The following is a 57671-nucleotide window of genomic DNA, read 5'->3' as shown; positions in this document are numbered from 1 at the left end:
CGGGCAGGTCCGCGACCCTGCGGACGCCCAGCAGCACGCCCGGCATGAACGACTCGCGGTTCATCGAGTCGTGGCGGATGGTCAGCGTCTCCCCGTGGGTGCCGAAGACCACTTCCTGGTGGGCGATCATGCCGGTGATCCGCAGTGCGTGCACCCGCACCCCCTCGACCTGGGCGCCGCGGGCGCCGGGCAGTTCGGAAGTGGTGGCGTCGGGGGCGGCGGCCAGGCCCGCCTCGGCGCGTGCCGCGCCGATCAGTTCGGCGGTGCGGTAGGCGGTGCCGCTGGGGGCGTCGGCCTTGTTCGGGTGGTGCAGTTCGATGACCTCGGCCGACTCGAAGTAGGGGGCCGCCTTGGCCGCGAAGTGCATCATGAGCACGGCCGCGATGCCGAAGTTGGGGGCGACGAGCACGTTGACGCCCGGGCGCGCGTCGAGCAGGCGGCGCACCTCGGCCAGTTTGGCCTCGTCGAACCCGCTGGTGCCGACGACGGCGTGGATGCCGTGGTCGACGAGCCAGCGCAGGTTGTCCATCACCACGTCGGGGTGGGTGAAGTCGACGACCACGTCGGAGCCGAGCACCTTCTCGCGCTCGTCCGGACTGTCGATCCCGGCCACCAGTTCGGTGTCGGCCGCCGCTTCGACGGCCCTGACGACTTCTGACCCCATGCGCCCGAGGGCGCCGAACACTCCTACCTTGATCACGGGTCTCACCGTACCGGAAGCGGGTGCGTCCCGGCCCGTGCCGGGGCCGCGGGAGGCGGACGGGTCCCGGCCCTCCTCCCGCGGCGGTCCGGCCGGGGTCAGCCGAAGGAGCGCCCCTCCTCGTAGGGGCCGATGACGGCGAGGGCCTCGGGGCGGTTGAGCACGTCGGCGGCGACCTCGCTGACGTCGTCGGAGGTGACGGCGTCGAACAGGGCGAGGTCCTCGTCGAGGGAGAGGTGCCGACTCCGGCCGAGTTCGTGGCCGGTGAGGCGGCTCATGCGCGAGTTGGTGCCCTCGGTGCCCAGCACCCAGGAGCCGCGGATCTGGCCCTTGGCGCGGGCCAGTTCGTCCGCTGCGACGCCGTGGGAGGCGGCGCGGGCCAGCTCGGTGCGGCAGACGTCGAGCACCTCGTCGATCTTGTCGGGCAGGCAGCCCACGTACACCTGGAACAGGCCGGTGTCGGAGTAGCTGTAGGTGTAGCCGTGCACGGCGTAGGCCAGGCCGCGTTTCTCCCGCACCTCCTGGAACAGCCGGGAGGACATGCCGCCGCCGAGCACCGCGCTGAGCACCCGCAGCGCGTACCAGCGGGGGTCGGTGCGGTTGACGCCCTCGCGGCCCAGGATCAGGTGGGCCTGTTCGGTGTCCCGGCTGACCAGTGCCGTCCCCGGGCGGGTGGCGGGCGCGGTGTCGCCGATGCGGGGCGGGGCGGGGCGGGCGTCGCCGGCCGCGTCGAGCGCGGCGCGGAACGCCTCGGCGACCTGGCGCACCACCAGGTCGTGGTCGAGGTTGCCCGCGGCGGCGACGACGAGTTCGGAGGGCACGTAGGCGTTCCGGTACTGCTCGACGATCCGGTCGCGGGGCAGCGCGCGGATGGTGTCGTTGGTGCCCAGGATGGGGCGGCCCAGCGGCGAGTCCCCGAAGAAGTGCGCGGCGAACACGTCGTCCACCACGTCGGCGGGTTCGTCCTCGTACATGGCGATCTCTTCGAGGATCACCCCGCGCTCGGTCTCCACCTCGGCGGGGTCGAGCACCGAGTTGGCGACCATGTCGCTGATGACGTCGATGGCCAGCGGCAGGTCGCGGTCGAGGACCTTGGCGTAGTAGGTAGTCTGCTCCTTGGTGGTGTAGGCGTTGTAGTCGGCGCCCACGCCGTCGAGCAGCGCGGAGATGTCCAGGGCGCTGCGCCGTTCGGTGCCCTTGAACAGCAGGTGCTCCAGGAAGTGCGCGGAGCCCGCGTGGGCGGCGTCCTCGTCGCGGGACCCGGTGGTGGCCGAGATCCCGAAGGCCGCGGAGCGCACGCCCGGAATGGTTTCGGTGACCACCCGCAGGCCGCCCGGCAGCACGGTGCGGCGCACCAGGCCGGTGCCGTCTCCGGGGTGGAGCAGGGTGACGGTGGTGTCCGGTTCCTGCTCGGCCGCGATCGGAACTGTCGTCATGGGTCCTTCTTCAGCGAAAGCGGAAACGTGGGGTCGCCCCCGGGGTAAACGGAGGGCGGCCGTCCCCTCACGGTACGGCCGCCCGGTGGGTCCTCACCCCGCCCGGTGGTGGTCCGGGCGTCGGGTGCGGGTCGCTCAGGTGTTCTCGCTGGAACGGCTGGAGGAGCGGGTGCGGCGGCGACGGCGCGGCTTCTCCTCGCCGCTGTCGCCGCTGTCGGCCTTCTCCGCCCCGTTGCGGGGTTCCTCGCCGTTGCCGGCGGACGCGGCCTCGGCTTCGACGACCTCGACCGGGACCAGGGAGAGCTTGCCCCGGTCGTCGATCTCGCGGATCTCGACCTGGATCTTCTCGCCGATGCTGATCACGTCGTCGAGGTTCTCGATCCGCTGGCCGCCGTGCAGTTTGCGGATCTGCGAGATGTGCAGCAGGCCGTCCTTGCCGGGCAGCAGCGACACGAACGCGCCGAAGGCGGTGGTCTTGACGACCGTGCCGAGGTAGCGGTCGCCGACCTCGGGCATCGTCGGGTTGGCGATGCTGTTGATGGTGTCGCGGGCCGCCTCAGCGGAGGGCCCGTCGGTGGCGCCGATGTAGATGGTGCCGTCGTCCTCGATGGTGATCTCGGCGCCGGTCTCGTCCTGGATCGAGTTGATCATCTTGCCCTTGGGGCCGATGACCTCGCCGATCTTGTCGACAGGCACCTTGATGGTGAGGATGCGCGGCGCGTGCGGGCTCATCTCGGCGGGCCGGTTGATCGCCTCGGCCATGACGTCGAGGATGGCCAGGCGCGCCCCGCGGGCCTGCTGCAGGGCGGAGGCCAGCACCTCGGCGGGGATGCCGTCGAGCTTGGTGTCCAGCTGCAGCGCGGTGATGAGGTCGCGGGTTCCGGCGACCTTGAAGTCCATGTCGCCGTAGGCGTCCTCGGCGCCGAGGATGTCGGTGAGGGTGACGTACTCGCCGCCTTCGGCGATGAGGCCCATGGCGATGCCCGCGACCATGTCCTTGAGCGGCACGCCCGCCGCCATCAGCGACATGGTGGAGGCGCACACCGACCCCATGGAGGTGGAGCCGTTGGAGCCGAGGGCCTCCGAGACCTGGCGGATGGCGTAGGGGAACTCCTCGCGGGAGGGCAGCACCGGCAGGAGGGCGCGCTCGGCGAGCGCGCCGTGCCCGATCTCGCGGCGCTTGGGCGACCCGACCCGTCCGGTCTCCCCGGTGGAGTAGGGCGGGAAGTTGTAGTTGTGCATGTAGCGCTTGGTCCGCTCGGGGTTGAGCGTGTCGATGGTCTGCTCCATGCGCAGCATGTTCAGCGTGGTGATGCCCAGGATCTGGGTCTCACCGCGTTCGAACAGGGCCGAGCCGTGGACCCGGGGCACGACGTTGACCTCGGCGGTCAGGGAGCGGATGTCCTTGGCGCCGCGGCCGTCGATGCGGACCTTCTCCTTGATGATGCGTTCGCGCACCAGTTTCTTGGTGAGCGAGCGGAACGCCGCGGCGAGCTCCTTCTCCCGCCCTTCGAAGTCCTCGGCGAGCTTCTCCGCGGCCAGCGCCTTGACCCGGTCGAGTTCGGCCTCGCGCTCCTGCTTGTCGGCGATGGTGAGCGCCGCGGCCAGTTCGTCCCGGATCGCGCCCTCGACGGCCTCGTAGGCGTCGTCCTGGTAGTCGAGGAAGATCGGGTACTCGGCGGTCTCCTTGCCCGCGGCGTCGGCCACCGTCTGCTGGGCGCGGCACAGCACCTTGATGAACGGCTTGGCGGCTTCCAGGCCCTCGGCGACGGTCTGCTCGTTGGGGCCGATCGCGCCCTCGGCGACCAGTCTGAGGGTGTGCGGGGTGGACTCGGCCTCGACCATCATGATCGCGACGTCGCCGTCCTCCAGCACGCGGCCGGCCACGACCATGTCGAAGGTGGCGTCGGCCAGTTCGGCGTGGGTGGGGAACGCCACCCACTGGCCCTCGATGAGCGCCACGCGCACGCCGCCGATGGGACCGGAGAACGGGAGCCCGGCCAGCTGGGTGGACATCGAGGCGGCGTTGATGGCGATGACGTCGTAGAGGTGGTCGGGGTGCAGCGCCAGGACCGTCGCGACGATCTGGATCTCGTTGCGCAGCCCCTTCTGGAAGGACGGCCGCAGCGGCCGGTCGATGAGGCGGCAGGTGAGGATGGCGTCCTCGGAGGGACGGCCCTCCCTGCGGAAGAACGAGCCGGGGATGCGTCCCGCGGCGTACATGCGCTCCTCGACGTCGACGGTCAGCGGGAAGAAGTCGAGCGCTTCCTTGGGGCGTTTCGACGCGGTGGTCGCTGACAGGACCATGGTCTCGTCGTCGAGGTAGGCCGTGGCCGACCCGGCTGCCTGGCGGGCCAGCCGGCCGGTCTCGAAACGGATGGTACGGGTGCCGAAGCGGCCGTTGTCGATGACGGCCTCGGCGGAATACACGCCCTCCATGGGCGACCTCCTACACGGATAACGAAAGTCCCGCGTCCGTGCCCCGAAGAGAGTGTCCGTCTCGAAGTCGCATGACTCCGCGGTGCGGCGTGTCACGGCCACGACCGCACCGCGATGGCCCTGACGGCCGGCCATCGATCGAAGTCCCCCGACGCCCGTGGGTGCGGACGTGTCGGGGAACCACTACCGAGGACCGGCCTCGACACCGTGGCGAGGTCTCGCCTCGCCTTCCGGAGGATGCCACCGTGGCCTGAGACGGCTGAGGGTGGGGCGCGGGAATTACCTGCTGTTCAGTTGTCATCCGACACGTCGTGGCAGGGTACTACCCTGGCTCGGCGGCCGGTAACGAGTCCACCCTACTAAGAAAAAGGGAGCGGCGGCGGCCACTCCCCTTTTCGGTGGTCACCGGCTAGCGACGCAGACCGAGGCGCTCGATCAGCTGACGGTAGCGGTTGATGTCCTTCTTCGCGATGTACTGAAGAAGACGGCGCCGGCGGCCGACGAGCAGGAGCAGGCCACGACGGCTGTGGTGGTCGTGCTTGTGCTCCTTGAGGTGCTCGGTGAGCTGGGTGATGCGGTGCGTCAGCAGCGCGACCTGCACCTCGGGAGAGCCGGTGTCGCCCTCCTTGGTGCCGTACTCGGCGATGATCTTCTTCTTGGTGGCGGTGTCGATCGACACGGCGCTCCTTCTCACGTTCTCGGCGCGCGGACCTTGACCGGGTGCTTTCGAGAAGCGGTGGTCCGAAGGGACCGTCGAAAGCCGACAACCGTGCGCGCCCACAGTCGTCGGACGGGTGAGTGCGGTCGAACGTGCCGCGGGCCCGGACGGGCCGTGCAGCGGGCACGGTCGACGGTCGGCGCTGCGGCCGACTCTCGGGCAAGCTTACTACCGATGCGCGGTGCCCGTGCCCCGTGGCGGCCGGTTCAGCGGCCCAGCAGCAGTTCCCGGCAGCGGGCGACGTCGCGCGACATGGCCTCGATGAGCGCCTCGATCCCGTCGAAGCGCAGCATGGGGCGGATGTGGTGGGTGAACTCCACCGCCATGCGCAGGCCGTACAGCTCCAGGTCGTCGCGGTCCAGGGCGTAGGCCTCGACGGTGCGGGCGCTTCCCTCGAAGGTGGGGTTGGTGCCCACCGAGACGGCCGCCGCCCACCGGGTCTCCCCCTCGGCTCCGTCGAGCCGCAGCAGCCAGCCCGCGTAGACGCCGTCGGCGGGAATGGCGGTGTGCGGGGGGCAGTCCAGGTTCGCGGTGGGAAAGCCCAGCAGTTCGCGCCCCCGGGCCGCGCCGTGGACGACGACGCCCTCGACCCGGTGGGGGCGCCCCAGGGCGGCCTGCGCCCCGGCGACGTCCCCGGAGGCGACGAGGGAGCGCACCCGGGCGGAGGTGACGGGTTCGGCGTCGGCGGGGGTCTCCTCGACCGTGAAGTCGTGCTCCTTGCCGAGGGCGCGCAGCGTGTCCGCGTCGCCCGCGGGGACGGGGTCCCCGGGCCAGGCGGGGAGGACCGCCGCGGCGTGCAGTCCGTCGACCAGGACCCGGTCGACGAACTCCGCGGGGGGCAGGTCGGCGGGTCCCGGGGTCGGGGGCAGCACGCACACCGCGTCCGCGCCGTGCTCGGCCAGCAGTTCGGCCCTGCGGTCGACGCCGGTGAGCACCGCGGCGGGCTGTGCGTCTCCCGGTGCCGGGAGGGGGTCGAAGGTGACCGCGACCAGCGGCAGGCCCCGCCGGTCGGCGTGCTGCCGGGCCCGGTGCAGGAGCCGCTGGTGGCCGCGGTGGACGCCGTCGAAGGTGCCGAGGGCCACGACCGAGCTCCCCCAGTCGGCGGGCACCTCGTCCAGTCCGTGCCAGAGCCGCACGCTCACCGCTCTCCCATCAGGTGTGGTCGACCGAGCGGGGCGACGGGTCAGGAGCCGCCCCGCGTCATGCTACTCGTCGCGCTCCCCGCTCCGGGAGGCGGCTGCGCGGGCCCGCCTCAGCCTCCGGCGAAGACCACCACGGGTTTGCCGTAGCCGGGCCGGTCCTCGGCCAGGGCCAGCACGCTGCCGTCCGGGGCGAACAGGCCGACCGGGCCGGGGCGGCCGCTCGGGGAGATGCGGTTGCCGTGGGCCACCCGGCGGGCCTCCGCCTCGGTGAGGCGGCGGACCGGGAAGGCCGCGGCGACGGCCTCGGCCAGCGGCATCAGGGTGAACTCGGCGGCCAGTTCGTCCAGGGTGGCGGCCTGGTCCAGGGAGTAGGGGCCCACCCGGGTGCGGCGCAGCGCGGTGAGGTGCCCGCCCACGCCGAGGTCCGCGCCGAGGTCGCGGGCCAGGGAGCGGATGTAGGTGCCGCTGGAGCAGGTGACGCGGGCGTCGACGTCGACGAGCGCCCCGCCGGGGTCGTCGACGCGGCGGAAGCCGGTGACGGCGAACTCGTGCACCGTCACCTCGCGGGCCCGCAGTTCGACCGACTCCCCGGCGCGGGCTCTGCGGTAGGCGCGCTGCCCGTTCACCTTGATCGCGCTGACCTGCGGCGGCACCTGCTGGATCACGCCGGTGAGCGCCGCGGCCCCGGCCCGGACCGCGGCCTCGTCGACCCGGTCGGCGGGGCGGCGCTCCAGCGGCTCCCCCTCGGCGTCGTCGGTGGTGGTGGTCCACCCCAGGCGGATCGTCGCCTCGTAGACCTTCCGGGTGAGGGCGAGGTGCCCCAGCAGCCGGGTGGCCCTGCCGACGCCGAGCACCAGCACTCCGGTGGCCATCGGGTCGAGGGTGCCGGCGTGGCCGACCCGGCGGGTTCCCGCCAGGCGGCGTACCCGGGCGACCACGTCGTGGGAGGTCCAGTCGGCGGGCTTGTCGACGATGACGACGCCGTCGGTCATGGATCAGTCGTCCTCGTCCTCGTGGGCGCGCGGGGTCCGGTAGGGGTCGGCGTCCCCGGCCGGGGTGGCGTTGGCCGCGGCGCGGGCCACTTCGGCGTCGGCCATCTTGGCCTTGGCCAGCAGTTCCTCGATGTGCTGGGCGTTGGCCTGCACCTCGTCGGCGACGAAGGTGAGGGTGGGGGTGTGCCGCAGCCCGGTGCGGCGGCCGACCTCGGAGCGGATCAGCCCCTTGGCGCTCTCCAGGGCCGCCGCGGTCCCGGCCTTCTCCGTGTCGCTGCCGAACACCGTGTAGTAGACGGTGGCGTCGCGCAGGTCGTTGGTGAGCCGCGCGTCGGTGACGGTCACGAAGCCCAGGCGCGGGTCCTTGATGCGGCGTTCCAGCATCTCGGCCACGATCCGCTGGATGCGGTCGGCGAGCTTGCTCGCGCGTGCGGCGTCAACCATGGCTCTATTCCTCGTCGTTGAAGAGCCGCTGCCGGGCGGACAACAGCTCGACTTCGGGGCGTTCTGCGACCAGGCGTTCGCAGGAGTCCATCAGCGCCGTGCAGTGGGCCGCGGTGGCGGCGACCACCGCCACCCCGATCTCGCAGCGCCGGTACAGGTCGTGGCTGCCGGTCTCGGCCACCGAGACGCTGTGCCTGCGCTGGAGTTCGGCCACGATGGGCCGCACGACGGAACGCTTCTGCTTCAGGGAGCGGACGTCGCCCAGCAGCAGGTCCAGCGTCAAGGCTCCGACGAACACGCGCTCACCCCGTGGATGTCTGTGGTTGTGGCTGCCGTTCTGTTGCGGCTCGGCGGGCCGTGGAAACCGGGGTCCGGGGCCCCGGCGCGTGGTGCGCCGGGGCCCCGGACCGACCCGGCAGGGTCAGTCGCGCGGCTTCTCGCGCATCTCGAACGTCTCGATGACGTCGCCGACGCGGATGTCGCTGTAGCCGATTCCGACACCGCACTCGAAGCCCTCGCGGACCTCGGTGACGTCGTCCTTGAACCGGCGCAGCGACTCGACGGTGAGGTTGTCGGAGACGACCACCCCGTCGCGGATGAGCCGTGCCTTCGCGTTGCGCTTGATCAGGCCGTCGCGGACGATCACACCGGCGACGTTGCCGATCCGCGGCACCTTGAAGACCTCGCGGATCTCCGCGGTACCGAGCTGGACCTCCTCGTACTCGGGCTTGAGCATGCCCTTGAGGGCCGCCTCCACCTCTTCGATGGCCTGGTAGATGACCGAGTAGTAGCGGATGTCCACGCCCATGCGGTCGGCCAGCTCGCTGTTCTTGCCCTCGGGCCGAACGTTGAAGCCGATGATGATCGCGCCGGACGAGGCGGCCAGGTTGATGTCGTTCTGCGTGATCGCGCCGACCCCGCGGCCGATCACGCGGATCGCGACCTCGTCGCCGCCCGCATCGATCTTGAGGAGGGACTCCTCCAGCGCCTCGACGGAACCCGACATGTCGCCCTTGATGATGAGGAGCAGCTCTTCGCGCTGTCCCTCCTCCAGGGTCTTCTGCCAGTTGTCGAGGGTGACGCGGCGGCTGGCCCTGGCCTGCTGCGCGAACCGCTCCCGCGCCTCGCGCTGCTGCGCGATCTGGCGGGCCACCCGGTCGTCCTTGACGACCAGGAAGTTGTCGCCCGCGCTGGGCACGTTGGTCAGTCCGAGCACCTGCACCGGACGGGACGGCTCGGCCTCCTTGACCTGCTTGCCGTTCTCGTCGAGCATCGCGCGGACGCGCCCGTAGGCGTCGCCGCAGACGATCGAGTCGCCGACGCGCAGCGTTCCGCGCTGCACCAGCACGGTGGCCATGGAGCCGCGGCCCCGGTCCAGGTAGGCCTCGATGGCCAGGCCCTGGGCCGGCATGTCGGGGTTGGCCTTCAGGTCCAGCTCGGCGTCCGAGGTCAGGATGATGGCTTCGAGGAGTCCGTCGATGTTGATGTTCTGCTTGGCGGAGATGTCCACGAACTGGACGTCGCCGCCGTACTCCTCGGCCACCAGGCCGTACTCGGTGAGCTGGGCCCGCACCTTCTGCGGATCGGCGGTGTCGAGGTCGATCTTGTTGACCGCCACCACGATCGGCACGCCGGCCGCCTTGGCGTGGTCGATGGCCTCGGCCGTCTGCGGTTTGACGCCGTCATCGGCCGCGACCACCAGCACCGCGATGTCGGTGGCCTGCGCACCGCGGGCCCGCATGGCGGTGAACGCCTCGTGACCCGGGGTGTCGATGAAGGTGATCTTGCGTTCCTCACCGTCCACCGTGGTGGTGACCTGGTAGGCGCCGATGTGCTGGGTGATGCCGCCCGCCTCGCCGCTGGCCACGTTGGTGTTGCGGATCGCGTCGAGCAGTCGGGTCTTACCGTGGTCGACGTGACCCATGACGGTCACCACGGGCGCGCGCGGCTTGAGGTCCTCCTCGCTTCCGGCGTCCTCGCCGAACTCGATGGAGAAGGACTCCAGCAGCTCGCGGTCCTCGTCCTCGGGGCTGACGACCTCGACCGTGTAGTTGAGCTCCTCGCCCAGCAGCTGCAGGGTCTCGTCCGGCAGCGACTGGGTGGCCGTGACCATCTCGCCCAGCTGCAGCATGACGACCTGCACCAGCGACGCCGGGTTGACGTCGATGCGCTCGCCGAAGTCGGCCAGCGACGCGCCCCGGGACAGGCGGATCACCTTGCCGTTGCCGCTGGGGATCTTGACGCCGCCGAACGACGGCGCCTGCATGTCGTTGAACTCTTGCCGCCGCTGCTTCTTGGACTTGCGGGCACGGCCCGGACGACCGCCGGGACGGCCGAAGGCTCCGGCCGTTCCGCCGCGGCCGCGACCGCCGCCGCCGGGACGGCCGCCGAAGCCGCCGGGACGCGGACCGCCGCCGCCGGGCGCGCCGCCACCGCGGGGTCCGGCTCCGACCGGTCCACCGCGGCCGGGACGGCCGCCACCGCCGCGGCCGGCGGTGCCGGGGCGGCCACCGCCGCCACCGGGCGGGGTGGGCCGGGACGCCGGCATGTTCATCGGGCTGGGCCGCGGACCGGGACGGGGACCGGGACGCGGTCCTCCGGCGCCGGGGCCGGGACGGGGACCGCCCGCACCGGGACCCGGACGCGGCGCCTGCGGGCGCGGGGCCTGCGGGCGGGGCGCCTGGGGACGCGGCGGTCCTCCGGCGTTGGGGCCGGGACGGGGACCACCCGCACCCGGGCCCGGACGCGGGCCGGGACGGGGGACGCCGGCGCTTCCGGCGCCGCCCTGCGGTGCTCCGGGGCGGGGGCCGGGCTTGGCGCCCATGCCGCTGGGGTTCGAGCTGAACGGGTTGTTGCCCGGACGCGGTCCCGGACGGGGACCGGGACGCGGTCCTCCGGCGCCGGGGCCGGGACGGGCGGGACGCTCCGGACGGTCGGCGCGCTGTCCGGCGCCGGGCTGGGCGGTCTTGCCCGCTCCTGCTCCGGGACGGGGGCCGGGACGCGGTCCCGGCTTGGGCGCGGCCGGACGCGGCGTCTCACCCTCGGGAGACGGCGCGCGGAAACCTCCGGGGGCGTTGACGGCGGGACGCGGTCCCGGCTTGGGGCCGGGCTTGGGAACCGCCGGACGTGCTGTGTCGCCGCCGGCCGACGGGGCCGGGGCCTTGGACGGCTCGGGACGCGGACGGGGCTTGGGGCTGCTCTTCGCCCCGGTGCCCTTCGCTCCGCCGGAGCCGTTGTTGTCGTTGAAAGCCTCTTTGAGTCGGCGTACCACCGGCGCCTCGATCGTTGAGGACGCCGAACGTACGAATTCGCCCATCTCCTGAAGTTTGGCAAGGACAGCCTTGCTCTCCACACCAAACTCTTTAGCGAGCTCGTATACCCGGACCTTCGCCACTGCTCTCCTCTATCTCGGTCCGGGACATGAGCGTGTGCCGGACCGTCGCTAGCTTGACGTACTCATCGCTGCGTACTCATCGAGCGCTCATCGCAATCTCGACCCGCTTCCGACTCGTCTGCTACACAACAATGGGTGGGTGACGCCGGTTCTTCCCGGCATGACAAGACCCGCCGCGCACCCGGTCAGTACAACCGAGCTGACGGCGTGATCATTCCAACCCTAATCCAGAACCTCGGCCAACTCGAAATCAGACCGCGGCGAAGCACTCGGCGGCGGCTGAGGTGTCGAGGGCGCGTCGGACGCGGAACGCCCGCGGCCAGACACGACGCCGCTGCGCGGCCTCCCAGCACCGTCGGTCGGGGTGGAGGTAGGCCCCCCGCCCCGGCAGCCGTCTGGCGCGGTCGCACACGACCGCGTCCCCGTCCAGCGCCAACCGTACGAGATCGGACTGGGCTGCTTTCGACCTGCAGCCCACGCACGTGCGTACGGGGGCCGCTGAGCCGACCCCCATTCTACCGCGTGGCCCCATCAGCCCGCGGAGTCGGCGGGACCGTCCGACTGCCCGTTGACCTCGGTGTCCGAGCGGATGTCGATCCGCCACCCGGTGAGGCGGGCGGCCAGCCGCGCGTTCTGCCCCTCCTTGCCGATCGCCAGCGACTGCTGGTAGTCGGGCACGGTGACCCGGGCGACGCGCGCCGCGGCGTCGACGATCTCGACGTGGGTGACCTTGGCGGGCGACAGCGCGTTGCCGACGAACCTGGCCGGGTCGTCGGAGTAGTCGACGATGTCGATCTTCTCTCCGCGCAGTTCGTTCATGACGTTGCGGACCCGGCTGCCGAGCGGCCCGATGCACGCGCCCTTGGCGTTGACGCCGGGCTTGTTGGACTTGACGGCCATCTTGGTGCGGTGGCCCGCCTCCCGCGCGATCGCCGCGATCTCGACCGTGCCGTCGGCGATCTCGGGGACCTCCAGCTGGAAGAGCTTGCGGACCAGGTTGGGGTGGGTGCGCGACAGCGTCACCGAGGGGCCGCGGTGCCCCTTGCGGACCTGCACGACGTAGGCGCGCAGCCGTTCTCCGTGGTTGTAGGTCTCGGTCGGCACCTGCTCCTGGGGCGGCAGGATCGCCTCGATCCTGCCGAGGTCGACCAGCACGTTGCGCGGGTCCTTGCCCTGCTGGATGATGCCGGAGACGATCTCGGACTCGCGTCCGGCGAACTCCCCCAGAGTGACCTCGTCCTCGGCGTCCCGCAGCCGCTGCAGGATGACCTGCTTGGCGGTCGAGGCGGCGATGCGTCCGAAGCCGGAGGGCGTGGCGTCGTACTCGCGTACGAGCTGCCCCTCCTCGTCGCGCTCCTCGACCCACACCGTGACGTGTCCCGTGGCGCGGTCCAACTCCACTCTGGCGTTGGTGTCGGGCCCCTCCTGGCGGCGGTACGCGATCAGCAGCGCGTCCTCGATCGCCTTGACGACGAGGTCCACCGAGATGTCCTTCTCGCGTTCCAGGCTGCGCAGGACACTCATGTCGATATCCACGGGGCTCCCCCTCTAGTCCGCCGCGTCGTCGTGGCGGAATTCCACCTGGACCTTGCCTCGTCCCAGGTCGGAGAAGGCGTACACCTGGCTTCGGCCGTCAACGTCGAAGGTGACGCCCGTCTCGTCGGCGGCGACCACACGTCCTCTCACCTGACCACCGGCGACGAGCGGCGCGTGCACCAGGCGTCCCCGGGCGCGCCTCCAGTGCCGTGGTTCGGTCAGCGGCCGGTCCACGCCAGGCGAGGTCACCTCCAGTACGTACGGAGACTGCCCCATGACATCGGCCTCGTCAAGCGCGGTGGAGATCTTCTGGCTGACCTCGCCGATCCTTTCGAGGTCGACGCCGTCGTCGGAGTCCACCACCACCCGGACCAGGCGGCGCCTGCCCACCGGAGTGATCTCCAGTCCCTCCAGGTCGAGCCCGGCCTCGGCCAGGACGGGGGTGAACAGCTGCGCGAGACGCTCGTGGCGGGTCTGCGCGCCCATCGTGATCCTCCTCGACGATTCCCGTCCCGGTCGCGGCGGTCGCGGGGCGGTCCAGCTGTGTGCTCGGTCGCCGCTCGCCCCGGAAAGGCGGCGGCTTCAGTCCAAGGGTATCCACAGTCGGCGGTTTCCCCGCATCGTCGGCCGGTCGGAGGCCGGGCGGCCGCTCTCGCGGGGGTCGGCCGCCCCCGGACCGGAGCGGTGGGCGCAAGGCTCCGCCGGGGCGGTCGCGGCGTGCGAAGATAGGGCGGGTCCGGTTCTCCCCTTCGTCGTCTCTTTCAGGAGGTACCGTTGCGCCACCAGGCTCCCTCCCGCCGCACGGTCCTGGCGGGCGGCGTACTGGCGGCGGCCGTGTTCGGGGTGAGCGGCTGCCGGGGCTCCGACTGGTACCCCAGCGAGGTCACCCCCGACGAGTACCTGCTGCGGTCGGCGATCGCGGAGAAGGAACGGCTGGTGGCCCGCTACACGGCGACGCTCGACAGCGGGACCGCCGAGGACCCCGTGCTCTACGAGGAGCTGCGCGGCCACCACAAGCGCCACCTGGCGGTGCTGCGGGAGCGGCTGCCCGAACGGGACGGGGCGGAGCCGGAGGTGTCCGCGAGTCCCGGGGCGCCTCCCCCGGCGGCCGTCGACCGGGCCGGGCTGCGCGTCGCGGAGGAGACCGCCGCGGCGAACCGGCTCCGCCAGCTCGGCGAGGCCACCGACCCCGCGCTGGCCCAGCTCCTCGCCAGCGTCGGCGCCTGCGAGGCGGGACACGTCCACCTACTGTCGGAGGCACAGTCGTGACCGGTACACCCGATCCCACCACCGCCGAGGAGGCGGACGCCGCGACGGCGGCACTGCGCGACGCGCTGCTGGCCGAGCACGCGGCGGTGCACGGATACGGCTTCGCCGCCGCCCGCATCGGCGCGGAACTGCGCGACCTGTGCCTGTCCCACCTGGAGGAGCACCGTGCCTGGCGGGACACGCTGCACGACGCGCTGGTGGCGCGGGAGGCGGTTCCCCCCGGCGGAGAGGACGCCTACCAGCTGCCCGCGGACACCGCGGGCGAGGCGCTGCGGGACTTCGCCGCCGGCCTGGAGGAGACCACCGCCCAGGCGTACCTGGAGCTGGCCGCCGCCCCGGACAGCGGCCTGCGCGACCTCGCGGGCCGCGCGCTGCGGGAGACGACCCTGCGCGTCCTGGCGCTGGGCGGTCGGCTGAGCGTCTTCCCGGGCTTCCCCGGCGGGGAGCTGTAGGGCCCGGGTCGACACGGCCGGGGCGCCCCGCGCGGGACGCCCCGGAGAGGGTCGGCGCGCTCAGCCCGCCACGATGCCGACGACCGTGTCGACCACGCTGTCCAGGGCCACCTCGGAGCGTTCCCCGGTGGCGCGGTCGCGCAGTTCCACCACGCCCTCGGCCAGGCCCCGGCCGACGATGACCCCCGTGGGGATGCCGAGCAGCTCCGCGTCGGTGAACTTCACTCCCGGGGAGACGCCCTTGCGGTCGTCCACCAGCACCCGCACGCCCCGGTCCGCCAGCTCCCGGCCGATCCGCAGCGCGACCTCGATCTGCTCCCCCTTGCCGGTGCCGACCACGTGCACGTCGGCGGGGGCGATCTGCCGCGGCCAGATGATGCCCCGCTCGTCGTGCGACTGCTCGACGACGGCGGCGACCACGCGGGAGACGCCGATGCCGTAGGAGCCCATGGTGACCCGCCGGGGCTTGCCGTCGGGGCCGAGCGCGTCCAGGGAGAACGCGTCGGTGTACTTGCGGCCGAGCTGGAAGACGTGCCCGATCTCGATGCCGCGCGCGGTGTAGAGGGTGCCGCTGCCGTCGGGCGCCGGGTCGCCGTTGCGGACCTCGGCGGCCTCGATGGTGCCGTCGGGGGTGAAGTCGCGTCCGCACACCAGGTCGACGACGTGGTGGTCGGCCCGGTCGGCGCCGGTGACCCAGGCGGTGCCCTCGACGACGCGGGGGTCGACCAGGTAGCGCACCTTGTTGGCCTGCAGCGCGCCGGGGCCGATGTAGCCCTTCACCAGGAAGGGGTTGGCCGCGAAGTCCTCCTCCTCCAGCAGCGCCACCTCGGCCGGGGCCAGGGACGCCTCCAGGCGCTTGAGGTCGACCTCGCGGTCGCCGGGCACGCCGATGCCGAGGAGCTCCCACTCCTTCTCCCCGGGAGCGCGGGTCTTGACCAGGACGTTCTTGAGGGTGTCGGCGGCGGTGAAGGTCCGGCCGAGCCCCGCGTTGTTGAGGAAGTCCACCAGCGACTCGATGGTGGGGGTGCCGGGGGTGTGGTGCACCCGCGCCTCGGGCAGCCCCTCGACGGGCCGCGCGGGGGGCGCGGGGGTGACCACGGCCTCCACGTTGGCGGCGTAGTCGGAGCCGGTGCTGCGCACGAACGTGTCCTCGCCGCTGGGGGCGACCGCCAGGAACTCCTCGGATGCCGAGCCGCCCATCGCGCCGGAGGTGGCCTCGACGATCACGTAGTCCAGGCCGAGCCGGTCGAAGATGCGGATGTAGGCCTCGCGGTGCGCCTCGTAGGAGCGCCGCAGCCCCTCGTCGTCGAGGTCGAAGGAGTAGGAGTCCTTCATGTGGAACTCGCGGCCCCGCAGGATTCCGGCGCGGGGCCGGGCCTCGTCGCGGAACTTCTCCTGGATCTGGTAGAGGATGACCGGGAAGTCCTTGTAGGAGGAGTACTCGCCCTTGACCAGCAGGGTGAACAGCTCCTCGTGGGTGGGGCCGAGCAGGTAGTCGGCGCCCCTGCGGTCCTTCAGCCGGAACAGGGTGTCGCCGTACTCGGTCCAGCGGCCGGTGGCCTCGTAGTACTCGCGGGGCAGCAGCGCGGGCAGCAGCACCTCCTGGGCGCCGATGCGGTTCATCTCCTCGCGGACCACGGCCGCGACGTTCTCCAGCACGATCTTGCCCAGGGGCAGCCAGGAGTAGACGCCGGGCGCGGTGCGGCGCACGAACCCGCCGCGCACCAGGAGCTTGTGGCTCGGCACCTCGGCGTCCGCCGGGTCCTCACGCAGGGTGCGCAGGAACAGGTTCGACATCCGCAGTAGCACGACCACCACTCCTCGGTGAGATCGCGGAGGCACTCCGCTCGGGTCTTCTTGGTCTGGGCGGGTCGGCGGCCTCGCCCGGAGGGGTTTCCAGGCTAGCGGTACCGGGCGGGCTCCGAGGACACGGCGGCGCGCCGGTCCGCTCCCCTGCCCGCTCCGGTGTGCCGTCCGGCTCCGCGGTGCGCCTACCGTGGGACCGGCACGGTCAACCACGGACGACGGAGGGCGGGGGCGCATGGGCGGGCGCGGCGCGGAGGCGACCGGGCGGGCGGAAGTGGAGCTGCTGCGGGACGCCGACCGTTCCGACTCGTGGGTGCTGCTGGTGGACGGCACCCCGCAGTCGCACGTGGACCTCGCCGACCCCACCCACCTCGACTTCGAGTACGTGCGCCGGCTGGGGCACGTGGTGGACCTGGTGGCGCCGGAGCGCGCGCCCATCGACGCCTTCCACCTGGGCGCGGGGGCGCTCACGCTGGCCCGCTACGTGGCCGCCACCCGTCCCGGGTCGCGGCAGCGGGCCGTGGACATCGACGCGGACCTGGTCGCGCTGGTCCGGCGGGAGCTGCCCTGGGACCGGCGGGCGGACCTGCGGGTGGCGACGGGGGACGCCCGCGCCTGGCTGGCGGCGCGCCGCCCGGCCAGCGCCGACCTCGTGGTGTGCGACGTGTTCGCGGGGGCGCGCACCCCCGCGCACCTGACGTCGGTGGAGTTCGTCGCGGAGGCGGCCCGGGTGGTGCGGCCCGGCGGCGTGTACGCGGCGAACGTGGGGGACGGGCGGGGGCTGCGGTACGCCCGCGCCCAGGTCGCCACCGCGGCCCGGGTCTTCCGCCACCTGGCGCTGGTCGCGGAGCCCTCGGTGCTGCGGGGGCGGCGGTTCGGCAACCTGGTCCTGGTGGCGGGGCAGCGGAAGCTGCCGGTGGAGGAGCTGGCCCGGCGGGCGCACCGCGACCCGGACATGGCGCGGGTGCTGTCGGGGGCGGAGCTGGACCGGTTCGCCGCGGGCGCGGCCGTCGTGCACGACGCGACGGCCCAGGACTCCCCCGCGCCGCCGGAGGGCGTCTTCTGAGCCGGCGGATCAGGCGGGCAGTTCCCGTTCGACGAGGGCGTTGAACTCCGGGGACTGCTTGACCTGCACCCCGCCGCCCTCGGCCGGACGGGTGGACATGCCCCTGACCTGTCCGCCGCGCCACCACAGCATCTGGTCGGTGACCGGGCCGTTCTCGGTGAGCCGCTGGAAGACGTCGTAGAGGAACGGGATCACCGGCAGGGAGCGGCGGCTGTGCAGCACCGCGTAGACCATGACGTTGGGGTCGGGCAGCATCACCAGGGCGCCGTAGGGCGCGGGCTGGCGCATGACGTCGGGCAGCCGCATCACGTGCGCGGAGCCGGCCCAGTCGACGCCCTGCACGACCTGCACGTCGGTGTCGGTGCCGGAGTGCACCGTGTACTGCTGGTACTGGTCGTAGGCCATGTTGCCCAGGGCGGTGAACCACAGGTCCTGCTTGCTGCGCCCCCACGCCTGGGTGTGGCGCTTGTCGAGGATCGCGCTGGAGTAGTTGCCGGGGTCGGTGCGGTAGACGAGCAGCGCGGTCAGGTGGGGGTTGATGGAGTAGGCCAGTTTGTCGGTGCCCAGCGGGGTGGGGTCCCCGGTGAGCAGCACGCGCAGCCACGGGGCGACCACGTCGAAGGGGACGCGCAGCAGTTCGTCGTGCAGATTGTCCTGGGGTCCGGAGTAGCGTCCGGGGTGCGGAAAGTGCATGGGGCTCGTGTGGGTTCCTCGTGGTCCTGCCCGCCGGTTGCGGGCTACGGCTGTCTCGTACGGTATCGCTGCCGACCGACAGTCGCGCACCGTGGCCGCCTGTCGCCGGGTCCGCCCGCTGGGCTAGATTCCTCCCATGCCGGGAACAGCGGACGTCTGCCGCGGCGTCCGCCGGTCCCGCCTCCCGTCCCCGTCCGCGTGGAGTCCCGCCGTGTCCGTCCCCCTCCCCTCCCGTTCCGCGCCGCCCGGGTGGTCGGGTCCGCTGCTGCTCGCGCTCGCGGGGGTGCTGTGGGGCACCGGCGGCTTCGCCGGTTCGGTCCTGCAGGAGCTGACCGGCGTCCACCCCCTGGCGACGGCCTGCTACCGGCTGCTGGTGGGCGGTCTGCTGGCCACCGGGGCGCTCGGGGTCGGCGGGCGGCTGCGGCGGCTGCCGCGCACCCCGGCCGCGGCGCGCCGCGTCGTGGCCGCGGGAGCGCTGCTGGCGGCGTTCCAGTCCTGCTACTTCGCGGCGATCTCGGCCGCCTCGGTGAGCCTGGCCACGCTCATCGCCATCGGCAGCGTCCCGGTGTTCGTCACCTGCGCCTCGGCGGTGCTGGAGCGGCGGCTGCCCCGGCCCGCGCTGCTGGCCGCGGTCGGCTGCGGGGTGCTCGGACTGGTGCTGCTGGCCGGGGCCCCGGACGTGGACGCCCCGCCCGGCCAGGTCGTGCTCGGCGTGGGGTGCGCCCTGGGAGCGGGGGTCTCCTTCGCCGCGCTGACCCTGGTCAACCGGCGCCCGGTGCCCGGACTGGACCCGTTGGGCGTCACCGCCCTGGGGTGCCTCCTCGGCGGTGCGCTGCTGGTGCCGGTCGCCGCGGTCGCCGGGATGGTCTTCGTGCCGACGCCCGCCGCGGCGGGGGCGCTGCTGTACCTCGGTCTGGCGCCCACCGCCCTGGCCTACCTGGCCTACTTCGGCGGCCTGCGGCGCACCCCGGCCACGGCCGCGGCGCTCGCCGTGGTCCTGGAGCCGCTGACCGCGACCCTGCTGTCGGCGGTGTGGCTGGGCGAGGTCCTCTCCCCGACGGGGACGGTGGGCGCGGCGCTGCTGTTCGGCGCGATCCTGCTGGAGTACGTCCGCCCCCCGCGGGGGTGGGCCCGGCCGCGGCTACTCCGCGGGGAGTAGTCCGGTCCGCGACGGGCCTCCGTGGCGCCGATGCGCGGCCGGCCCGCGGGTGCGTACCGTCGGAGGATGATGGAACGGTTGGGTCGGATCACGCAGACGGACCTGGCGGTCACCGTGGTGGTGGCCGGGATCGCCTTCGCGTCCACCGTCTTCTCCTTGGAGGACACCCCGGAGGGCCTGGCCTCGCTGCGGGAGCTGCTGCCGTGGGGGCTGCCGCTCATGGTGCTGGCGGTGGCGCCGCTGCTGTGGCTGAGCGCGTTCCCGGTCCCCGTGGCCGTGGTGTCGGTGCTGGCCACCACGGTCTACTATCCGCTCGGCTATCCCGACAACCTCATCGTCGTGGCGGGCGCGGCGGCGCTGTTCACCCTGGTCTCGCTGGGCTACCGCCGTACCGGCTGGCTGCTCGGGCTCACCCAGTACCTCATCATCCACGTCTTCGAGACGCTGCACTTCGGCGAGCCCCGGCTGGGGTACGCGCTGGGCATGTTCGCCTGGGTGCTCGTGGTGCTCGTCGGCGGCGAGGCGATGCGCAAGCGCCGCGAGTACCTGGACATGGTGCGCAGGCACGCGGAGGAGGCCGAACGCACGCGGGAGGAGGAGGCGCGCCGCCGCGCCTCGGAGGAGCGCCTGAAGCTGGCCCGCGAGGTGCACGACGTGATCGCGCACCACATCTCCCTGATCAACGTGCAGGCGGGCAGCGCCCTCTACCTGATCGACTCCCAGCCGGAGCGCGCCGCCGCGGCGCTCGCCGCGATCAAGCAGGCCAGCGGGGAGACCCTGCGGGAGCTGCGGGCGATCCTGGGCGTGCTGCGCGTGGTGGACGAGGAGGCGCCCCGCTCCCCCGCGTCGGGTCTGGACCGGTTGGACGAACTGCTGGCCGGGGTGCGGGCCTCGGGGATCGAGGTGCGCTCCGAGGTCGCCGGCGAGCCGCGGCGGCTGGGGGCGGGGGCGGAGGCGGCGGCCTACCGGATCGTGCAGGAGTCGCTGACGAACGTGGTGCGGCACTCCGGAGCGGGTACGGTCACCGTGTCCGTCGAATACGCCCCCGACGGGGTGTCCGTCCGGGTGTCCGACGACGGCCGGGGCGCCGTCGACGGGTTCGTCGCCGGCAACGGCATCACCGGGATGCGGGACCGCGCCGAGGCGCTGGGCGGTGAGCTGACCGCCGCTGCCGACCCCGGCGGCGGGTTCACGGTACGGGCCTGGCTGCCGGACTGACCGGCGGCTCCATCGGTGTTCGACCCTGTGGGGAGAGATGATCCGGGTACTTCTCGCCGACGACCAGGCGCTGGTCCGGGCCGGTTTCGGGGCACTGCTCAACAGCGCTCCCGACATCGACGTGGTCGCCGAGGCCGCGGACGGGGCCGAGGCGGTCCGGATGGCTGTCGCCCACCGTCCCGACGTGGCGCTGCTGGACGTCCGCATGCCGGGGGTGGACGGGCTGGCGGCGGCCGAGCGCATCCTCGCCCACCCCGCCCTGCGGTCGACGCGGGTGGTCATCCTGACCACCTTCGACCTCGACGAGTACATCTTCGAGGCGCTGCGGCTGGGCGCGAGCGGCTTCCTGGTCAAGGACACCGAGCCGGAGGACCTGCTGAACGGGGTGCGGGTGGTGGCCCGGGGCGAGGCGCTGCTGTCGCCGACCGTCACCCGCCGCATCATCGCCGAGTACGCGGGGCGTCCGCGCCGCCCCGACCCGGTGCGGCGGCTGGGCGAGCTGACCGACCGGGAGCGCGAGGTGGTGGCCCTGGTCGGGGAGGGGCTGTCCAACGAGGAGATCGCCGCGCGGCTGGTGCTGAGTCCGGCGACGGTCAAGACCCACGTCAGCCGGGCGATGGTGAAGCTGCGGGTGCGCGACCGGGCGCAGCTGGTGGTGCTCGCCTACGAGACGGGCCTGGTCACTCCGGGGTGGCTGCGCTGAGCGGTGTGCCGCGGGCGGCGCCGCACCGCCCCGGTCCGGACGGGCCGCCCCCTAGGGGAGGAACCGGGGTTCTCCCGTAGTCCCGGAAGAGTGGTCGCCCGGGCCGCCGGCACCTCCGGCGGCGTAGCGGAACTGCCTTCCCCGGGCCGATGTGCCCGACCCCTCGGCCGGGGAGCATCGTCGTGTCCCCCGACGACGACCCGGTCGAGGAGTCCGACTTCCCATGTTCGACGATCCGCTGCTGTGGGCGCGGTTGCAGTTCGCGTTGACCGCGGGCACCCACTACACGTTTGTCGCCTTCACCCTGGGCCTGGCCGCGCTGATCCTGGCCGCCCAGTTCAGCGCGGTGCTGCGCCGGGACAGGGCGCGTCTGGCCGCGGTGCGGTTCTGGGGCGGCCTCTATGTCGTCAACTACGGCATGGGGGTGCTGTCGGGCCTGGTGATGGAGGTGCAGCTGGCGTTGAACTGGAACGGGCTGAACGACGTGTTCGGCCACGTGTTCAGCGCTCCGCTGGCGGTGGAGACGGTGGCCGCGTTCTTCACCGAGTCCACGTTCCTGGGGCTGTGGATCTTCGGGTGGGACCGCATGAACCGGTGGCTGCACCTGGCCTGTTTCGGAGTGGTGACGCTGACCGCCTACCTGTCGGCGTTCTGGGTGCTGGTCTCCAACGGCTTCCTGAAGAACCCGGTGGGCTTCGAGATGCGGGACGGCGTGGCGGTGCTCACCGACCCCGCGGCCCTGGTCACCAACCCGTCGGCGCTGCTGGCCTTCGGCCACGTGGCCGTCAGCGCGCTGCTGGTGGGCGGTCTGGTGATGGCCGGGGTCAGCGCCTACCACCTGCGTCGCGGCAACGATCCGGACGGCATGTTCCGGCGCGGGGTCCGGCGGGGGGTCCTGGTGGCCTCGCTCGCGCTGTTCCCGACGGCGGCGGTGGGCGGAGCCCAGTACCCGCTGCTGGTCGATGCACCGCCGACCAGCGGCACGACGCTGGACGCGGCCGAGATCGAACGGATCGAGGCGGCCGCGTCCGGGGTGGTGCACGGGCTCGCCGGGACCGGCAACGCCGTGATGACCCTGTGCTGGACGGTGTTCCTCTTCGTCCTTGCCCTGGCGCTGCTGGCCTGGCCGCTGCGCGGGCTGGACCGCTGGCGGTGGCTGCAGTGGCTGCTGCCGGTCCTGCCCGTGCTGTCGCTGCTGGCGGGGGTGGGCGGCTGGGTCTACCGGGAGTTGGGCCGCCAGCCGTGGGCGGTGCGGCACCACATGACCACCGCCGAGGCGGTGACGGAGCTGTCCCCGGGCCTGGCCCTGCTCTCCTTCGTGCTGTTCACCGGGGCGTTCGCGGTGCTGGCGGGGATCACCGGGTGGCTCCTCGTCCGGTTCGCCCGCCGCGGCCCCGAGGGCGGTCCGCTCGCCCCGGCGCCCGCCCCGGACGACACGGTCGCCGCCCCCGTCCACCGCTACTAGCCGTCGTCTCCTGGAGGACTGTCGTGGAATCCGTTGCCGTGCTCCTTCCCGCCGGTCTGCTGGCGGGCTACTTCGTCCTGGCCGGCTGCGACGTCGGCCTGGGCATGCTGGCGCCGTACGTGGCGCGCACCCCGCAGGAGCGCCGCCGGGTCGTCCGTGCCGCCGCCCCCTACTTCCTGGGCAGCGAGGTGTGGCTGGTGGCCGCCGTCGGCGTGGTGGCGGGCCTGTTCCCGGAACTGGAGGGCGAGGTGGTGGCCGGGCAGTGGCCGCTGTTCGTCGCTCTGCTGGCGGGGTGGCTGTGGCGCGACGCCGGGCTGTGGCTGCGCGGCCGGGTGGCCGCCGCGGCGTGGCACGCGGTCTGGGACGCGGCCATCGTGGTGGGCAGTTGGCTGGTCGCGCTGTCGTGGGGGCTGGTGCTGGCCGCGCTGCTGGGCGGCGGGGTGCTGCCGCCGCTGTTCACGCCGGTGTGCGTGGTGGCGGTCGCGGTGCTGTTCCTGCTGCGGGGGGCGGCTTTCGGTGCGGAGCGCCTGGTGCCCGTGGACGGCTCCGCCGGTTCGGAGTCGGCCGACGCGGCGGCCCGCGCCACTCGGACGCTGGCGCGGACGGGGCTGGTCGTGCTGCCGGTCGCGGTGGTCGCGGCCTGGGCCGACGGCGGGGTGGACGCCGGTGCGTCCGCGTTGGCCGTGGCAGCGGCGGTGGCGGCCGCACTGGCGGTGACCGCGGGAGTGTCGGGGCCGCGCTGGTCGCGGTTGACGTCGGCGGTGGCGCTGGCGGCGCTGCCGGCGGTGGTCGCGGCCGGGGCGGGGCTGCCCGTGGCCGTGTCCGATCCGCGTTCCCTGACGCTGGTGGTCGCCGCGACGGCTCCGATGGTGCCGGTCATGGCGGTGGGACAGGTGTGGTTGTACCGGTTGGTGCGCCGTCCGGCCGCCGCCCCCGGGTTCTTCGCCTGAGCGGCGGGACTGACCGCTGTTCCCGTTGTCCAAACCTGTTTGACGGTGATTTGCCGAAACCGGCCATTCTGGTTGACCGACGCGGCCTCCGGGAAGTTCGGTTACCGAAAGCGACGTCCCGGTGCCGCGGTGCCGCGGCCGGATGTGGAGGAGGGACCATGCTTCACGACGGAACCGAACTGAAAGGCGGATGCAGCTGCGGCTCCAACTGCGGGTGCGGCTGCCAGAACGGCAGCTCCTGCTCCTGCGGCGGCAGCTGCTGACCGTCGTCCCCCGGAACCGGCGGAGCCTTCTCCGCCCCGTGACGCGGGCCGTCCCATCCCCCCCCGGGACGGCCCGTTCTCCGTGCCGCGGGCCCGCTCCCCGCAACTTTTCGGGCCTGATCCACCGAATCGACAAAGATCTTCCTGACCATCACCTCTGCGGGCTTCAGCGGGCCACTGCACGGATTCCGGCGGCAGCGCCGCACGATAATGGGTCCATGCCTGCCCATCTCGGATTGATCGCCGCTGTCCGTGATCGGCTGCGCGACGCCGCGGACCCGGTCCGTGCGGCCTCCATGCGGCGGCGTGTCCGATCCGAGCTGCCCTTCCACGGTGTGTCGGCCGCGGTCCGGCGGAGGCTGTTCGCCGAGGTCTTCGCCACCTGCCCGCTGGAGGACTTCGAGACCTGGGAGGACACCGTCCACACGCTGTGGCGGGTGGCCTCGCACCGTGAGGAGCGGTACGCGGCGGTGGAGTTGGCCGACGACCCGCGGTACGCCGGATACCGGGTGCCCGGGGCCGTCCCGCTGTACGAGGGGCTGATCACGGCCGGCGCGTGGTGGGACTACGTGGACCCGCTCGCGGTGCGGGGGATCGGCCCGCTGCTGCGGGCCCATCCGCGGGAGCTGCGGCCCCGCATCGGCGACTGGTCGCTGTCGGGCGACCGGTGGCTGCGCCGCGCCGCGGTCCTGTGCCAGTTGCGGGCGGGCGAGGAGACCGACCGCGCCCTGCTCTTCGACTCCGTCGACGCGAACCTGGGGCATCCCGACCCCTTCGTGCACCGGGCCGCCGGCCGGGCGCTGCGCGAGTACGCCAGGACCGATCCCGACAGTGTGGCGGCGTTCGCCGCACAGCACCGGGAGCGCGCGGCCCGCCCGGCGCTCCGCGAGGTCCTGCGCCGCCTCGGCTGACGCGGCGCCGTCCCCGCGTCCTCCGGGCGGCGCTCACCCCGTCCCGATGCCGAGCACGGCGAGTTCGGCGGGGGTCCGGGTGGTCAGGAACCAGTCGCGGAACCGCGGGTGCGGCACGAGGCGGGACGCGGCCGCCAGGGTCCGCTCGCCGACGAGGTGGCAGCGGTAGCCGTGCGGTTCCAGCAGCGCCCGCAGCCGGTCGGTGTCGGCGTCGGGCAGGACCTCGCAGAGGATGTCGGGGCGGTGGGCGGCCAGGAACTTCTGACCGTGTTCGAAGACCGCGCTCTCGGTTCCCTCCACGTCGACCTTGAGCACCGCGCGTCCCCCCGGCGGGACCTGGTCGGCGAAGGTGTCCAGGGCGACGACCTCGACCGGGACGCCGTCGGGAAAGCCGAGCCGGCTGGAGTAGAAGCAGGGCAGCGCCGAGTCCGCCGCCCGCGCGGGCATCATGACGGTGACCGCGGGGTCGCCGACCCCGGTGTGGTGGAGGGTGACCCGGTGCAGGACGCGGTTGCGCACGCAGTTGTCCACCAGCGCCTGGTACACCTCGGGCACGATCTCGAAGGCGTGGGCCCGCAGCGTGGGGTTGACCGCGGTGCCGACCAGGGTGAACAGCCCGGTGTAGGCGCCGATGTCGAACAGGGTGGCGGCGTGGCGGGCCACGGCGGCGAAGACCCGCACCGCGAGGTCGTCGGCGGGTTGGGGGCGTCGGCCGCCGCCCCAGTACAGCTCCTTGGCGATGACGCAGCGGGCGGGGTCCCGCATCACGTATTCGACGCCGTCGACCCGGCCGGTGACCTCGCGGAGCGCGGCGGGCGCGGGAAGGCGTCCGGTGGCGCGCACCCCGGGGGCGAGGACCCGCACGGCGGTGCGCATCGCCAGATGGGGAAGCCGCCACCCCAACACCCGCTTGACGTGCTTCTTCGTCCCGTACCAGCGGTGTCGGCGGCCGGCGGCGCTGCGTCGGTAGTCGGCCGTCGAGGGGTGTGTTCGCGCCATCTCACCTTCCTGGCCTCTGTCTCGGTTCGGCTTGCGCGCCTGTCTCCCCGCCCGTCGGCTCGCGTCCGGGGCGGCCTCTCCAGAGGGGCGGTGCTCCCTTCCGGACCAACGAAACACTACCCCAGGCAACAGAACAATCACTCTGTGCACGCGACTGTGGGGTCGGGTGTGCCGCCCCGTCGGCCGGGAGGGACCCTCCGGCGGGGCGGGCGTCCGCCCGGGTCAGACGGTGAACTGCACCGCGGCGCGGTCCGCCAGCATCGGTTTGATGACCGCCAGTGCCGCCTGGTGGTCGGGGTGGTTCTGGTAGGCCAGGAAGCCGCTCTCCCCCTCGACGTCGGCGACCACGGCGAAGTCGTGGTTGCCCGCCCCGAGGCCCAGGTCCGCGCCGAAGGAGTAGCTCTTCAGCTCCGGGATCGCCCCGGGCAGCTTGCCCAGCAGCTCCTCCACGTGCTCGACCTGTTCGGGGGTGACGCCCTCGTTCCAGCGGAACAGTGCGATGTGCCGAATTCCCATGGGGAGAAACCTAGTGCAACCGGTACGGGCCCCGCGGCCCCGGTCAGCCGATGCGGGTGGCGACCAGGTAGGCGTCCGGGGTCTCCGGGGCCACGATGTCGTCGACCCGCCACACCTGCTCGCCCACCGTGAACGTCTCCCCCACCCGCACCTCCAGCAGGCCCTGCCACTCGGTGGGGCCGCCGAGTCTGGCCGCGGGTCTCCCCTCGCCGTCGACCCAGAAGCCGCCTCCTCCGACGGGTCCTCCGGCGAAACGGTCGTTGCGTCCGTAGGTGATCTTCTCCTGCGCACCGACTTCGTGGGCCACGGTGGGCTCCCCTCCCGGTTGTGAAAAGTCTGCGACGCGCGTCGGATCCGCGCGGCCGCCCGCACCCGGGGCGGCCCTCCGCGACCCTATCCCGCTTCTCAGACTTCTCACAGAATTCGGACGGTCTTCCACCGTTTCGACCGCCGTGTCGGGACAACGGCGGGGCCCGGGAGCGCACGCTCCCGGGCCCGCGCGGGACACGGCCTGGACGGCCCGCGGCCTCAGTCCCGGCCGACCAGGTTCTTCACCCGGCCGACGATGTTCTCGAAGTCGGTGCTGAAGGGCTGGTCCTGGACCATGTAGGTCCAGGTGGTGGAGGGCCGCTTGACACCGGCCGCGGCCACGTCGAGGCGGCCGTCCGCGACCTTCAGGTCCGCGAACATCTCCGCGGCGCGGGCGCGCGCCTCGTCGAGGAAGCCCTTGAACGCGGGGACCGCGTCGCGGTTGAACTCGTCCAGGGGGTCCCGGCGGCCCAGGAAGCGCAGGTGGATGCCCTCGCGCAGGTCCGCCAGGAACGCGTTGTGGTCGGTCCAGCCCCGGTCCAGGTGGTAGAGGGTGACCAGGCGGGCCGCCCGGGCGACCTCCTCCTCGCCGACCTGCTCGACCAGCTCCTCGTAGGTGGCGGGGCAGTCCACGGCGAGCTGCCGGCTGCCCAGGTCGTCGTGGAGCACCGCGCGGCGGTGGTCCAGCACCACACCGCGCTGGACGTCGATGAGCTTGTTGTACCGCCAGGTGTTGCGGTGCAGTTCCAGCAGCTGCCCCTCGGCGACACGCTGGGCGTGGTCGACGGTCTGCCGCCACGCCGGGTCGGTGATCGCGCCGTCGGCGGAGGAGACCCGGTAGCCGCGCGCCTCGGGCACGTTGTTGGCGATCAGGTCGTCCTCGACGCTGACGTAGAAGACCGAGCCGCCGGGGTCGCCCTGGCGTCCGGCGCGGCCGCGCAGCTGGTCGTCCAGGCGGCTGCTGGGGTAGCGGCCGTAGCCGATGACGTAGAGGCCCCCGGTCTCCACCACCCGGTCCCGGTCGCTCATGTCGCTGCCGCCCAGGCGGATGTCGGTGCCGCGTCCGGCCATCTGGGTGGACACGGTGATCCTGCCGTAGGTGCCGGCCTCGGCGATGACCGCGGCCTCGTCGGCGTCGTTCTTGGCGTTGAGGACGACGCACTCCAGCCCGGCCCGCTCCAGGCGCTTGGCGAGCCGTTCGGACTCGGCGACGTCCTGGGTGCCGATGAGGATGGGACGGCCCGTGGCGTGCACCTCCGCCACCTTCTCGACGACGGCGTCCTCCTTCTCCTCGGCCGTGGCGTAGAGGCGGTCCTCCTCGTCGATCCGGATGTTGGGCTTGTTGGGCGGGATGACCGCGACTTCCAGCTCGTAGAACTCGCGCAGCTGCTCGGCGACGGCCATCGCGGTGCCGGTCATGCCGCAGCGGACGGGGTAGCGCAGCACCAGCGACTGCACGGTGATGGAGTCCAGCACCTCACCGGTCTCGCTGGCGGCCAGGTGCTCCTTGGCCTCCACGGCGGCCTGCAGGCCGTCCGGCCAGCGCTGCAGCAGCGCGATACGGCCGCGCGACTCGTTGATCAGCCGCACCTTGCCGTCCCGCACCACGTAGTGCACGTCGCGCTGGAGCAGCGCGTGCGCGTGCAGCGCCAGGTTGACGCGGGACAGCAGCGTGGTGTCCTCTTCGGAGTACAGGTCGACGCCGCCCAGGGCCTTCTCCACCGCGTCGATCCCGGCGTCGGTGAGGTGGACGTTGCGGCCGTCGTCGTCGATCCGGTAGTCGATGCCGGGACGCAGCTTGCGCACCAGTTCGGCCATCGCGGCGTCGGACTCGGCCGGCTCGGCGGCCCCCGCGAGCACCAGCGGGACCCGCGCCTCGTCGACGAGCACGGAGTCGGCCTCGTCGATGATCGCCACGTTCGGTTCGGGCACCACCAGGTCGGCCGTGTCGGTGGCGAGCCGGTCGCGCAGCACGTCGAAGCCGAGTTCGCTGACGGACGCGTAGGTGATGTCGGCGGCGTAGGCGGCACGCCGCTCCTCGGTGGTGGACTCCTGGCCGATCCAGCCGACCTCGACGCCGAGCAGCGTGTACAGCGGCCGCATCCACTCGGCGTCGCGCCGGGCCAGGTAGTCGTTGACACTGAGCACGTGCACCCGCTGTCCGCGCAGCGCGAACCCGGCGGCGGCCAGCGCACCGGTCAGGGTCTTGCCCTCACCGGTGGCCATCTCCGCGACGTGCCCGTCGAGCAGCGCCATGACACCGACCAGCTGTGCGTCGAAGGGGCGCTCCTGCAGGGTGCGGCGGGCGGCCTCGCGGCCCAGCGCGCACAACTCGGCGAGGTCGGCGCGGTCGTAGGGGAGTTCGGCGTTGCCGAGTTCAGCCGCGGCCTCGGTCAGCTCGGCGTCGCTCAGCTCGCGCAGCGCCTCCTCGCGCTCCTCGATCGTCTTCAGCAGCTTGGTATAGGGCTGGAGTGACACCGAGCCGGGCTTGCCCAGCAGGCGTCGCACACTCTCTGCCATTCGTCCGAACACCACAGCAGGGTAACGCTGTTCGCGCCGTTTGGGTTCCCCGGATGAGAGCTGAATCACCCGGTTTCGGCGGTTCTCTTCCGCCGGAATCCGAACCCTCCACTCTGACCTGCTGTGATGCCCCGGTCACCCGGTGCGCACCCCGTGGGGCCTCCGCCGCCCGGGGGCCGCCCCTCCGGCTTGGGCGCCGGCCCCGGGTCAGTGCACGAGCTGGCGGCCCCGGCTCTGCCGCCGCTCCACCACCATCGCGTGCTTGACCAGACTGACCAGGGTCTCCAGCACGGCCTCGCGCTTGCGCGCGTCGGTGGTCACGATCGGCACGTCGGGCGGCAGGGCGAGCGCCTCGCGCAGCTCCTGGTCGGTGTAGCGGTAGTAGTCCTCGTCGCTTTCGAAGGCGTTCACCGCGATGACGAACGGCAGCGGCTGCTGCTGCTCGAAGTACTCGATGGCGGGGAAGCAGTCCTCCAGCCGGCGGGGGTCCACCAGGATGACGGCGCCCAGCGCTCCGCGCGCCAGGTCGTCCCACATGAACCAGAAGCGCTGCTGGCCGGGGGTGCCGAACAGGTAGAGCACCAGGTCGGTGGGGAGCGAGATCCGCCCGAAGTCCAGGGCCACCGTGGTGCTGCGCTTGTCCGGGGTCTTGGACAGGTCGTCCACCCCGATGCTGGCGTTGGTGATCGCCGCCTCGGTGCGCACCGGGGGGATCTCGGAGATCGCGCCGATGAACGTGGTCTTTCCGACGCCGAAGCCCCCGGCGACGATGATCTTGGTGGTGAGTTTCGGGGAATCGTTCACGTGTTCGTTACCTCGGGACGCTGAGGGAGCGCGTGCGCGGCCCCGCTCCGGAAGGTCCGCTGCGGGCGGCCGAGAACGGCCGGCGGACATGATCATCAAAGGCGAACCTAGCACCGTCTCGGTTCGGCGGAGGCGCTCTCCACCGATTCCGCCCCCGGTGGGACGGGCCACACACCGGTCGCGGCGCCCGCGTGCGAGTGGTCGAAGCGCGATTGTCAACAGCGGGAGCGGCCTGATCCGGTCGCCCGGAGGACTGGGAGTCGACCGCTTCGGGCGTCTACCGTGAACGGGACGGCGCCACCCGTCGGCCTCCGCTCCGCGGCCCTGGCACACGAAGCCGCGGCGGGGGGCGGAGTGGCCCGCACCGGACCCGCGGAACGTGGCCGTCCGCGGCGTTCGCCGGCCACCGGCCCGCGCTCCCGTCCTCGCGGGCCGGTGGCGGTACCCCGGAGAGTTCTCAGCGAAAACACAGAATTCTCCAAAGGGGAACCGCGCGACAAAAAGGATTAACATTTATTTTTCCCGCATTACCGGACCATTGTCCCGAAACAATAAAAAGCCCCCGGAACGGCTGTCCGGGGGCTCGGAAGACAGGGGTGGCAACATCGTGCGGTTTTGGAGGGAAACCTCACGAGGGGGGACAGTCGCCACCTCTCGCCATCTCCAGAACCAAGTTTAGGCATTCCCCTGTTCGAGGGTCAAGAAAAAGGAAAAACTCCCTCCGGGCCGGGAGATTTTTCCGGATCATCCCCGTCCATCGTCCGTTCCGCTCCCCTGTACACGTTCTTCCTCTTGTTTTTCACGGGCGCGGGACCGGCCCGGCCCCGCACGGCTCCGGGCCCCTCCGGCTCCTCCCCGGCCCGGTCCGTGCCCCGTGCGGGGCGGGGCCGGCCGCCCCGCACGGGGCACGGGATTTGGGTCACTGCCCTGCCCAGGGCCTACGATTGGGCCGTACACCGAACGGTCCCCGGCTAAGGAGCCCACCGCGCCCATGTCCGAGCAGCGCATCATCCGACCCACGCCCATCAGCGGATTCCCCGAGTGGACACCCCGCGTCCGGTCCGTGGAGCTGCGCTGGCTGGACCATATCCGCCGCGGGTTCGAGCGCTACGGGTTCTCCTCCGTGGAGACCCCGTCGGTGGAGGCGCTCGACGTGCTGATGTCCAAGGGCGAGACCTCCCAGGAGGTCTACACCCTGCACCGGCTCCAGGCCGACGCCGACGACGACAGCGACGCCCGCCTGGGACTGCACTTCGACCTGACCGTGCCCTTCGCCCGCTACGTGGCGCAGCACTTCAACGACCTGGTCTTCCCGTTCAAGCGCTACCAGATCCAGCGCGTGTGGCGCGGCGAGCGCCCCCAGGAGGGGCGGTTCCGCGAGTTCACCCAGTGCGACATCGACGTCATCAACGTCGACCGGATCCCCGTGCACTTCGACGCCGAACTGCCGCGCATCGTGCACGAGGTGCTCGCCGGGCTGGACCTTCCCGCCTGGACGCTGCACATCAACAACCGCAAGGTGCTCCAGGGCTTCTACGAGGGCCTGGGCGTCACCGACCCGCTCGCGGTGATCCGCGCGGTGGACAAGCTGCACAAGATCGGCGCGGACGCGGTGCGCGACCTCCTCGTCGGCCAGGTCGGCCTCAGCCCGGACCAGGCCGCGGCCTGCCTGGAACTGGCGCAGATCCGCGGCGACGACGCCTCGGTGGTCGACGAGGTCGCCAAACTGGGCGTCGCCGGCGAGACGCTCTCCAGCGGCCTGGACGAGCTGGGCGGGGTGCTGGACGAGCTGTCGGACCTGCCGCCGGGCAGCGTCGTGGCGGACCTGTCCATCGCCCGCGGCCTGGACTACTACACCGGTACCGTCTACGAGGCCGTGTTCGACGACGACCCCGGCTACGGGAGCATCTGCGCGGGAGGGCGCTACGAGAACCTCGCCGGACAGTTCATCCGCCGCTCCCTGCCGGGAGTGGGCCTCTCCATCGGCCTGACCCGGATCTTCGCCAAGCTGGTGGCCGAGGGCCGGATCACCGGCGGCCGGTTCTGCCCGACCGACGTGCTCGTGGTCCTCCCCGGCGACGAACGGCGCGCCGCCGCCCTGGCGGTCGCGGCGCAGCTGCGCGAGCGCGGGTTCAACACCGAGGTCTACCACCAGGCCGCCAAGATCGGTAAGCAGATCCAGTACGCCTCCAAGAAGGACATCCCCTTCGTGTGGTTCCCGCCCTTCGAGGAGGGCCGACCGCACGAGGTCAAGAACCTGGCCACCGGGGAGCAGGTCGAAGCCGACCCCGCTTCCTGGAACGGTTAGGTCCGGGCGGGCGTGGCGCGGTCGCGGCCCGGTCCGGCGCCACGCTTCCGGTAGCGGCCGCGTCCGGCGCCGTGACCTCCCGTTTCCTCCCCATTGTCCGAATTTGTGGACCATTCGTCGGAGAAACGGGGACGAAAGGGACGAGACCATGCCAACGCCACGACAGCACCTGCCCACCCCCCGCAGTCCGCTCATCGGCCGGGAGCGCGACGCCGCCGACCTGGGCCGCCTGCTCCGCACCGTGCGGATGGTCACCCTCACCGGCGCGGGCGGCATCGGCAAGACGCGCCTGGCGCTGCGGGTCGCCGAACGCGAACACGGCCGGTTCGCCGACGGCACGCTCTTCGTCGACCTGAGCGCGGCCACCACCGGCGACCACGTGCTGTACTCGATGGCCGGGCTGCTGGGCATCGAGGCGGGGCGCGGCCAACCGCTGCGGGAGGCGGTGCTGCTCGCCCTGCGCTCCTGCGACCTGCTGCTGGTCCTGGACACCTGCGAGCGCATCGTGGCCCCGCTGTCCGAGCTGTGCCGGACCCTGCTGAGCACCTGCCCCCGCCTGCACCTGCTCGCGACCAGCCGGGAACCGCTGCGCATCCCGGGGGAGAACGTCTGGCGGGTGCCTCCGCTGGACCTCCCCCCGGCCCCGCGGGAGCTCCCGGCGGACGCCTCCTGGCCCGCGGCCGCGTCCGGTCGGCTGAGCGTGCAGGAGGCGATGCGCCACGCCGCGGTCCGCCTGTTCGCGGCGCGGGCCCGCCAGGCGCGTCCGGAGTTCACGCTCACCTCCGACACCATCGACACCGTGGTGCGGATCTGCCGGATCCTGGACGGCGTCCCCCTCGCCATCGAACTGGCCGCGGCCCGGGTGCGCGTGCTGTCGGTCGAACAGATCCTGCGGCGTCTGGACGACCGCTTCACCCTGCTCAACAGCACCGACCAGCGGCTGCCCGAACGGCAGCGCACCATGCGGGCCGTGGTGGAGTGGAGCCACGCCCTGCTCACCGACGCGGAGAAGGCCCTGCTGCGGCGCCTGTCGATCTTCGCGAACTGGTCGTTGGACATGGCCGAGGACCTCTTCACCGCCGACTTCGGCGCGGAACTGCTGCAACTGCACGGCTCCCTGCTGGACAAGTCGCTGATCGTGCTGGAGGAGGAGGTGGAGGGCGTCGCCCACTACCGGATCCTCGACACCATCCGCGTCTACGCCGCCGAGGAGCTGCACGCCTCGGGAGAGGCGGAGGTCTACCACCGGCGGACCCTGGAGTACGGGGTGCACTGGACGGAGGCGTTCGCGGCGGCCATGTCCTCGGCCCTGCCGTGGCAGGAGCGGCTGCAGCTGCTGAAGCGGGTGGAGCGCAGCCTGGACAACATGCGCTCCTTCCTGCGCTGGGCCGCCGCCCACGGACTGGCGGAGCCGGGGCTGCGGATCTGCGTGCTGCTGCGGTCCTACTGGCTGGCGTTCGACCGGTGCGCGGAGGGGGCCGCCTTCCTGGCCGACCTGCTGGCGGTCGCCCCCGACGACCTCTCCCCGCGGCTGCGGGCCCGCGCCCTGGTGCTGCACGGCGAACTGACCCTGGACCTGGACGGCGAACAGGCCGTGCTGGAGCGGCTCACCGCGGGCCTGCGGCTGGCCGAGTCCGTCGGCGACGACGCGACCCGGGCCGACGCGCTGGCCGTCCTGGCCGCCGTCGCGCTGCGCAGACGGGAGTTCTCCGTGGGCGCCGCCCGCGCGGCCGAGGCCCTGGACCTCGCGCGGCGTCTCGGCAACCGTCTGGTGGAGACCTACGCCCTGGAGCTGCGCGGCCGCCTGGCCGACGCCGTCGGGGACCGCGACGACGCCCGGCGGTGGCTGTCGGAGGCGCTGGCGCTGGGCGAGGCGACGGGCTGCGGCTGGAACTCGGCCCGCTGCCACGAGGCGCTGAGCGCCCTCGCTCTGCGGGAGGGGGCCCACGACACGGCCGAGCGGCACCTGGACCGCGCGCTCTCGCTGTTCCTGGAACTGGGCTCCGCGCTGGGCACCGCCCGCTGCCTGGCCACGCTCGGGCGCCTGGCGGCGCGGCGCGGCAACCTGCTCAAGGCCTGGGAGCACCTGAGCGGCGCCGTCCACCACAGCGGGTTCTCGGGGCGGCGGCTGGCGCTGGCCCGCGCGCTGGAGGACCTGGCCCGGTTCGCGGCCGCGGAGGGGATGACCGACCGGGTGGTGCTGCTGGGCGCGCAGGCCGAGGCGCTGCGCCACCGGGCGAACGCGCCCTCGTCCGGGAACCGGAGGCTGCGCGAGTACGTCAACCAGCGGTTGGGCGACGCCTCCGCGGCCGCGGAGTGGACCCGGGCCCGCACCCTCTCCCTGGAGGAGGCGCTGTCCGCCGCGCTGGCCCCGCCTCCGCTGGACGACGCGCGCTCGCTGACCCCGCGGGAACGCCAGATCGCCGAACTGGCGGGGGCGGGGCTGTCCAACCGCCAGATCGCCGACCGCCTGGTGATCAGCCAGGCGACGGTGGCGCGGCACATCGCCAACGTCTTCGCCAAGCTGGGCATCTCCGCCCGCGCCGAACTGCCGGCCCGGCTCGCGGCGGCCGACGGGCCGGCCCGGCCGCCGGCCGCGTCCTCCTGTCCCCGGTGACCCGATTGCCGCATTTCCGACACAACCCTTTCGAACAGCACAAACATTCGTTCTGGTTGCGCTGGACGGAAACAGCTACTAAACAGAACGTGATGTTCTTCCGACCACGTTTTCCTCTGTTCCCCCCGACGCGTGCTCTCCCCGGGTAGGACGCCGCGTTCCCGACCGTCTGACCCCCCGGAGTCCATGGCAGCGAATACGGCACAGGCACAGCAGAACCTGCCTCTGGAACTCAACAGGTTCGTCGGTCGCGAAGGCGACCTCGACGCCATTTCCCGTCTTCTGCGCTCCCACCGGCTCGTCACGCTGTGCGGGATGGGGGGCATCGGCAAGACCCGGCTGGCGCTGCGCGCCGCGGCGAAGGCCACGGAGCGCTTCCCCGACGGGGTGTGGCTGTGCGAGATGTCCGAGGCCACCACCCGCGAGGAGGTCGTCGCGCGGATCGCGGCCGCCCTGGGCGCCCGGGGCGACAGCGAGCGCTCCCCCGACCAGGCGCTGGACGACGTGCTGCGCTCCCGCCACCTGCTGCTGGTCCTGGACAACTGCGAGCACGTGGTCGCCGACGTCTCGGCCGTGGTCGAACGGTTCCTCACGCGCTGCCCCCGGGTCTCCTTCCTGGTCACCAGCCGCGAACCGCTGCGGGCCCCGGGGGAGAGCGTGTGGCGGGTCCTGCCGCTGACCGTGCCCGGGCCGGGGCCGGCCGATCCGCTCGGCGCCGAGTCGGTCCAGCTGTTCGTGGACCGCGCCCGCGCCAACGCGCACGACTTCGCGGTGACTCCGGAACGTCTGGACAGCATCGCGGAGATCTGCCGCCGCCTCGACGGAATCCCGCTGGGGATCGAACTGGCCGCCGCCCGGGTGCGGCTGCTGTCGGTCGCCCAGATCGCCGAACGCCTCAGCGACCGGTTCGCGGTGCTGACCTACGGCGACCGGAGCGCGCCGGCCCGCCAGCGGACGCTGCGCGCGGTCATCGACTGGAGCCACGACATGCTGGACGATCGGGAGCAGACCCTGCTGCGGCGGCTGTCGGTGTTCTCCGACTGGGACCTGGAACTGGCCGAACTGGTGTGCGCCGACGAGGCGCTGCCCGCCCGCTCGCTGCTCGACCTGCTCGTCTCGCTGGTGGACCGTTCGCTGGTCACCGTGGTGGGCGAGGTCCAGGGCCGGATGCGGTACCGGATGCTGGACACGATCCGGCACTACGCCTCGGCCAGGCTGGCGGCGAGCGGGGAGGAGGAGCGGCTGCGGCTGCGGCACCGGGAGCAGATGCTGGCGCTGGCCGAGGAGTTGGCGCACAACGCCGTGGCCGGCCACGGCGTCTGCTGGTCCCGGCGGTTCTCCTCCTTCCAGCGGGTCTGCGCCGAACGCGACAACATGTGGGCCGCGCTCAACTGGTCGGCCGAACGCGGCGACGCCGTCGAGGGGCTGCGGCTGTGCGTGGCGCTGCGTCCCTACTGGATGGTCAACGGCCTGCTGTCCGAGGGGGCGCAGTGGACCGACCGCTTCCTGGCCCTGGACTGCGCGGACGAGGCGCTGCGGGGGCGGGCGATGGTGCGCCGGGCCGAACTGGCCTGGGACCGCAACGACCAGGTGCACGCCGTGCGCGTCGGTGAGGAGGGGCTGCGGCTGTGCCAGGAGGCCGGGGACCACGCCTCGGTGGCGCTGGCCCTGAACATCCTGGCGATGAGCGACATCCGGGCGGGGAGGCTGGACCGTGCCGGGCAGCGGCTCGCCGAGTCGGTCGCGTTGACGCGTGCGACGGACGATCCGTGGAACGAGGGCATCGCCCGCAGCACCCAGGGGGCGCTGGCCGCCCGGCAGGGGCGGCTGGCGGAGGCCGGGGCCCGCTACGAGGAGGCGCTGACGCTGCTGCGCGTCATCGACCACCGGTGGGGGGTGGGCCTCACCCTCATCGGCCAGGGGAGGGTGGCCGAGGCCAGCGGGGACCTGTCCGGCGCCGAGCGGTGCTTCCGGGAGGCCCTGGAGATCCAGCGGGCCATCGGCGGCGCCCCGGAGCTGGCGCGCTGCCTCGCCGGGGTGGGCCGGGTCCTGGCCCGGCGGGGGAAGGTCGCCGAGGCCTACGGCTGTCTGCGCGAGAGTCTGACGCTGTGCCACCACACCGGGCAGCGGCTGGGCACGGCCCGGGGGCTGCTCGCCGTCGCCACGGTCGCCGCGGCGCAGGGGCACGCGGAGGAGGCCACCCTGCTGGCCGGAGCGGCGGACCGGATCCGGGAGGCCTCCGGGCACTCCGCGTCGGGGGATCCGTGGCCGCTGCGGGACGGGAGCTTCGACCGGTGGTGGCAAGAGGGCCGCCGCACGGACGTCGACGAGGCGGTCCGGCGGGCGCTGCGGCTGGCGGAGACGGGTGCGGCGCCGACCGGTTCCGCGCCGGTCGACGCGGACGCGGCGGTGCTGACGCCGCGGGAGCGCGAGGTGGCCCAGCTGGTCGGCCGGGGAATGAGCAACCGGTCGATCGCGGAGCAGCTGTTCATCAGCCCGGCGACGGTGGCCCGGCACGTGGCCAACATCAACACCAAGCTGGGCTTCCACTCCCGCAACCAGATCGCCGCATGGATCAACCGGTGACGGTCGCCGCCCCGGGTCCCCGGGGCCTGCGGAAGCGGTGCTCTTTTGCGGAGCGACGGTCGAAGGTATTCTGTGCCCCATCTCCCTTCTGCCCTCTGAGCTGCGGAAAAGTCGTCTACATACCCGTGGTGCAGAGAATCTACATATGCATATGCACGCGATAATGCATGTGCAGAAGGGCTTGGTGGGGGTAATCTCACTTCTGTGCGGTCGTCGCCCGCAGAGCACCGCGGTCCGCCCGCACGGCGTCTTGGGCGCACCGTCCCGGCGTCCCCGGTCGTCCGGTCCCACCGCGTGGCACTCCGCGCAGGCCACGGCACGTGGTGGGAGACGACCGCGGTCCCGCCGGGGGCGTACCGCCGCGGGCCGCTTGTGAGGGGAAGCGTCTCGCGGCACCGACCGCGGGACCCCGGGTTCGCCACGTGGAGGGGGCGTGGCGAACCCGGGGCGCGACCGCCGGGGAGGACGACTGGGGAGGACTGGGGAGGCATGAGGGTCGAACGGCTGCCGAGCGCCGTCGACGGACCCGTCGCGCACCTGCCGCGCGGCACGGCTCCGTACGGCTCGCTGACCGGCGGCCTGCTGGACCGGCTGCGGCGCTTCGGGGACTTCGGCTCGGTCGCCGACCACCAGGGGGAGCGCATGAGCGGCGCCGAGTTCGCCGCCGTCGTCCAGTACGCCGCCGCCGGACTGAGCCGGCGCGGGCTGCACCCCAACGACGTGGTGGCGGTCCTCGCCCCGGTCTCCACCGCCCGGCTCGTCTCCGTCTACACCGCGATGGCGGTGGGCTGCGTCGCGCTCCCGCTGGAGCTGTCCTCGGACGTCGACACCCTGATCAGGGTGCTGGTCGACACCGACGCCCGGATGATCCTGACCACCGGCGCTCTGGCGCCCCTGGCGGTGGAGCTGGCCGACCGGTCCCGGGTGCGCCAGGTCGTCTCCTTCGGCGAGGCCCCCGCGACCACCCCCTTCACCGAACTGCTGCGCCCGGCGCCGCGGTGCGGCGGCTACGATCCCGCGCACTGCCTGTTCGACAGCGGCCTGATGGACTACACGGCCGTCTCCGGTGCCCCGCCGCGCACCGTCCGCCGCCCCCACCGGGAACTCGTCGCGCACTTCCGCCGTCTCGACGCCGCGCTGCGGCTCTCCCGCGACGACACCGTCGTCCTGGAAAGCGGAATGACCGAGTTCGACCGGTGCGTGCTGGCCTCGGTGGCGTTGTGGCACGGCGCCTCGGTGCTCTCCCCGGCGGACGAGAGCACGGCGGTCACCGGCGCGGCCCTGCGGGCGGTCCGGGCCGCGGTCCGCGGTGCGCCGCCGTCCCGGATCGGCTTCCGCTCCGCATGACACGGCCGGGGCCGCGTTGGGCTGGCCGCGGCCCCGGCCGTGTCCCCGCACTCAGGGCAGGTCGATCTCGAACCAGGCGACGTGGGTGGCCTCGGTCCAGTACTCGCCGCTGCGGGAGGAGCAGTCCTCGACGATGAGCTTGCCGCGGCCGTACTCGTTCTGGTCCTCCCGGCGGATCACGTCGCTCGCCGCGGGGTCCTTGCGCCCCTGGTCGGCCACTGCCACGCGCACGCTTCCGGCGCCGACCCGGATGAACAGGGTCATCACCCCGCCGACCTGACCGGAGCGGGAGTGCAGCAGGGCGTTGGTGGCCAGTTCGCTGACGGCGAGTTCGGCGTCGTCGCGGACGGTCTCGGCGCATCCGGCCCGCCCCAGGAACTCGCGGACCCGGGAGCGGATGGAGCGGACCGCGGTGAGGTTGCCGACGCAGCTCCACACGGTGTGGTCGGTGGCCGAACCGGTGAACTCGGCGGGGTCGACCACGGGTGTACCGCAGGCGTCAGCGGTGTCGAAGGTGCGCACCCCCTGCGAATCGGTCGTCCCCATGTCACTCCCATCGCTCTTCGGTGGGACCGCCAGGATCGCACGCCCACGGAACCGTCACGGCGGAACTCAACAACAGGACAGCACACCAACGGTTTCTCGGATACGGCAGCCCCGCAAAACACGGTCACGTGTCCCGCAGAGACAGCACAAAGGATTCCACGCCGGGGGCACAGCTACCCCTCCTGAGCTGCAACGTTCCGGCAACAGCGGCAATGGCTCCCCCATCCGAGACCGTTCCTTGTCCAAGACGCGATCCAACCGTGATCAGACGGCCGCCGGGCCGGCGGTGCGGAATGATAATCGTTGTCAGCAGCATTTCCATCGCCCGCGGCGACCAGCCGGTCGCCCAGGGTCACACCGGAGAGAGAACAGCCATGAAGATCGCGTTCGTCGGCAAGGGCGGCAGCGGCAAGACCACCCTGTCCGCCCTGTTCGCCCGCTACCTCGCCCACTGCGGCGCCCCCGTGGTGGCCATCGACGCCGACATCAACCAGCACCTCGGCCCCGCCCTGGGGGCCTCGGCCGCCGACCTCGCCGCCCTGCCCGCCCTCGGCGGCCACCTCACCGAGATCAAGGACCTGCTGCGCGGCTCCAACCCGCGCATCCCCTCGGCCGAGCAGATGGTCAAGACCACCCCGCCCGGGCGGGGCTCGCGGCTGCTCGACCTCTCCGCGGACAACCCGGTGCACCGGCGCTTCGGCCTCGGGGTCGACGGGGTGCTGCTCATGCTCACCGGACCGTTCAGCGAGGACGACCTGGGGGTGGCCTGCTACCACTCCAAGGTGGGCGCGGTCGAGATGTACCTGAACCACCTGGTGGACGGCCCCGGCGAGTACGTCGTGGTGGACATGACCGCCGGAGCGGACTCCTTCGCCTCCGGCATGTTCACCCGCTTCGACGTCACCTTCCTGGTCGCCGAGCCGACCCTGCGCGGTGTCGGCGTCTACCACCAGTACGCCGCCTACGCCCGCGACCACGACGTCGCTATCAGGGTGGTCGGCAACAAGGTGCACGGCCCCGAGGACGTGGAGTTCCTGCGGGAGCACGTGGGCGACGCGCTCAGCGTCTGCCTGACCCACTCCGGGTTCGTGCGCGGCATGGAGAAGGGCCGCCACCCCGACCTCGCCGAACTGGAGGAGGACAACCTCAAGGCGCTCGCCTGGATGCGCGACCTCGTCGACGCCACCGAGCAGGACTGGACGAGGTTCACCCGCCAGAACGTGGAGTTCCACCTGCGCAACGCCGAGCGGTGGGCCAACGCGGCGACCGGGGTCGACCTGGCCGCCCAGGTCGACCCGGAGTTCGTCATGGGGCCCGCGGCCCTGGCCGCCTCCCGGGCCGCGCTCTGATCACCGCCCGTACAGCGCGTTGTCGGCTTCGGTGCGGATCTGCTCCAGCCGTTCGGTGTTCAGCGGCACGGCGGCGGCCCCACCGTACTGCGCCGTGAGGAACAACTGGCGCAGCCCGCTGGAGAGTTCCTCGCTGAACTGCGAGTAGTAGGGCGTCACCGGCCGGAGCTGGGCGTCGTCCACCGCCAGTCGGACGGTGTCCAGGAACTGGTTGGCCTCGGCGTGCCAGGCGCCCTCCCCGGTGACGCCGTACTCGGCGCACAGCTGCGCGGCGTCCTCGGGGGACAGCTTCTCCACGTAGACGTCCTGCCGCGTCGGCGCGTACCCGCCGCAGTAGAACAGCACCTGCTGCTGCCTGGTTCCGGTGAGGAAGCCGATGAGGTCGAGCGCGGCCTCCTCGTCCGGGCTTCCACTGGTCAGGGCGAGGCTCTGCCCGCCCAGCAGGGCTCCGGGCAGCGCCTCCACCGCGTACTCGGGGGCGTGCCCCGAGTCCTGCTCCGTGGACGCGATGAGCAGCCGGCGGTACCAGAGCGGCCAGTTGCGCATCGCCGCCGCCTCGCCGCTGAGGAAGCGGACGTAGGTCTCCTCCTCGGTGCTCTCCAGCGCGGCGGGGTGGAAGGTCCCGTCCGCGAACCCCTCGGCGATGAGGTTCAGCGCCTGGTGCTCGGCGTTGTTGCGGTGGATGTCGGCGAGGCGCTGCTCGCCGGGGAGGACGAGGCTGCCGCCCTCCGCCGCGACGATCTCCATGACGTTGACGGTGAACCCCTCGTACTGGGCGAACTGGCCGATGTAGAGGTGTTCGACGTCGGTGTCCCCGGTGGCCTCGGCGAGTTCGGCGAGGATTCCGCTCAGGCTCCGGCCCGCCGTCAGCGTTCCCGGGCCCACCAGGTCCCTGCGGTAGTAGAGCATGCCGACGTCCGCGGTGAAGGGGACCGCGTAGACCCGGTCCTGGTAGGTCACCGACCGGCTCACCTCCTCCCGGAAGACCGGGGTGAGCGCGTTGCCGTCGGCTGCCCGGGCGGCCCCGTCCGCCTCCTGCCACCCGGAGCCGATCTCCTGGATCCATCCGGCCTCGGCGAACATGGCGGTGAACTGGTTGTCGATGTTGATGACGTCGTACTCGGGGCTGCCGCCCTGGACGTCGCGCACCATCTCGGCGTACTGCTGGTCGGCGCTGCCGGGCAGGGTCACGAGGTAGGCGCGGTGGCCCCCCGGCCCCTGGGCGGCGTTCCACTCCTGGATGAGGCTGAGGTAGAGGTCGTTGCCGCTGACGTCCTGACCGGTCGCGACATAGATGACGCGGTCGTCCGCCTGGGGCGTCGTGCAGGCGGTCGCCGCGACCAGGGCCAGCGCCGCCGCGGCCCTCGCCGTCCTCCGCACCACCGGGTCACCTCCCACCGCGCGCCTCCTCCACCACGCCGCGCGCGCTTCCGTCGGCCCTGCCCCGGTCGGCGTCGCGGCACTCGACGCGCGGGTGCTCGGCGAGCCGGGGCAGCAGCCCCACGTCGCAGGCGGTCTGGTCGGCCGCCTGCCGCGCGCCGCCGCCGACCGCGATGATCCGCACCCGCACGTCCGTGTCGTCCAGCACCCGGTCCAGTTCCTCCTGTCCCAGTCCCGCGTCGTCTTGGACGCGCACCCCGTCGGTGACGACGACCAGCACCGCGCCGGGGGCCGCGTCCTCCTCCAGGGCGAGCACGCCCGCGCGGACGACTTCCCGCAGCGGGGTCGGCCGGTGGACCGGGGCGAGGCCCTCGACGGTGGCGAGGAGCCCCTCGGGCAGGTCGTCGCGGTGGGTGAGCGCCACGAGCGTGGTCGCGGCGGTGGCGTCCGCCCCGGTGTCGCCCGCCGGGTAGGACCACAGTCCGAAGCGGTCCTGGGCGCGCAGGCGGCCGATGATCGTGGTCGCGGCCGTGCGGGCCGCGTCGAACTGCTGCGGCACCGAGGCCATGGACGTGGACCGGTCGAACGCGAGCAGGATCGTCGCGGGTTCGCTCGCCTCCTGGTAGGCGCGGTCGGCCCGCTGCGCCCACTCGTGCCACTCCACGGGGTCGAACCGCGCCACCCATCCGAAGACCCGCTCCCGGAGCCCGGCGCCGTGCTCGTCGGCCATGTCGTCGGCGGCCTCCCCCCGCCCCGTCACGGACCGGTATCCAGCGTAGACCCCGCCGGGGGCGTAGGCGTCCTCGTCCTCGGCGAGGTCGAGGAGGAACCGCTCGAATGCGCGGCGTTCCGCGGTGAGGTCCGACGGCTCCTCGGCGCTCCAGAGCACCCGGACCAGCGGGTGGTCGAGAAAGGGCAGATCCGGAGCGTAGCGGGGGGCCAGGCCGGTCCGCGTCTCCCCGGGGCACTCCGGGGAGGCGTCGTCCTCGGCTTCGCGGGCGCGGTACACGGCCGCCTCGCTGACCAGCGCTACCGTGTCGGTCCACCGCCCGAGCCGGCACAGCAGCGCCGCGCTGCTGTCGGCTCCCTCCTCGCCGAGGAAGCGGTCCTCCGCCTGGGCGGTCTCGGCCTCGCGGCCGCTCTCGGTGAGGACCCGGACCTGGTGGGCGCCGTGCAGCCGTCCCACCGAGGTCCACTGCAGGCCCGGGCGCGCCCAGTCCAGTTCCGGGTCGTCGGGGAGAATTCCCGGCTCGACGTCGGGCGGGAATGTGGCGGGCACCGCCCAGACGAGCGGGGTCATGCGGGTGGGTCCCAGATAGTCCAGGCCGGTGTCGCCGAGTTCCTGGCTCCTGTCGATCCGTCCGTCTTCCGGCGGCGCCAATTCGAGGTATTCGATGGTGGATTCGGGAATCCAGTAGTGGGGCCTGGCTCCCAGGGAACGGTCGATCAGGTAACTGCGTCCGGAGGGTCCGGCTCCCAGCTCGACGGTGTTCGCGGGCAGCTCCCAGCCGTTGCCCAGCATCGTGCGCACCGTCTCCGTCGTTCCCGCGGCGTAGACCAGCACGTCGACCGGTCGGCAGCCGCCGTTCTCCTCGCGGCGCGCGGTCTCGTGGTCGTCGGCGGCTCTGCGCAGCACCGTCTCGCTGTCGGCCGTGGTGGCCACGATGAGCTGGACGGGCAGGGGGCAGGAGGGGCTGAGCGCGGGCCAGACCAGGGGGGCGATCAGGGTCGCCGCGCTGATGCCCGCGATCGCGGTGAGGACGTATCCGGTGGCCGGCGTGTCCGGCAGCACCTTGACGAGCAGGCGGAGCAGTTCGTGCGGGCCGCCGCGCTGCGCGTGCGCGAGGAGCAGGACGAGTGAGCCCAGCAGGAGGAGGAACGCGCCGACCCACAGGAGGTCTCCCAGCAGCGCGCCGAGCGTCTGTCCGAGGAACTCCTGCCACAGGGCGATGAAGAGGGACGAGAGAACCGTGACGGCGAGGAATCCGATGAATGACGTGGACTTCTTTGTCTTACCGCGCCTGTCGGTCTGAGTCATGTCAAGGCGGACGCCGGGGCCGCAAAGGATACCAGCCGGGGCCGCCTACGCCACCTCCTTTGAGCCATCCAGGATATGCGGCATCAATCACATTTTCCACACTTATGCGTGCTTACTCCAATTGGTCGGACTTTACGTCGCGTGCTCCACGTGGAACCGATGTCGTTTTTTGAGCTATTTGTCGATGTAGAACGGGATATCTGAATCCGCCGAGCACGCTCCGCTTTCAGAGCGCCCCGCCGGGTGAACCGGACGCGACCGTTGCCCGAATGCATAACCATCATCCTCATCATTCGGAAGGGAACTTTCATCCCACCACTCGACACCTTCGGGTAGCTTCCTACATCGGGGGTGCCGCGCCCGTCCCGCCGCGAGACCCCCGCGACGCACAGCCCGTGACACGGAGAACTGGACGATGCGGCTCGACGACACCTCCCCCGCCCCCTGGCCCGCCACGAGCCTCCTCGGCCGCCTCACCCCCGCCCAGCGCGACGACCTGCTCTCCCTCGGCGTACGGCGGGAGTTCGGCGCCGGACAGGTCCTGATCCGCCAGGGGGAGCGCAGCACCCACGTGTTCGTCCTGCTCACCGGACACGTCAAGGTGATGAGCGAGTCGGACAGCGGCCGCACCGTCCTGCTGGCGGTCCGCTCCCGCGGCGACCTGGTCGGCGAACTCGCCGGAATGGACTCCAGCCCGCGCATGGCGCGGGTCGTGGCCATCGGCGCGATCGGCGTCCGCGTGCTGCCCTTCCCCCAGTTCGAGGGCTTCCTGGAACGCCACCCCGGCGCCGTCCGGATCGTCAACGGCTCCATCGCCGCCAAACTCCGCTCGGCCACCGACAAGATCGTCGACTTCAGCAGCCAGGAGGTGCCGGTCCGCCTGGCCCGCGCCCTGCTGCGCATCCTCGCCGACCACGGCCGCCCCGTGGCGGACGGGACCGCCCTCGGCATTCCGCTGTCCCAGCCGGAGCTCGCCGCGATCGTGGCCGCCTCCGAACCCGCCGTCCACAAGGCCCTGGCCGAACTGCGCAAGCACGGGGTGATCACCGTCGGCTACCGCAGTTACGTGGTGCACGACCAGGCCCTGCTGCGCGAATTCGCCGAACTGCCGCCAAGCCCGTAACAGTACGGGATCCCCGCCGCCGATCCACGCCACCGTGGAGGCGGCGCTCCCGGCAGTTCACGACGCTCCCCCACCGCTAGAAAGGCGTCCTCATGGACTACCCCACCCCCGCCATCCGCCGCATGTGCCTGGCCGTGGACGCTGAGGCCTACAGCGACCGGACGCGGCGCGCACAGCACGAGGTCCAGCAGTGGCTCACCCGGATCATGGACCTGGTCTGCGACACCGCCGACCTGGACCGCTCCTGCTGGGACGTGCAGCCCCAGGGCGACGGAGAACTCGCGCTGCTGCAGCCGGGCATCGAGGAGGCCCGGGTGATCGCCTACTTCACCCACGAACTCGCCATGGCGCTCTACCACCACAACGCCGCCCTCAAGGAGGAGGCCCGGCTGCGCCTGCGGGTGGCGTTCGACCAGGGCAACGTCGCACTGGGCGCCAACGGCTACACGGGCGGCGCCGTGGTGTCGGTGTGCCGGCTGCGCGACTCGGCGGCGGCCCGGCAGGCGCTCCGCGACAACCCCGAGGTCGACTTCGTCCTCGTCGTCTCCGACTCCATCTACACCGACGTGGTCGAACAGGGCGACTACGACCTGTACCGCCGGGAGTTCACCCCCGTCGAGATCACCGAGCCGGAGAAGCGGTTCGGCACCCGCGCCTGGGTGCACGTGCCGACCGACCGTCCCCGCATCCGCGCCGCCGCGCCCCGCGCGGAGTCCTCCCCGGACCAGATGCGCTGGTGGCCGTCGCAGATCACCAACACCGGCCCCCAGGCCCACGTCCACTACAACTACGGGACCGTGACCGTCCACGGCACGGGCGGAACCGTCACCGAGGGCGGACACCCCTGAGGGCGCGTCCGCCACGCACAGCGGGGAGAGGCCGGGCAGGGCGGCCTTCTCCTCGTCCGTCCCCGCGGGCAGGCGGCGGGCGGACACCCGGGGCGGCGTGCGCTGGACGGGCCGCGCCGCCCCGGCCCCCGGGCCCGATCCCGTCAGAACAGGACCGACATCACCTCGTCGATCTCCTGGAAGCCCACCCTGCGGTAGGCGGCGCGCGCCGGCGTGTTGAAGTCGTTGACGTAGAGGGTGACCGTGGGCGCGATCTCGGCGAGCGCGAAACGCACCACGGCCGCCATGCCCGCCACCGAGTGGCCCCGGCCGCGCAGCTCCGGATGCACCCACACCCCCTGCACCTGGCAGGCCCGCGGGGTGACCGCACCGACCTCCGCCTTGAACACGACCCGGCCGTCCTCGATCCGGGCGAACGCCCGGCCCATCCGGATCAGCTCCTCGACCCGGGCCCGGTACAGCGCGCCGCCGTCGCCCGCGTCCGGCGGCACCCCCACCTCCTCGGTGAACATGGCGATGCTGGCGGGCAGCAGAATCCCCAGCTCCTCCGGCCGTACCCGGCGCACCAGCGGGTCGGCGGGCACCTCGGGCTCCTGCGAGATGGCCATGACCGGCTGCCTGGCCCGGATCGCCCGGGCGGGCCCCCAGTAGGGGGCCAGACGGCGCCACAGGTCGGTCACGGCCGGGATCGGCCCCACGATGGAGGAGCAGCGCCGTCCCTGCCAGCGGGCCCGGCTCGCGAAGTGCCGGACGGCCTCGGGGCCCGCGTTGATCGGGACCAGGTTCGCCCCCGCGTAGCACAGCGCGGTGATGGCGTCGTGCTCGACGTAGCCCCACAGTTCTGCGCCGAGCCGCGCCGGATCCAGACCCGCGGCGCGCAACCGGGAGGCGACGAACACGTTGCCGACCGGGTCCCGGTCGAGAAGCGCGTACACCTCGGCGCGGTCTCGTTCCCCGAGCACCCGTATCGGCGAGGTCCGCAGCATCCGTATCACCTCACCTGCGAGCTTCCAGGGGCGGGAGCGCCACCGCTCTAGGGCAATCGTAGCCGCAGCCCCGGCGGGGGAAACGCGCCACACGCCCCTTTCGGCACGGTTCCCGCCCGCTGCGGCCCGGCGTCCACCGTCCTCACACCCCACCGGCCGCGGCCCCGCGCGGGTCGGGCTGGGGCCGCGCCGCACAGGTCAGGTCCGCGCCGTCGGCGCCGCGGCCGGCCGCGGGCAGGGTGCCGTCCCGCAGGTAGGCGACGAGGACGCGGTCCACGCACGGGTTGCCGTTGAGCGAGACCCCGTGGTCCACGCCGCCGTCCTCGACGACGAGCCGGCCCTTTGGGAAGCGGGCGCGCATCGCGTGGGCCCCGGCCAGCGGTGTCGGCCCGTCCTGGGTGGCGTGGAGGAGCAGGGCGCCGCCCACCGCCGTGCCGTCCACCTCGGTCCAGGAGCGGGCCGGGGCGGGCCAGAAGCGGCACGGGGCGTTGTACCAGGTGTTGTTCCAGGCGACGAAGGGCGCCTCGACGTGGAGCTTGGCCGCGTCCTCGCGCCAGGTCCCCCGGTCGGCGGGCCACGGCGAGTCGGTGCACTCGGTGGCCAGGTAGGCGCCGAACCCCTGGTCGCTGTCGGCGTCCTCCCCGAGCCGCTCGTGCACGGCGAGCAGCGCGGCGTCCTCGCCGTGCACGACGCGGTCGGACAGCGCCCGGGCCAGCGGCGGCCAGGCGGCGCTGGTGTAGGCGGCGAAGAGGACGACGCTCTCCAGTTCGGTGGGGCCGACCGTGCCGGCCGCCGGCTGTTCGGCCAGCGCGTCCCGGAGGGCGTAGTAGTGCTCCGCGACCTGCTCCCCGGTGGTGCCCAGACCGTAGACGCCGTGGTGGCGGGCGGTCCAGGCGAAGAAGTTGCGCGCCGCGGCGTCCAGGGAGCGGCTCTGCGCCAGGTTCCCCTGGTACCAGGGCAGGTCGGGGTTGACGGCGCTGTCCAGCACGAGGCGGCGCACCCGGTCGGGGTACCGGGTGGCGTAGACGGCCCCCAGGTAGGTGCCGTAGGAGTAGCCGAGGTAGTCGATCCGCTCGACCCCCAGGGCGCGCCGGATGGACTCCACGTCGGCGGCGATGTCCACGGTGGTCATGTGGTTCAGCAGGTCCCCGGTGTGCTCCGCGCACGCCTCGGCGTAGGCGGCGGCCCGGTCCCACAGCGCCTGCTCCGCCTCCTCGTCGGCGGGGACCGTGTCGGGGCGCACCGGGTCGAAGTAGCCGGGGTCGCAGGTGACGGTGGGGGTGGACGCGCCCGTGCCGCGCGGGTCGAACCCCACCACGTCGTAGGAGGCGCGCAGGTCCGCGGGCAGCCGCTCGGCGATGCGGACCGCCCAGTCGCGTCCGGGGCTGCCGGGGCCTCCCGGGTTGACCAGCAGTGTGCCCTGCCGCTCCCCGCTCGCGGGCACCCGCGACAGCGCGAGGACCACGGTTCCCCCCGATCTCGGGCCGCCCTCGCGGCTCATGGGCACCCGCAGTTCGGCGCACTCCACCCGGAGCTGTGCCGCGGGTTCCAGGTCCGCGCACTCCGTCCACCCCGTCGTCCCGTCCGCCTCGGCCGGGACGACGGCCCCGAAGACCGTCAGCACCCCCGTCGCCGCGATCGCCCCCACCGACCTGGCCGCCGCGTGCCGCATCCGCTTCCGCCTCTCCCCCGTGACAGCTGTTGAGGGGAATTCTGCCGAGGCGGGGCCGCGGAGCCGGGATACGACACTCGCCCTCCGCTGCGCGGCGGCCGGGCCGCGGACGGGAGGGGCCGTCGTGCGCCGGCGGCGGGGACGCCGCGGCGCACGACGGCCCGAAGGTCCGGTGCGGGGTCGGCGGGGGTCAGCCCGCCACGTCGACGCTGGGTTCGCCGGAGGCCACGCCCTCGGCGCGCATCTCCTCGGCGATGCGCAGGGCCTCCTCGATCAGGGTCTCCACGATCTGCGACTCCGGCACGGTCTTGATGACCTCGCCCTTGACGAAGATCTGCCCCTTGCCGTTGCCGGAGGCCACGCCCAGGTCGGCCTCGCGGGCCTCACCGGGACCGTTGACCACGCAGCCCATGACGGCCACCCGCAGCGGCACGTCCAGCCCCTGGAGTCCCGCGGTGACCCGGTCGGCGAGCGTGTAGACGTCCACCTGGGCGCGCCCGCAGCTGGGGCAGGAGACGATCTCCAGGCCGCGCTGGCGCAGCCCCAGCGACTCCAGGATCTGCGCGCCGACCTTGACCTCCTCGGCGGGCGGCGCCGACAGCGACACGCGGATGGTGTCGCCGATTCCCTCGGCCAGCAGCGCGCCGAACGCGACCGCGGACTTGATGGTGCCCTGGAAGGCCGGGCCCGCCTCGGTCACCCCCAGGTGCAGCGGATAGTCGCAGCGCTCGGCCAGCAGCCGGTAGGCCTGGATCATGACCACGGGGTCGTTGTGCTTGACCGAGATCTTGATGTCGCGGAAACCGTGCTCCTCGAACAGGGAGCACTCCCACAGCGCCGACTCCACCAGCGCCTCGGGCGTGGCCTTGCCGTACTTGGCCAGCAGCCGCCTGTCCAGCGAGCCGGCGTTGACGCCGATGCGGATCGGCACCCCGGCCTCGGACGCGGCCTTGGCGATCTCCCCGACCCGGTCGTCGAACTTCTTGATGTTGCCCGGGTTGACCCGCACCGCCGCACAGCCCGCCTCGATCGCGGCGAACACGTACTTGGGCTGGAAGTGGATGTCGGCGATCACCGGGATCTGCGACTTGCGCGCGATGATCGGCAGCGCCTCGGCGTCGTCGGCGCTGGGCACCGCCACCCGCACGATCTGGCAGCCCGCGGCGGTCAGCTCCGCGATCTGCTGCAGCGTGGCGTTGATGTCGGCGGTCACCGTGGTGGTCATCGACTGCACCGAGATCGGAGCGTCGCCTCCCACCGGAACGTCACCCACCATGATCTGCCGCGACTTGCGACGCGGCGCCAGCGGCTGCGGAGGAGCAACGGGCATTCCGAGATCGACGGACACGCGATTTCACCTCGCTGGCCGCCGGGGTGGCCGACGGCATCGCTCGACTTACTGGTACCGGGGAGTCGCCGCGGCGCAGACGGGCGTCGCGACGTGGAACGGGGGATGTGGACCTCGCCGTTGGTTCGTGTGCACAAGGCTACCCGGATCGGACACCGGCTCCTGACACCGCCGAACGGCGGCGCGCGGACGACTTCTCCGAGTCGTCCGCGCGCGTTCACTCCCCGGACGCCGCCGGGTCACCGGCCGCGGCGGGGTCAGTAGATCAGGCGGACCGGGTTGACGATGTCGGCGACCAGCAGCATCAGGCTGAAGCCCAGGAAGCAGGCGACCATGACGTAGGCCACCGGCATGAGCTGGGCCACGTCGAAGGGGCCCGGGTCGGGGCGCCGGAAGAGTCTGGCGGTGTTCCGGCGGACCGCCTCCCACAGCGCGCCGACGATGTGCCCGCCGTCCAGCGGCAGGATCGGCAGCATGTTGAAGGCGAACAGGAACAGGTTGATCCCGGCCAGCAGGTTGATCATCATCGCGACGCGGTCCAGGACCGGCGCGGGCATGGCGAGGATCTCACCGCTGATCCGGGAGGCCCCCACGACGCCGACGGGCGAGTCGGGGGCGCGGTCGGCGCCGAGGAAGGCCGCCGCGAACACGTCGGGGATCTTCGCTGGGAGGGTGACGATGGCCTCGCCGACGGAGACCAGGGTGTCGCCGAAGAAGACGGCGGTCTCGGCGGCGCTGAGCGTCTGGCGCTGCTCCTGCGGCACGAACCCGAGGAAGCCCGCGGTGACCGTCTCGGGGACCTGCCGTCCCTCCTCGTCGAGGACCGGCTCCCCGGCGGCGTCGGTGCGGACCACGGGGTTGCCGTCCGCGTCCCGCTTGACCACCTGGTTCTCGATGAAGTCGGCGTGCAGGGTCAGCTCCTCGCCGTCCCGGAGCACCTGGATGGTGCCGGGGCCGACGTGGGCGCGGATGGCGGCCTGCACGGCCTCCCAGTCGGGGGTGGGCCGATCGTTGACCGCGACGATCTCGTCCCCGGCGCGCAGCCCGGCCCGGGAGGCGGGGGAGGGGTCGGCGTCGGAGGGGCAGTCGGCGGTCGCGGCGGTGGCGGGCACCACGCACTCGTGCACCGCGCCGACGACGGTGGTGGGCTGGTAGACGCCGATGCCCATGAGCAGCAGGGCGAACAGCGCGACCGCCAGGACCAGGTTCATGAACGGTCCGCCGGCCATGACGATGAGCCGCTTCCACGGCGGGCGCTGGTAGAACTGCCGGTCCTCGTCGCCGGGCTCCAGCTCCACGAAGGACGCCTCGCGGGCGTCCTCGATCATCGCGCGCCACCGCGACATGGGCTTGCCGGTGTCGGGGCGGGGCTTGGCGGGCGGGATCATCCCGACCATGCGCACGTACCCGCCCAGCGGGACCGCCTTGAGCCCGTACTCGGTGTCACCGCGCTTGAAGGACCACAGCGTCTTGCCGAAGCCCACCATGTACTGGGTGCAGCGGATGCCGAACAGCTTCGCCGGCACCATGTGCCCCAGCTCGTGCCAGGCGATCGAGAACAGCAGGCCCAGGACCATGATGATGATCCCCAGCACGGTCAGCAACGCCACCATGTCCGTCTCCTCACCCCTGTCGGGAGATGAGTTCTCCGGCCCGCTTGCGGGCCCACCCGTCGGCCTCGTAGACGTCTTCGAGCCGCGGCGTGCCCCCCTGGACCTCTTCCCGGTGCTCCGAGACTACCCGCGCCACGGTGTCCAGGATCGCCGGAAATGCCAGGCGTCCGGCGAGGAACGCGGCGACGGCCTCCTCGTTGGCCGCGTTGTACACGGCCGGGGCAGTCCCGCCCGCCGTGCCGACCTCGCAGGCCAGCCGCACCGCGGGGAACGCCTCGTGGTCCAGCGGCTCGAAGGTCCACTGGTGCGCCCTGGTCCAGTCGATCGCGGGCGCGGCGCCGGCGACCCGGTCCGGCCAGGCGATGCCGTAGGCGATGGGGATGCGCATGCTGGGCGGGCTCGCCTGGGCGATGGTGGAGCCGTCCACGTACTCCACCATCGAGTGGACGACCGACTGCGGGTGGACGACGACCTCGATCCGGTCGAAGGGGATGTCGAAGAGCAGGTGCGCCTCGATGACCTCCAGGCCCTTGTTGACCAGGGTCGCGGAGTTGACGGTGACGACCGGCCCCATGCTCCAGGTGGGGTGGGCGAGCGCCTGTTCGGGAGTGACGTCGGCGAGGTCGGCGGCGGAACGGCCGCGGAACGGGCCTCCGCTGGCGGTGACGACGAGGCGGCGCACCTGGTCGCGGCGGGCCTCGACGTTGCCCTGCGCCAGGCTGGTGAGCTGGTCGGCGGGCAGGCGGGGGAAGCACTGGGCGAGCGCGTAGTGCTCGGAGTCCACCGGCACGATCTGCCCGGGGCGGGCGGCCTCGCGGACCAGGGGGCCGCCGACGATCAGCGACTCCTTGTTGGCCAGCGCGAGCAGCCGTCCGGCGCGCAGCGCGGCGAGGGTGGACTCCAGGCCCAGGGCTCCGGTGATGCCGTTGAGGACGACGTCGCACTCCCAGGCGGCGAGTTCGGCTACCCCCTCGGGGCCGGCCAGCACCTTGGCGGCGCTGCCGCGCGCGGTGAGCCGGTCGCACAGTTCGGCGGCTTTCGCGGGGTCGGCGACCGCGACCACCTGGACGTCGAGTTCGCAGGCCTGGTCGACGAGCAGGTCCAGGCGGCCGCCTCCGGCGGCGAGGCCCACCACGTCGAAGCGGTGCGGCGCCTGACGGACCACCTCGACGGCCTGGGTGCCGATCGAGCCGGTGGAGCCGAGGATCACCACCTCGCGGGGGGCCTGGGCGGACTGTGCGGATGCCGGGTCGGACGCCTCGTGGGGCTGAGCAGCAGTGGTCACGTCCCCATTGTGGCGCAGCGCCCGCTTCGTTCGCCCCGGTCTCGGTCCGGGATCATTCCGGCATGCCTTTCACCGTCAGTCACGCCGCCGCGGCGATCCCGCTGACCGGGGGCGGCTGGTGCCCTCCGCCCTGGTCATCGGCGTCCTCGTCCCCGGTCTGCCCTACGACCTGTCGCTGCCGCTGGGGCCCGCCGCCCACGGCCCGCTGGGTCCGGTGGGGGTAGACCCGGCCGCGTGGGGCTGGTGGTGTTCGCGCTGTTCCACGGGGTGTTGCGGGCTCCGCTGGTGGATCTGGCGCCCGCCGCGCCGCGCGGGCGGATGGCGGCGGTGCCGTCCCCGCGGTGGGGGGCGGCCCCGTGCTGTGGACGGTGCTCTCGCTGGCCCTCGGTGCGGCCACGCACGTGGTGTGGGACGCCTTCACGCATCCCGGCGGGGCGGCGGTGGTCCTCTGGCCGGTGCTGGACGCGGAGGTGGCGGGGGCGCACCGGCTGTACAACGTGGTCATGTCCCTCGGTTCCGCGGGCGGGCTGGGGGTGCTGGCCTGGTGGGTGGCGCGCTGGTACCGGCGCGCGCCCGTGGCACCGGCCGGCGGGGCCGCTCTGCCGGGTGAGGGGGCGCGCCGCTGGGCCGCGGCCGGGATCGTGGTGGCGGGGGTGGCGGAAGCCGGGCGGGCGGCCGCCGATCCGCGGGCGGCGGCGAGCGGCTACGACCTCGTGCGCGGTGTGCTGCTGGGGCTGGCGCAGGGAGTCGGCGCGGGTCTGGCCTGCCACGTGGCGGTCTGGCACGTGCTCCGGGCCGTCCGGGGGCGGGTCCGGGTGGGAGACGGAGCCGCGGAAAAGTGACCCGCTTCACAGGAAAGTCTTTACAAACCGTTGACCCCTGCCTTAACTTGACATCGAAGTAACTTACTTCGCAGTAACAAGGGTTTTCCGTTGGAGGACCCCACGGCCCACCGGGATGCGACGGCAGGCGCGACCGTCAGTATCTCCCGCTCATTCCGGAACGAGGTCTTGATGAAACGGCTGTCCGCAGTCATCAGCGCCACCCTCGTGGCACTACTCACGGCAACACTGCTGTCACCACCGGCTCACGCCACGATCGGCTCCACCACCCAGCGGGTCAGCATCCCCGTCGGCGACGGCGTGGAGCTGAGCGCACTCGTCATCACCCCCACCGGCACCCCCGGCCCCCACCCCCTGCTGGTCATGCCCTCGGCCTGGGCCACGAACAAACTGCTGTACGTGGGCGCGGCCTGGAAACTCGCCCGCGAGTCCGGCTACCAGGTGGTCAGCTACACCTCCCGCGGCTTCAACGAGTCCGGCGGCGAGATCGAGGTCGCCGGCCCCCGGGACGTCGCCGACGCCCGAGCCGTCATCGACTGGGCGCTCACCAACACCGACGCCGACCCCGACCGCGTCGGCATGGCGGGCATCTCCTACGGCGCGGGCATCAGCCTGCTCACCGCCGCCGAGGACGACCGGGTCACGGTGGTCGGCGCGATGAGCGGCTGGGCCGACCTGGCGGCCTCCATCTACCCCAACGAGACCCTCAGCACCCAGGCCATCGAACTGCTGCTCTCCTCCGCCGACCTCCTCGGCAGGCCCGGGGCCACCCTGCGGGAGATGGAGCGGGGCTACCGCTCCGGCGACGTCCAGCCCGCCCTGGACGCCGCCCCCGTGCGCTCCCCCGCGACCGGGATCGACGCCCTCAACGCCAACGGCACCGCGGTCATGATCGCGCACGCCTGGAACGACGGCATCTTCCCGCCGAGCCAGATGACCGACCTCTACACCGCGCTGGAGGGCCCCAAGCGGCTGATGCTGGCCCCGGGCGACCACGCCACCCAGGAGGCGTTCGGCGCGTTCGGCCTGCCCAACGAGACCTGGGAGTCGCTGCGCCGCTGGTTCGACCACCACCTGCGCGGCGTCGACAACGGCATCGACGCCGAACCCCCCGTGCAGGTCAAGCCGAACAGCCGGGGCGGCTCCTGGAGCGGCTACCCCGACTGGGCGTCGGTGACCTCCGCCCAGACCGTCTACCACCTGACCAAGCCGGCGGCCACCTGGACCAACTGGCGGGCCACCGGCGGTCTGGCGACCGAGCCCGCCACCGGGTGGAACTACCGGATCCGCACCGCCCTCGGCACCACCGCCAACAGCGGGGCGCTGATGCTCAGCGGCGCCGTCCAGCAGTTCGCCGACATCCCCACCGGGGTCTCGCTGCCGCTGGTCAACCGGGTCTACGCGGGCGTGTGGACCGGTCCGGCCCTGCACGGCGTCACGGTGAGCGGAACGCCGCGCCTGCGGCTGACCGTCACCCCCAACCGCTCCGAGGCGTCCCTGTTCGTCTACCTGTACGCGGTGAACTCCTCCGGCACGGGGTCGCTCATCACCCACAAGCCCTACACCCTGCGCGGTGCGACTCCCGGCGAGGCCCGGACGGTAGAGATCGCGCTGGAGCCGGTGGTGTGGGAGGTCCCCTCCGGCCACCGCCTCGCCCTGGTCGTCGACGGCCAGGACCTGCGCTACGGCAGTGAGAACGGCGTGGGCAGCACCGTCACGGTGAGCTCCCCCGCCGCCGACCCCTCATGGCTGCGGGTGCCGACGGCCTGACGGCCCCGCGACGGCGGCCTTCCCCCGCGCCGGGAAGGCCGCCTTTTTTGCTCCGGATCGTCCCCACCACCCAGCGCAAATAACTGAAAGAAGCCATCCGATCACGGAGAGTGTGGCATGATCCAGGGACATGAATCGGTCCATCGTGTACTCGATCCTCGCCTCTCTCACCCTCGTCGCGGTCGGCGTGTCCCCGGCCTCGGCGGTCGAGCCCTCCGCAGCGGAACAGCGGACCACCGTCCCCGCTGAGGTGGTGCACCAGTCCGCCGCCCACACCCCGCAGCAGCGGCGCGCCGTCCTGGACTACTGGACCCCCGAGCGCATGGCCTCGGCCGTTCCGCTCTCCTCGGCGCTCGGGGGTCTGACCGCGCCGCTGCTCGACACGCCCCGCGCTCCCGAGACCGCCGGCGCGGCCGGCCGTTCCGGCACGGTCCGCCGCTGGACCGGCGGCGGCCTGGTCGCGGCGACCACCGGCCGGGTGTACCTGACCCTCGACGGCTCCGACTACACCTGCACCGCCTCGGTGATCGACGCCGAGAACCGCGACACCGTGCTCACCGCGGGCCACTGCCTGAAGAACAAGACCGGCTCGTGGGCGGAGAACTGGATCTTCGTGCCCGGCTACACCGACGGCCGCGCGCCCTACGGGCGCTACCCCGCCCGCGACATGCTGGTCTCGCCGAAGTGGTCCCGCCAGGGCGACGACAGCTACGACTTCGGCCTGGTCGTGCTCGGCACCGACCGGCGGGGGCGGCACGTCGCCGACCGCACCGGAAGCCAGCGGGTCTCCTTCGACGGCCGCATCGCCTCCCACGTGCACGCCTTCGGCTACCCCTCCTCGCCGCCCTTCTCCGGCCGCCACCTGTACTACTGCGTCGGCCCGACCCACCGCGACAGCCAGGGCACCCACGGCTCCGGCATGGCGTGTGCGATGACCCAGGGCTCCAGCGGCGGCCCGTGGTTCGCCGACTTCGACACCACCACCGGAACCGGCACGATCACCTCGCTGATCAGCTTCAAGTACGCCAACGACGACACGGTCCAGTACGGACCCCGCCTCGGCGAGGAGGCCGAACGCGTCTACGAGGCCGCGCAGACCCTGTAACCGGAACGATCATGGCCCCGGGGACCTGCTCCCGCGCTCTTTTTGTCCCTGGGGCCGTGTCCACCGAGCACACCCGGCTCCGGTGTGCTCTCGCCGTCCCGGACGGCGCCCGCGCGGCGCTGACGGGGGTGGCTCCGGGATCCGGGACCGGAGACCGGACCCCGAAGCCACGATCGAGGGTGCTGGTCAGAGCACTCCGGTGAGGACCAGCACCCGCTCGTCGGTGAGGTCGTCCATCGCCGAGCGGACCCCCTCCTTGCCGACGCCGGACTTCTTGACGCCGCCGTAGGGCATCTGGTCGGCACGGTAGGACGGGACGTCGCCGATGATGACGCCGCCCACCTTCAGCTCGCGGTGCGCCCGGAAGGCCGTGGGCAGGTCGCGGGTGAACACGCCCGCCTGGAGGCCGTAGTCGCTGTTGTTGACCTCGGCGAACGCCGCGTCCACGTCGCTGACCCGGCGCAGCACCATGACCGGGCCGAAGACCTCCTCGCACACCACCTTCGCGTCGTCGGGCACGTCGGCCAGCACGGTCGGGGCCACGGTGACGCCGTCGCGGGTGCCGCCGGTGAGCAGCGTGGCGCCGCTCTCGACCGCCTCGTTCACCCACTGCTCGACCCGGGCCGCGGCGGCCTCGTCGATGAGCGGGCCCACCTGGGTGGCCTCGTCCGCGGGGTCGCCGGTCACCAGCTCCTCGACCCGCTCCACCAGCTTCGCGGCGAACTCGTCGTAGACGGCGTCCTCGACGACGACCCGCTGCACGCCGATGCAGACCTGGCCGGCCTGGTTGTTGCCGAACAGGGCGATGCGCCGGGCCGCCCAGTCCAGGTCGGCGTCGGCCAGCACGACGGCGGCGGCGTTGCCGCCCAGTTCCAGGGTGACGTGCTTGTTCGGGGCCATCCTGCGCAGCTCCCAGCCGAACTGGCCGCCGGTGAAGGAGATGACCGGCAGCCGTTCGTCGGTGATCATCGGCTGCGCCAGCTCGTTGGGCATCGGCAGCACCG

Annotated in this window: 47 protein-coding genes (2 of these 47 cut by a window edge); 19 read left to right on the top strand and 28 right to left on the bottom strand. The window is 72.6% G+C overall.

What is annotated here, in order from left to right; genetic code table 11:
• The 12 genes from dapB to rimP form a co-directional block, all read right to left on the bottom strand.
• Positions 1-700 carry the 5' portion of a 4-hydroxy-tetrahydrodipicolinate reductase gene (dapB, locus tag FOF52_RS00465; RefSeq protein ID WP_282573790.1) on the bottom strand. 41 nt of this gene lie to the left of the window's left edge, so only the first 700 of its 741 coding nucleotides appear in the window; the start codon lies at positions 698-700; its stop codon lies beyond the left edge, outside the window.
• Between the two features lie 98 nt (positions 701-798).
• Complete coding sequence (locus tag FOF52_RS00460; protein ID WP_248591849.1) at positions 799-2136, bottom strand: M16 family metallopeptidase; 1338 nt, start codon at positions 2134-2136, stop codon at positions 799-801.
• A 135-nt stretch (positions 2137-2271) separates the two neighbouring features.
• On the bottom strand, positions 2272-4575 hold the full coding sequence (locus FOF52_RS00455) for a polyribonucleotide nucleotidyltransferase (RefSeq protein ID WP_248591848.1): 2304 nt from the start codon (positions 4573-4575) through the stop codon (positions 2272-2274).
• A 409-nt stretch (positions 4576-4984) separates the two neighbouring features.
• Complete coding sequence (gene rpsO, locus FOF52_RS00450; RefSeq protein ID WP_248591847.1) at positions 4985-5254, bottom strand: 30S ribosomal protein S15; 270 nt, start codon at positions 5252-5254, stop codon at positions 4985-4987.
• Positions 5255-5499: 245 nt separating this feature from the next.
• Positions 5500-6429, bottom strand: coding sequence for a bifunctional riboflavin kinase/FAD synthetase (locus tag FOF52_RS00445; protein ID WP_248593699.1), 930 nt, complete (start codon positions 6427-6429; stop codon positions 5500-5502).
• Positions 6430-6545: 116 nt separating this feature from the next.
• Positions 6546-7427: a tRNA pseudouridine(55) synthase TruB gene (gene truB / locus FOF52_RS00440; protein ID WP_248591846.1), complete on the bottom strand. Its 882-nt coding sequence runs from the start codon at positions 7425-7427 to the stop codon at positions 6546-6548.
• A 3-nt stretch (positions 7428-7430) separates the two neighbouring features.
• Complete coding sequence (gene rbfA, locus FOF52_RS00435) at positions 7431-7871, bottom strand: 30S ribosome-binding factor RbfA (protein ID WP_248591845.1); 441 nt, start codon at positions 7869-7871, stop codon at positions 7431-7433.
• Between the two features lie 4 nt (positions 7872-7875).
• Complete coding sequence (locus FOF52_RS00430) at positions 7876-8169, bottom strand: DUF503 domain-containing protein (RefSeq protein WP_248591844.1); 294 nt, start codon at positions 8167-8169, stop codon at positions 7876-7878.
• A 123-nt stretch (positions 8170-8292) separates the two neighbouring features.
• Positions 8293-11265 (bottom strand): translation initiation factor IF-2, encoded by a 2973-nt coding sequence (gene infB, locus FOF52_RS00425; protein WP_248591843.1) that lies wholly within the window; start codon positions 11263-11265, stop codon positions 8293-8295.
• A gap of 250 nt (positions 11266-11515) precedes the next feature.
• Entirely contained in the window at positions 11516-11779 is a 264-nt protein-coding gene (locus FOF52_RS00420) for a YlxR family protein (RefSeq protein ID WP_282573789.1), read from the bottom strand.
• A 17-nt stretch (positions 11780-11796) separates the two neighbouring features.
• Complete coding sequence (gene nusA, locus FOF52_RS00415) at positions 11797-12789, bottom strand: transcription termination factor NusA (RefSeq protein WP_248593698.1); 993 nt, start codon at positions 12787-12789, stop codon at positions 11797-11799.
• Between the two features lie 24 nt (positions 12790-12813).
• Complete coding sequence (rimP, locus tag FOF52_RS00410) at positions 12814-13287, bottom strand: ribosome maturation factor RimP (RefSeq protein ID WP_248591841.1); 474 nt, start codon at positions 13285-13287, stop codon at positions 12814-12816.
• 288 nt (positions 13288-13575) lie between these two features.
• Here rimP and FOF52_RS00405 point away from each other — a divergent pair, with 288 nt between their 5' ends.
• Together FOF52_RS00405 and FOF52_RS00400 are read left to right on the top strand one after the other, a co-directional pair.
• Positions 13576-14070, top strand: coding sequence for a hypothetical protein (locus FOF52_RS00405; protein ID WP_248591840.1), 495 nt, complete (start codon positions 13576-13578; stop codon positions 14068-14070).
• Positions 14067-14522, top strand: a complete 456-nt coding sequence (locus FOF52_RS00400) for a ferritin-like domain-containing protein (RefSeq protein ID WP_248591839.1) — start codon at positions 14067-14069, stop codon at positions 14520-14522. Before FOF52_RS00405 ends, FOF52_RS00400 begins: the two co-directional genes overlap by 4 nt.
• A 60-nt stretch (positions 14523-14582) precedes the next feature.
• On the opposite strand, the gene FOF52_RS00395 is transcribed toward FOF52_RS00400, so the two are convergent.
• A complete protein-coding gene (locus tag FOF52_RS00395) occupies positions 14583-16331 on the bottom strand; it encodes a proline--tRNA ligase (RefSeq protein WP_248593697.1) in 1749 nt (582 codons plus the stop codon).
• A 232-nt stretch (positions 16332-16563) separates the two neighbouring features.
• On the opposite strand from FOF52_RS00395, the gene FOF52_RS00390 reads away from it, so the two are divergent.
• Positions 16564-17394, top strand: coding sequence for a spermidine synthase (locus FOF52_RS00390; RefSeq protein ID WP_248591838.1), 831 nt, complete (start codon positions 16564-16566; stop codon positions 17392-17394).
• Between the two features lie 9 nt (positions 17395-17403).
• On the opposite strand, the gene FOF52_RS00385 is transcribed toward FOF52_RS00390, so the two are convergent.
• A complete protein-coding gene (locus FOF52_RS00385) occupies positions 17404-18087 on the bottom strand; it encodes a hypothetical protein (RefSeq protein WP_248591837.1) in 684 nt (227 codons plus the stop codon).
• A 211-nt stretch (positions 18088-18298) separates the two neighbouring features.
• Between FOF52_RS00385 and FOF52_RS00380 the strand changes: the two genes are divergently transcribed.
• The 6 genes from FOF52_RS00380 (at position 18299) to FOF52_RS00355 (ending at position 24756) form a co-directional block, all read left to right on the top strand.
• On the top strand, positions 18299-19246 hold the full coding sequence (locus FOF52_RS00380) for a DMT family transporter (RefSeq protein WP_248591836.1): 948 nt from the start codon (positions 18299-18301) through the stop codon (positions 19244-19246).
• A 66-nt stretch (positions 19247-19312) separates the two neighbouring features.
• Positions 19313-20464, top strand: coding sequence for a sensor histidine kinase (locus FOF52_RS00375; RefSeq protein ID WP_248591835.1), 1152 nt, complete (start codon positions 19313-19315; stop codon positions 20462-20464).
• A gap of 37 nt (positions 20465-20501) precedes the next feature.
• The gene (locus FOF52_RS00370; RefSeq protein ID WP_248591834.1) at positions 20502-21167 is read left to right on the top strand and encodes a response regulator; all 666 of its coding nucleotides are present in this window, start codon (positions 20502-20504) and stop codon (positions 21165-21167) included.
• 223 nt (positions 21168-21390) lie between these two features.
• Positions 21391-22632 carry a cytochrome ubiquinol oxidase subunit I gene (locus FOF52_RS00365; RefSeq protein ID WP_248591833.1) on the top strand — a complete coding sequence of 414 codons (1242 nt, stop codon included), beginning with the start codon at positions 21391-21393 and terminating at the stop codon, positions 22630-22632.
• 23 nt (positions 22633-22655) lie between these two features.
• The gene (locus FOF52_RS00360) at positions 22656-23582 is read left to right on the top strand and encodes a cytochrome d ubiquinol oxidase subunit II (RefSeq protein WP_248591832.1); all 927 of its coding nucleotides are present in this window, start codon (positions 22656-22658) and stop codon (positions 23580-23582) included.
• A gap of 481 nt (positions 23583-24063) precedes the next feature.
• Positions 24064-24756, top strand: coding sequence for a DNA alkylation repair protein (locus FOF52_RS00355; protein WP_248591831.1), 693 nt, complete (start codon positions 24064-24066; stop codon positions 24754-24756).
• A 33-nt stretch (positions 24757-24789) separates the two neighbouring features.
• On the opposite strand, the gene FOF52_RS00350 is transcribed toward FOF52_RS00355, so the two are convergent.
• The 5 genes from FOF52_RS00350 to FOF52_RS00330 form a co-directional block, all read right to left on the bottom strand.
• Positions 24790-25755: an FkbM family methyltransferase gene (locus tag FOF52_RS00350; protein ID WP_248591830.1), complete on the bottom strand. Its 966-nt coding sequence runs from the start codon at positions 25753-25755 to the stop codon at positions 24790-24792.
• A gap of 222 nt (positions 25756-25977) precedes the next feature.
• A complete protein-coding gene (locus tag FOF52_RS00345; RefSeq protein ID WP_248591829.1) occupies positions 25978-26271 on the bottom strand; it encodes a Dabb family protein in 294 nt (97 codons plus the stop codon).
• Positions 26272-26314: 43 nt separating this feature from the next.
• Positions 26315-26578 carry a DUF6406 domain-containing protein gene (locus tag FOF52_RS00340; protein WP_248591828.1) on the bottom strand — a complete coding sequence of 88 codons (264 nt, stop codon included), beginning with the start codon at positions 26576-26578 and terminating at the stop codon, positions 26315-26317.
• A gap of 221 nt (positions 26579-26799) precedes the next feature.
• Entirely contained in the window at positions 26800-29100 is a 2301-nt protein-coding gene (secA2, locus tag FOF52_RS00335; RefSeq protein WP_248591827.1) for an accessory Sec system translocase SecA2, read from the bottom strand.
• Positions 29101-29307: 207 nt separating this feature from the next.
• Complete coding sequence (locus FOF52_RS00330; protein ID WP_248591826.1) at positions 29308-29904, bottom strand: GTP-binding protein; 597 nt, start codon at positions 29902-29904, stop codon at positions 29308-29310.
• Positions 29905-30895: 991 nt separating this feature from the next.
• Between FOF52_RS00330 and hisS the strand changes: the two genes are divergently transcribed.
• The 4 genes from hisS to FOF52_RS00310 all read left to right on the top strand — a co-directional run bounded on the left by hisS (position 30896) and on the right by FOF52_RS00310 (position 38762).
• Entirely contained in the window at positions 30896-32212 is a 1317-nt protein-coding gene (hisS, locus tag FOF52_RS00325; protein WP_248591825.1) for a histidine--tRNA ligase, read from the top strand.
• Positions 32213-32360: 148 nt separating this feature from the next.
• Positions 32361-34829, top strand: coding sequence for an ATP-binding protein (locus tag FOF52_RS00320; RefSeq protein WP_248591824.1), 2469 nt, complete (start codon positions 32361-32363; stop codon positions 34827-34829).
• A 186-nt stretch (positions 34830-35015) separates the two neighbouring features.
• Complete coding sequence (locus FOF52_RS00315; protein WP_248591823.1) at positions 35016-37415, top strand: LuxR C-terminal-related transcriptional regulator; 2400 nt, start codon at positions 35016-35018, stop codon at positions 37413-37415.
• A 489-nt stretch (positions 37416-37904) separates the two neighbouring features.
• Positions 37905-38762, top strand: coding sequence for an AMP-binding protein (locus FOF52_RS00310; protein WP_248591822.1), 858 nt, complete (start codon positions 37905-37907; stop codon positions 38760-38762).
• Positions 38763-38813: 51 nt separating this feature from the next.
• Here the strand turns inward: FOF52_RS00310 and FOF52_RS00305 are convergent, their stop codons facing one another.
• A complete protein-coding gene (locus FOF52_RS00305; RefSeq protein WP_248591821.1) occupies positions 38814-39308 on the bottom strand; it encodes an ATP-binding protein in 495 nt (164 codons plus the stop codon).
• 374 nt (positions 39309-39682) lie between these two features.
• Here FOF52_RS00305 and FOF52_RS00300 point away from each other — a divergent pair, with 374 nt between their 5' ends.
• On the top strand, positions 39683-40657 hold the full coding sequence (locus tag FOF52_RS00300) for an ATP-binding protein (RefSeq protein ID WP_248591820.1): 975 nt from the start codon (positions 39683-39685) through the stop codon (positions 40655-40657).
• Here FOF52_RS00300 and FOF52_RS00295 read toward each other — a convergent pair whose 3' ends face one another.
• Together FOF52_RS00295 and FOF52_RS00290 are read right to left on the bottom strand one after the other, a co-directional pair.
• Positions 40658-42055 carry an extracellular solute-binding protein gene (locus FOF52_RS00295; protein ID WP_248591819.1) on the bottom strand — a complete coding sequence of 466 codons (1398 nt, stop codon included), beginning with the start codon at positions 42053-42055 and terminating at the stop codon, positions 40658-40660.
• A complete protein-coding gene (locus FOF52_RS00290; protein ID WP_248591818.1) occupies positions 42045-44075 on the bottom strand; it encodes a vWA domain-containing protein in 2031 nt (676 codons plus the stop codon). The genes FOF52_RS00295 and FOF52_RS00290 overlap by 11 nt, the downstream gene beginning before the upstream one ends.
• 415 nt (positions 44076-44490) lie before the next feature.
• On the opposite strand from FOF52_RS00290, the gene FOF52_RS00285 reads away from it, so the two are divergent.
• Both FOF52_RS00285 and FOF52_RS00280 read left to right on the top strand, forming a co-directional pair.
• Positions 44491-45198, top strand: a complete 708-nt coding sequence (locus tag FOF52_RS00285) for a Crp/Fnr family transcriptional regulator (protein ID WP_248591817.1) — start codon at positions 44491-44493, stop codon at positions 45196-45198.
• 92 nt (positions 45199-45290) lie between these two features.
• A complete protein-coding gene (locus tag FOF52_RS00280; protein ID WP_248591816.1) occupies positions 45291-46046 on the top strand; it encodes a hypothetical protein in 756 nt (251 codons plus the stop codon).
• A gap of 143 nt (positions 46047-46189) precedes the next feature.
• On the opposite strand, the gene FOF52_RS00275 is transcribed toward FOF52_RS00280, so the two are convergent.
• The 5 genes from FOF52_RS00275 to dxr all read right to left on the bottom strand — a co-directional run bounded on the left by FOF52_RS00275 (position 46190) and on the right by dxr (position 52875).
• Positions 46190-47032, bottom strand: a complete 843-nt coding sequence (locus FOF52_RS00275) for a GNAT family N-acetyltransferase (protein ID WP_248591815.1) — start codon at positions 47030-47032, stop codon at positions 46190-46192.
• A gap of 142 nt (positions 47033-47174) precedes the next feature.
• Positions 47175-48704, bottom strand: coding sequence for an alpha/beta hydrolase (locus FOF52_RS00270; RefSeq protein ID WP_248591814.1), 1530 nt, complete (start codon positions 48702-48704; stop codon positions 47175-47177).
• A gap of 190 nt (positions 48705-48894) precedes the next feature.
• The gene (gene ispG, locus FOF52_RS00265; RefSeq protein ID WP_248591813.1) at positions 48895-50052 is read right to left on the bottom strand and encodes a flavodoxin-dependent (E)-4-hydroxy-3-methylbut-2-enyl-diphosphate synthase; all 1158 of its coding nucleotides are present in this window, start codon (positions 50050-50052) and stop codon (positions 48895-48897) included.
• A 257-nt stretch (positions 50053-50309) separates the two neighbouring features.
• A complete protein-coding gene (locus FOF52_RS00260) occupies positions 50310-51665 on the bottom strand; it encodes a M50 family metallopeptidase (RefSeq protein WP_248591812.1) in 1356 nt (451 codons plus the stop codon).
• A gap of 10 nt (positions 51666-51675) precedes the next feature.
• Positions 51676-52875, bottom strand: a complete 1200-nt coding sequence (gene dxr, locus FOF52_RS00255) for a 1-deoxy-D-xylulose-5-phosphate reductoisomerase (RefSeq protein ID WP_248593696.1) — start codon at positions 52873-52875, stop codon at positions 51676-51678.
• Positions 52876-53291: 416 nt separating this feature from the next.
• Here dxr and FOF52_RS00250 point away from each other — a divergent pair, with 416 nt between their 5' ends.
• From FOF52_RS00250 to FOF52_RS00240, 3 genes are all read left to right on the top strand, one after another.
• Entirely contained in the window at positions 53292-53792 is a 501-nt protein-coding gene (locus FOF52_RS00250; protein WP_248591811.1) for a DUF4184 family protein, read from the top strand.
• A gap of 171 nt (positions 53793-53963) precedes the next feature.
• Positions 53964-55562 carry a CocE/NonD family hydrolase gene (locus FOF52_RS00245; RefSeq protein ID WP_248591810.1) on the top strand — a complete coding sequence of 533 codons (1599 nt, stop codon included), beginning with the start codon at positions 53964-53966 and terminating at the stop codon, positions 55560-55562.
• A 130-nt stretch (positions 55563-55692) separates the two neighbouring features.
• Positions 55693-56667 carry a trypsin-like serine peptidase gene (locus FOF52_RS00240; RefSeq protein WP_248591809.1) on the top strand — a complete coding sequence of 325 codons (975 nt, stop codon included), beginning with the start codon at positions 55693-55695 and terminating at the stop codon, positions 56665-56667.
• 186 nt (positions 56668-56853) lie between these two features.
• On the opposite strand, the gene FOF52_RS00235 is transcribed toward FOF52_RS00240, so the two are convergent.
• A protein-coding gene (locus tag FOF52_RS00235) for an aldehyde dehydrogenase family protein (RefSeq protein WP_248591808.1) crosses the window boundary here: on the bottom strand, positions 56854-57671 show its 3' portion. The gene runs 604 nt beyond the window's last position; the window shows 818 of its 1422 coding nt (coding positions 605-1422); the start codon falls outside the window, past its right edge; it ends in the stop codon at positions 56854-56856.

Origin of the sequence: Thermobifida alba (assembly GCF_023208015.1) — a bacterium.
Taxonomy (GTDB): Bacteria; Actinomycetota; Actinomycetes; order Streptosporangiales; family Streptosporangiaceae; genus Thermobifida; species Thermobifida alba.
Note: the sequence above shows the minus strand (reverse complement) of the source record. Positions and strands in the feature narration are given on the sequence as shown.

Coding starts and splice junctions, on each gene's coding strand:
- FOF52_RS00460 (WP_248591849.1), bottom strand. CDS start 2,136: ATGACGACAGTTCCGATCGCGGCCGAGCAGGAACCGGACACCACCGTC.
- FOF52_RS00455 (WP_248591848.1), bottom strand. CDS start 4,575: ATGGAGGGCGTGTATTCCGCCGAGGCCGTCATCGACAACGGCCGCTTC.
- truB (WP_248591846.1), bottom strand. CDS start 7,427: ATGACCGACGGCGTCGTCATCGTCGACAAGCCCGCCGACTGGACCTCC.
- rbfA (WP_248591845.1), bottom strand. CDS start 7,871: ATGGTTGACGCCGCACGCGCGAGCAAGCTCGCCGACCGCATCCAGCGG.
- FOF52_RS00420 (WP_282573789.1), bottom strand. CDS start 11,779: ATGGGGGTCGGCTCAGCGGCCCCCGTACGCACGTGCGTGGGCTGCAGG.
- nusA (WP_248593698.1), bottom strand. CDS start 12,789: ATGAGTGTCCTGCGCAGCCTGGAACGCGAGAAGGACATCTCGGTGGAC.
- rimP (WP_248591841.1), bottom strand. CDS start 13,287: ATGGGCGCGCAGACCCGCCACGAGCGTCTCGCGCAGCTGTTCACCCCC.
- FOF52_RS00390 (WP_248591838.1), top strand. CDS start 16,564: ATGGGCGGGCGCGGCGCGGAGGCGACCGGGCGGGCGGAAGTGGAGCTG.
- FOF52_RS00385 (WP_248591837.1), bottom strand. CDS start 18,087: ATGCACTTTCCGCACCCCGGACGCTACTCCGGACCCCAGGACAATCTG.
- FOF52_RS00375 (WP_248591835.1), top strand. CDS start 19,313: ATGATGGAACGGTTGGGTCGGATCACGCAGACGGACCTGGCGGTCACC.
- FOF52_RS00370 (WP_248591834.1), top strand. CDS start 20,502: ATGATCCGGGTACTTCTCGCCGACGACCAGGCGCTGGTCCGGGCCGGT.
- FOF52_RS00365 (WP_248591833.1), top strand. CDS start 21,391: ATGTTCGACGATCCGCTGCTGTGGGCGCGGTTGCAGTTCGCGTTGACC.
- FOF52_RS00355 (WP_248591831.1), top strand. CDS start 24,064: ATGCCTGCCCATCTCGGATTGATCGCCGCTGTCCGTGATCGGCTGCGC.
- FOF52_RS00350 (WP_248591830.1), bottom strand. CDS start 25,755: ATGGCGCGAACACACCCCTCGACGGCCGACTACCGACGCAGCGCCGCC.
- FOF52_RS00345 (WP_248591829.1), bottom strand. CDS start 26,271: ATGGGAATTCGGCACATCGCACTGTTCCGCTGGAACGAGGGCGTCACC.
- secA2 (WP_248591827.1), bottom strand. CDS start 29,100: ATGGCAGAGAGTGTGCGACGCCTGCTGGGCAAGCCCGGCTCGGTGTCA.
- hisS (WP_248591825.1), top strand. CDS start 30,896: ATGTCCGAGCAGCGCATCATCCGACCCACGCCCATCAGCGGATTCCCC.
- FOF52_RS00320 (WP_248591824.1), top strand. CDS start 32,361: ATGCCAACGCCACGACAGCACCTGCCCACCCCCCGCAGTCCGCTCATC.
- FOF52_RS00315 (WP_248591823.1), top strand. CDS start 35,016: ATGGCAGCGAATACGGCACAGGCACAGCAGAACCTGCCTCTGGAACTC.
- FOF52_RS00310 (WP_248591822.1), top strand. CDS start 37,905: ATGAGGGTCGAACGGCTGCCGAGCGCCGTCGACGGACCCGTCGCGCAC.
- FOF52_RS00305 (WP_248591821.1), bottom strand. CDS start 39,308: ATGGGGACGACCGATTCGCAGGGGGTGCGCACCTTCGACACCGCTGAC.
- FOF52_RS00300 (WP_248591820.1), top strand. CDS start 39,683: ATGAAGATCGCGTTCGTCGGCAAGGGCGGCAGCGGCAAGACCACCCTG.
- FOF52_RS00290 (WP_248591818.1), bottom strand. CDS start 44,075: ATGACTCAGACCGACAGGCGCGGTAAGACAAAGAAGTCCACGTCATTC.
- FOF52_RS00285 (WP_248591817.1), top strand. CDS start 44,491: ATGCGGCTCGACGACACCTCCCCCGCCCCCTGGCCCGCCACGAGCCTC.
- FOF52_RS00280 (WP_248591816.1), top strand. CDS start 45,291: ATGGACTACCCCACCCCCGCCATCCGCCGCATGTGCCTGGCCGTGGAC.
- FOF52_RS00275 (WP_248591815.1), bottom strand. CDS start 47,032: ATGCTGCGGACCTCGCCGATACGGGTGCTCGGGGAACGAGACCGCGCC.
- FOF52_RS00270 (WP_248591814.1), bottom strand. CDS start 48,704: ATGCGGCACGCGGCGGCCAGGTCGGTGGGGGCGATCGCGGCGACGGGG.
- FOF52_RS00260 (WP_248591812.1), bottom strand. CDS start 51,665: ATGGTGGCGTTGCTGACCGTGCTGGGGATCATCATCATGGTCCTGGGC.
- FOF52_RS00245 (WP_248591810.1), top strand. CDS start 53,964: ATGAAACGGCTGTCCGCAGTCATCAGCGCCACCCTCGTGGCACTACTC.
- FOF52_RS00240 (WP_248591809.1), top strand. CDS start 55,693: ATGAATCGGTCCATCGTGTACTCGATCCTCGCCTCTCTCACCCTCGTC.